Annotated in this window: 40 protein-coding genes and 18 pseudogenes; 18 read left to right on the top strand and 40 right to left on the bottom strand. The window is 58.9% G+C overall.

The genetic code is table 11. From position 1 onward, the window contains the following. The first annotated feature begins 1,431 nt into the window (after positions 1–1,431). Both ACWTU8_RS29735 and ACWTU8_RS29730 read left to right on the top strand, forming a co-directional pair. Positions 1,432–2,595, top strand: coding sequence for a M20 aminoacylase family protein (locus ACWTU8_RS29735; RefSeq protein ID WP_455850941.1), 1,164 nt, complete (start codon positions 1,432–1,434; stop codon positions 2,593–2,595). A 553-nt stretch (positions 2,596–3,148) separates the two neighbouring features. Then, positions 3,149–4,162, top strand: a pseudogene (locus ACWTU8_RS29730) (IS110 family RNA-guided transposase). Here the strand turns inward: ACWTU8_RS29730 and ACWTU8_RS29725 are convergent. From ACWTU8_RS29725 to ACWTU8_RS29675, 11 genes and pseudogenes are all read right to left on the bottom strand, one after another. Continuing rightward, a complete protein-coding gene (locus ACWTU8_RS29725) occupies positions 4,157–4,612 on the bottom strand; it encodes a hypothetical protein (RefSeq protein WP_455850940.1) in 456 nt (151 codons plus the stop codon). The pseudogene ACWTU8_RS29730 and the gene ACWTU8_RS29725 sit on opposite strands and share 6 nt — an antisense overlap. Positions 4,613–5,275: 663 nt before the next feature. After that, a pseudogene (locus ACWTU8_RS29720) lies at positions 5,276–5,582 on the bottom strand (hypothetical protein); the annotation flags it as partial. Positions 5,583–5,705: 123 nt separating this feature from the next. Then, entirely contained in the window at positions 5,706–6,608 is a 903-nt protein-coding gene (locus ACWTU8_RS29715) for an HpcH/HpaI aldolase/citrate lyase family protein (RefSeq protein ID WP_455850939.1), read from the bottom strand. Positions 6,609–6,746: 138 nt separating this feature from the next. Next, positions 6,747–7,898, bottom strand: coding sequence for a CaiB/BaiF CoA transferase family protein (locus ACWTU8_RS29710; protein WP_455850938.1), 1,152 nt, complete (start codon positions 7,896–7,898; stop codon positions 6,747–6,749). Further along, on the bottom strand, positions 7,882–9,168 hold the full coding sequence (locus ACWTU8_RS29705; RefSeq protein WP_455850937.1) for a methylaspartate ammonia-lyase: 1,287 nt from the start codon (positions 9,166–9,168) through the stop codon (positions 7,882–7,884). The genes ACWTU8_RS29710 and ACWTU8_RS29705 overlap by 17 nt, the downstream gene beginning before the upstream one ends. A 1,130-nt stretch (positions 9,169–10,298) precedes the next feature. After that, a complete protein-coding gene (locus tag ACWTU8_RS29700; protein ID WP_455850936.1) occupies positions 10,299–11,003 on the bottom strand; it encodes a hypothetical protein in 705 nt (234 codons plus the stop codon). A 2,723-nt stretch (positions 11,004–13,726) separates the two neighbouring features. After that, positions 13,727–13,999 (bottom strand): CoA-transferase, encoded by a 273-nt coding sequence (locus ACWTU8_RS29695; protein WP_455850935.1) that lies wholly within the window; start codon positions 13,997–13,999, stop codon positions 13,727–13,729. A gap of 235 nt (positions 14,000–14,234) precedes the next feature. Continuing rightward, positions 14,235–14,554, bottom strand: a pseudogene (locus tag ACWTU8_RS29690) (IS110 family transposase); the annotation flags it as partial. A gap of 203 nt (positions 14,555–14,757) precedes the next feature. After that, on the bottom strand, positions 14,758–15,519 hold the full coding sequence (locus ACWTU8_RS29685) for a class I SAM-dependent methyltransferase (RefSeq protein WP_455850934.1): 762 nt from the start codon (positions 15,517–15,519) through the stop codon (positions 14,758–14,760). A gap of 224 nt (positions 15,520–15,743) precedes the next feature. Further along, positions 15,744–16,091, bottom strand: a pseudogene (locus ACWTU8_RS29680) (transposase); the annotation flags it as partial. Then, a pseudogene (locus ACWTU8_RS29675) lies at positions 16,069–16,576 on the bottom strand (transposase); the annotation flags it as partial. The pseudogenes ACWTU8_RS29680 and ACWTU8_RS29675, both read right to left, overlap by 23 nt. Between ACWTU8_RS29675 and ACWTU8_RS29670 the strand changes: the two are divergent. The 4 genes and pseudogenes from ACWTU8_RS29670 to ACWTU8_RS29655 all read left to right on the top strand — a co-directional run. Beyond that, positions 16,563–16,721 carry a hypothetical protein gene (locus ACWTU8_RS29670; RefSeq protein WP_455850947.1) on the top strand — a complete coding sequence of 53 codons (159 nt, stop codon included), beginning with the start codon at positions 16,563–16,565 and terminating at the stop codon, positions 16,719–16,721. The pseudogene ACWTU8_RS29675 and the gene ACWTU8_RS29670 overlap by 14 nt on opposite strands. 95 nt (positions 16,722–16,816) lie before the next feature. Further along, positions 16,817–16,963 carry a hypothetical protein gene (locus tag ACWTU8_RS29665; protein ID WP_455850946.1) on the top strand — a complete coding sequence of 49 codons (147 nt, stop codon included), beginning with the start codon at positions 16,817–16,819 and terminating at the stop codon, positions 16,961–16,963. Beyond that, a complete protein-coding gene (locus tag ACWTU8_RS29660; protein ID WP_455850945.1) occupies positions 16,927–17,850 on the top strand; it encodes an IS110 family RNA-guided transposase in 924 nt (307 codons plus the stop codon). The genes ACWTU8_RS29665 and ACWTU8_RS29660 overlap by 37 nt, the downstream gene beginning before the upstream one ends. A gap of 451 nt (positions 17,851–18,301) precedes the next feature. Continuing rightward, positions 18,302–18,515, top strand: a pseudogene (locus ACWTU8_RS29655) (IS110 family transposase); the annotation flags it as partial. A gap of 230 nt (positions 18,516–18,745) precedes the next feature. On the opposite strand, the gene ACWTU8_RS29650 reads toward ACWTU8_RS29655, so the two are convergent. Then, positions 18,746–19,597, bottom strand: coding sequence for a GNAT family N-acetyltransferase (locus tag ACWTU8_RS29650; protein ID WP_455850933.1), 852 nt, complete (start codon positions 19,595–19,597; stop codon positions 18,746–18,748). Positions 19,598–20,776: 1,179 nt separating this feature from the next. Here ACWTU8_RS29650 and ACWTU8_RS29645 point away from each other — a divergent pair. Together ACWTU8_RS29645 and ACWTU8_RS29640 are read left to right on the top strand one after the other, a co-directional pair. Then, a complete protein-coding gene (locus ACWTU8_RS29645; RefSeq protein WP_455850932.1) occupies positions 20,777–21,172 on the top strand; it encodes a hypothetical protein in 396 nt (131 codons plus the stop codon). Positions 21,173–21,319: 147 nt separating this feature from the next. Beyond that, a pseudogene (locus tag ACWTU8_RS29640) lies at positions 21,320–21,459 on the top strand (transposase domain-containing protein); the annotation flags it as partial. A gap of 90 nt (positions 21,460–21,549) precedes the next feature. On the opposite strand, the gene ACWTU8_RS29635 reads toward ACWTU8_RS29640, so the two are convergent. The 8 genes and pseudogenes from ACWTU8_RS29635 to ACWTU8_RS29600 form a co-directional block, all read right to left on the bottom strand. Next, positions 21,550–22,713 carry a M24 family metallopeptidase gene (locus ACWTU8_RS29635; protein ID WP_455850931.1) on the bottom strand — a complete coding sequence of 388 codons (1,164 nt, stop codon included), beginning with the start codon at positions 22,711–22,713 and terminating at the stop codon, positions 21,550–21,552. A gap of 37 nt (positions 22,714–22,750) precedes the next feature. Then, a pseudogene (locus ACWTU8_RS29630) lies at positions 22,751–22,981 on the bottom strand (transposase); the annotation flags it as partial. Then, a complete protein-coding gene (locus tag ACWTU8_RS29625) occupies positions 22,887–23,828 on the bottom strand; it encodes a MurR/RpiR family transcriptional regulator (protein ID WP_455850930.1) in 942 nt (313 codons plus the stop codon). The pseudogene ACWTU8_RS29630 and the gene ACWTU8_RS29625, both read right to left, overlap by 95 nt. A gap of 7 nt (positions 23,829–23,835) precedes the next feature. Then, positions 23,836–24,888 (bottom strand): KamA family radical SAM protein, encoded by a 1,053-nt coding sequence (locus ACWTU8_RS29620; protein ID WP_455850929.1) that lies wholly within the window; start codon positions 24,886–24,888, stop codon positions 23,836–23,838. Continuing rightward, a complete protein-coding gene (locus ACWTU8_RS29615) occupies positions 24,885–25,769 on the bottom strand; it encodes a condensation domain-containing protein (protein ID WP_455850928.1) in 885 nt (294 codons plus the stop codon). The genes ACWTU8_RS29620 and ACWTU8_RS29615 overlap by 4 nt, the downstream gene beginning before the upstream one ends. Before the next feature lie 823 nt (positions 25,770–26,592). Next, positions 26,593–26,922, bottom strand: coding sequence for a transposase (locus tag ACWTU8_RS29610; protein ID WP_455850927.1), 330 nt, complete (start codon positions 26,920–26,922; stop codon positions 26,593–26,595). 719 nt (positions 26,923–27,641) lie between these two features. Next, a pseudogene (locus tag ACWTU8_RS29605) lies at positions 27,642–28,644 on the bottom strand (IS110 family RNA-guided transposase). A gap of 94 nt (positions 28,645–28,738) precedes the next feature. Beyond that, positions 28,739–28,987 (bottom strand): annotated as a pseudogene (locus ACWTU8_RS29600) (IS110 family transposase); the annotation flags it as partial. A 153-nt stretch (positions 28,988–29,140) separates the two neighbouring features. On the opposite strand from ACWTU8_RS29600, the pseudogene istA reads away from it, so the two are divergent. Then, positions 29,141–30,029: pseudogene (gene istA, locus ACWTU8_RS29595) on the top strand (IS21 family transposase); the annotation flags it as partial. A 245-nt stretch (positions 30,030–30,274) separates the two neighbouring features. On the opposite strand, the gene ACWTU8_RS29590 reads toward istA, so the two are convergent. Then, positions 30,275–30,487 (bottom strand): hypothetical protein, encoded by a 213-nt coding sequence (locus ACWTU8_RS29590; RefSeq protein ID WP_455850926.1) that lies wholly within the window; start codon positions 30,485–30,487, stop codon positions 30,275–30,277. Between the two features lie 26 nt (positions 30,488–30,513). Between ACWTU8_RS29590 and ACWTU8_RS29585 the strand changes: the two genes are divergently transcribed. The 3 genes from ACWTU8_RS29585 to ACWTU8_RS29575 are packed head-to-tail and all read left to right on the top strand — an operon-like array spanning position 30,514 to position 31,533. Continuing rightward, positions 30,514–30,765, top strand: a complete 252-nt coding sequence (locus ACWTU8_RS29585) for a hypothetical protein (RefSeq protein ID WP_455850925.1) — start codon at positions 30,514–30,516, stop codon at positions 30,763–30,765. A 37-nt stretch (positions 30,766–30,802) separates the two neighbouring features. After that, the gene (locus ACWTU8_RS29580; protein WP_455850924.1) at positions 30,803–31,108 is read left to right on the top strand and encodes a hypothetical protein; all 306 of its coding nucleotides are present in this window, start codon (positions 30,803–30,805) and stop codon (positions 31,106–31,108) included. 20 nt (positions 31,109–31,128) lie between these two features. Then, positions 31,129–31,533, top strand: coding sequence for a hypothetical protein (locus ACWTU8_RS29575; RefSeq protein ID WP_455850923.1), 405 nt, complete (start codon positions 31,129–31,131; stop codon positions 31,531–31,533). A 342-nt stretch (positions 31,534–31,875) separates the two neighbouring features. Here ACWTU8_RS29575 and ACWTU8_RS29570 read toward each other — a convergent pair. Beyond that, positions 31,876–32,028: pseudogene (locus ACWTU8_RS29570) on the bottom strand (IS6 family transposase); the annotation flags it as partial. A gap of 356 nt (positions 32,029–32,384) precedes the next feature. Between ACWTU8_RS29570 and ACWTU8_RS29565 the strand changes: the two are divergent. Next, positions 32,385–33,410 carry an IS110 family RNA-guided transposase gene (locus ACWTU8_RS29565; protein ID WP_455850944.1) on the top strand — a complete coding sequence of 342 codons (1,026 nt, stop codon included), beginning with the start codon at positions 32,385–32,387 and terminating at the stop codon, positions 33,408–33,410. Between the two features lie 501 nt (positions 33,411–33,911). On the opposite strand, the gene ACWTU8_RS29560 is transcribed toward ACWTU8_RS29565, so the two are convergent. Beyond that, a complete protein-coding gene (locus ACWTU8_RS29560; protein WP_455850922.1) occupies positions 33,912–34,196 on the bottom strand; it encodes a hypothetical protein in 285 nt (94 codons plus the stop codon). Positions 34,197–34,979: 783 nt separating this feature from the next. On the opposite strand from ACWTU8_RS29560, the gene ACWTU8_RS29555 reads away from it, so the two are divergent. Continuing rightward, entirely contained in the window at positions 34,980–36,275 is a 1,296-nt protein-coding gene (locus ACWTU8_RS29555; RefSeq protein WP_455850921.1) for an ATP-grasp domain-containing protein, read from the top strand. A gap of 113 nt (positions 36,276–36,388) precedes the next feature. Here ACWTU8_RS29555 and ACWTU8_RS29550 read toward each other — a convergent pair. Next, positions 36,389–37,053 (bottom strand): annotated as a pseudogene (locus tag ACWTU8_RS29550) (IS5 family transposase); the annotation flags it as partial. Between the two features lie 82 nt (positions 37,054–37,135). Between ACWTU8_RS29550 and ACWTU8_RS29545 the strand changes: the two are divergent. Further along, on the top strand, positions 37,136–37,345 hold the full coding sequence (locus tag ACWTU8_RS29545; protein WP_455850920.1) for a 3-keto-5-aminohexanoate cleavage protein: 210 nt from the start codon (positions 37,136–37,138) through the stop codon (positions 37,343–37,345). 836 nt (positions 37,346–38,181) lie between these two features. Here ACWTU8_RS29545 and ACWTU8_RS29540 read toward each other — a convergent pair. From ACWTU8_RS29540 to ACWTU8_RS29530, 3 genes and pseudogenes are all read right to left on the bottom strand, one after another. Beyond that, complete coding sequence (locus ACWTU8_RS29540) at positions 38,182–39,111, bottom strand: prephenate/arogenate dehydrogenase family protein (RefSeq protein ID WP_455850919.1); 930 nt, start codon at positions 39,109–39,111, stop codon at positions 38,182–38,184. Positions 39,112–39,113: 2 nt separating this feature from the next. After that, a pseudogene (locus ACWTU8_RS29535) lies at positions 39,114–39,242 on the bottom strand (histidinol-phosphate transaminase); the annotation flags it as partial. A gap of 108 nt (positions 39,243–39,350) precedes the next feature. Next, positions 39,351–40,628: an ATP-grasp domain-containing protein gene (locus tag ACWTU8_RS29530; protein ID WP_455850918.1), complete on the bottom strand. Its 1,278-nt coding sequence runs from the start codon at positions 40,626–40,628 to the stop codon at positions 39,351–39,353. A 311-nt stretch (positions 40,629–40,939) separates the two neighbouring features. Here ACWTU8_RS29530 and ACWTU8_RS29525 point away from each other — a divergent pair. Then, positions 40,940–41,661, top strand: a pseudogene (locus ACWTU8_RS29525) (IS110 family transposase); the annotation flags it as partial. Positions 41,662–42,119: 458 nt separating this feature from the next. Here ACWTU8_RS29525 and ACWTU8_RS29520 read toward each other — a convergent pair. The 3 genes and pseudogenes from ACWTU8_RS29520 to ACWTU8_RS29510 all read right to left on the bottom strand — a co-directional run. Then, positions 42,120–42,434 carry a hypothetical protein gene (locus ACWTU8_RS29520; protein ID WP_455850917.1) on the bottom strand — a complete coding sequence of 105 codons (315 nt, stop codon included), beginning with the start codon at positions 42,432–42,434 and terminating at the stop codon, positions 42,120–42,122. After that, a complete protein-coding gene (locus ACWTU8_RS29515; protein ID WP_455850943.1) occupies positions 42,343–42,714 on the bottom strand; it encodes a transposase in 372 nt (123 codons plus the stop codon). Before ACWTU8_RS29515 ends, ACWTU8_RS29520 begins: the two co-directional genes overlap by 92 nt. A gap of 155 nt (positions 42,715–42,869) precedes the next feature. Further along, positions 42,870–43,629: pseudogene (locus ACWTU8_RS29510) on the bottom strand (transposase); the annotation flags it as partial. 298 nt (positions 43,630–43,927) lie between these two features. On the opposite strand from ACWTU8_RS29510, the gene ACWTU8_RS29505 reads away from it, so the two are divergent. Beyond that, entirely contained in the window at positions 43,928–45,154 is a 1,227-nt protein-coding gene (locus tag ACWTU8_RS29505) for an ATP-grasp domain-containing protein (RefSeq protein ID WP_455850942.1), read from the top strand. A gap of 489 nt (positions 45,155–45,643) precedes the next feature. Here the strand turns inward: ACWTU8_RS29505 and ACWTU8_RS29500 are convergent, their stop codons facing one another. The 7 genes from ACWTU8_RS29500 to ACWTU8_RS29470 form a co-directional block, all read right to left on the bottom strand. Continuing rightward, complete coding sequence (locus ACWTU8_RS29500; protein ID WP_455850916.1) at positions 45,644–47,398, bottom strand: CocE/NonD family hydrolase; 1,755 nt, start codon at positions 47,396–47,398, stop codon at positions 45,644–45,646. Positions 47,399–47,580: 182 nt separating this feature from the next. After that, positions 47,581–47,832 carry a hypothetical protein gene (locus tag ACWTU8_RS29495; RefSeq protein WP_455850915.1) on the bottom strand — a complete coding sequence of 84 codons (252 nt, stop codon included), beginning with the start codon at positions 47,830–47,832 and terminating at the stop codon, positions 47,581–47,583. A gap of 126 nt (positions 47,833–47,958) precedes the next feature. Further along, positions 47,959–48,999 carry an ABC transporter ATP-binding protein gene (locus ACWTU8_RS29490; RefSeq protein ID WP_455850914.1) on the bottom strand — a complete coding sequence of 347 codons (1,041 nt, stop codon included), beginning with the start codon at positions 48,997–48,999 and terminating at the stop codon, positions 47,959–47,961. Then, positions 48,996–50,012 (bottom strand): ABC transporter ATP-binding protein, encoded by a 1,017-nt coding sequence (locus ACWTU8_RS29485; protein ID WP_455850913.1) that lies wholly within the window; start codon positions 50,010–50,012, stop codon positions 48,996–48,998. Before ACWTU8_RS29485 ends, ACWTU8_RS29490 begins: the two co-directional genes overlap by 4 nt. After that, a complete protein-coding gene (locus ACWTU8_RS29480) occupies positions 50,009–50,902 on the bottom strand; it encodes an ABC transporter permease (protein WP_455850912.1) in 894 nt (297 codons plus the stop codon). The genes ACWTU8_RS29485 and ACWTU8_RS29480 overlap by 4 nt, the downstream gene beginning before the upstream one ends. Position 50,903: 1 nt before the next feature. Then, a complete protein-coding gene (locus ACWTU8_RS29475) occupies positions 50,904–51,842 on the bottom strand; it encodes an ABC transporter permease (RefSeq protein ID WP_455850911.1) in 939 nt (312 codons plus the stop codon). 16 nt (positions 51,843–51,858) lie between these two features. Beyond that, positions 51,859–53,442: an ABC transporter substrate-binding protein gene (locus ACWTU8_RS29470; protein ID WP_455850910.1), complete on the bottom strand. Its 1,584-nt coding sequence runs from the start codon at positions 53,440–53,442 to the stop codon at positions 51,859–51,861. A 150-nt stretch (positions 53,443–53,592) separates the two neighbouring features. On the opposite strand from ACWTU8_RS29470, the pseudogene ACWTU8_RS29465 reads away from it, so the two are divergent. Then, positions 53,593–53,805: pseudogene (locus ACWTU8_RS29465) on the top strand (ATP-binding cassette domain-containing protein); the annotation flags it as partial. A 329-nt stretch (positions 53,806–54,134) separates the two neighbouring features. Here the strand turns inward: ACWTU8_RS29465 and ACWTU8_RS29460 are convergent. From ACWTU8_RS29460 to ACWTU8_RS29450, 3 genes and pseudogenes are all read right to left on the bottom strand, one after another. Then, a complete protein-coding gene (locus ACWTU8_RS29460; RefSeq protein ID WP_455850909.1) occupies positions 54,135–54,506 on the bottom strand; it encodes a 2Fe-2S iron-sulfur cluster-binding protein in 372 nt (123 codons plus the stop codon). A 100-nt stretch (positions 54,507–54,606) separates the two neighbouring features. Beyond that, positions 54,607–55,536 carry an electron transfer flavoprotein subunit alpha/FixB family protein gene (locus ACWTU8_RS29455; protein ID WP_455850908.1) on the bottom strand — a complete coding sequence of 310 codons (930 nt, stop codon included), beginning with the start codon at positions 55,534–55,536 and terminating at the stop codon, positions 54,607–54,609. Between the two features lie 19 nt (positions 55,537–55,555). Further along, positions 55,556–55,646: pseudogene (locus ACWTU8_RS29450) on the bottom strand (electron transfer flavoprotein subunit beta/FixA family protein); the annotation flags it as partial.

Genomic DNA, 55,646 nt, shown 5'->3' with positions numbered 1-55,646 from the left:
TGTGGCGAGCACTTTGTCGAGTACGCCGCCGGCATTGGCCGTGGTCGCCGAAGCCACAGATCCAATTGCGATTGATGCCGCAGCTGCCATCATCGTCACCAGCTTGTTCATGCGATCATCCCCTTCTGGTTGTGATCTTAACCGATGGTACGGGCACGTTCCCGCAGGAGAGCAACCTGCAGCAAATCAGGGAAACCATCGAGTCTTCCAGCTACATTGTGCAGCGGCGAGCGCGCATCTCCGCGCCGTTGCCTATGGCCACCCTATCTCCATCGGCCCGGTAGCGGGCAAGAATATAATCAATATTGTGTCCATCTAGAATTCAGATAATTGAAGCCGCCATTAGGAGAGGCGACTCCTCGTGCCTCCAAGGGCGCATGGTCTGATCAATATTAGATCGACAGAACGGGGCTGAAGGAAGCATTGGCTCTAAAAGGACGCAGCTAGCGAGGCGGCTGGGTCCGCAATCTTGCGAGTGCGCTGGACACGAGGCCAAGCAGCACATGTTGAAGACGCGCGCGGGGTGTCCGATCGGGTCGATTTGAGAAGCAGGCGGAACCGTTCCCCCGGGACGGATCCGAGCTCGGCGACTACATCGCCTATAACAGGAACGTGCTCCTGCACCCGGGATCGCTTGCGAGCCGAAGGTGACGCCCCAGACGAAGCGCGCCGCTAATCGCGATCTCACTGGATGGGACAGCTGAGAAGCCGGGCCCAGCACAGCGGCCCAGCCTATGACGGCATTCGGCGCCAGCCTCTGAGCAGAGATGACCCCGAGTGGCTACTGCACAACCCCGTCATGCATAGAAGAAGTGCATGAGGAAAAAGATCCGCAAGGAGTTATCCTCATGAATCAGACATTGGACGCTCTTCTGTAGTCTCCGCTTGGTCATCAAACTGGCACGCGTGGCCTCCCGTTTCTTCGACTCCACTAACTCGTGCACGGGCGAAGCAGGCTTCGAACCACCTCGGAAGCTTGATCGTGTAACGCTCCCGAGCTGCCCGAACGGAAAGGTAAAACTCAAAGTCGACGCTCATCCGATGCCCCTTTCATATGGTAGTCATATGATAAAGTCACTTCCGCCCCTGCCCCTACTCCGTAACCCATTCTTCTGCCCGTGATTTGACCGCCCACGTTTTCCCGAACTTCCGGCTTGCGAAATGTAGGCGCTGTCATGGGAAGAGATTCGACACGGTATCCGACGGAGGATCGTGAGCGGGCATTCCGGGCTGCTTTCGGATCATCAGGGCTATCGTAGGGACGCGGCTGAGCGTTATGAAGCAGGACCGGCGATGCCCCGGATGGAGTTACTGCCGCAAGTCGGCTGTATTCATCTGAAAACCAGATGGTCTCAATGCACAATCTGGATTTGACGCAAGCCGAACCGGCGCCCCAATGTGGTGGCTAACAAAAGGGACAGGAACGTTTAAATGCGCCGCGTCGATGCTTTCCGGGTGTTGCAGAGCGAGGCAACCGAGTGGCGGCGCCATCTCCATCAGACCCCCGAGCTTGATTACGGGCTGCACAACACGGCCAGGTTTGTGGCCGAGAAGCTGGCATCGTTCGGCATTAATCACGTCGAAACGGGCATAGCCGAAACCGGTATCGTCGCATTGATTCAAGGCCAGGGCGGTGATGGTCCGACTATCGGGTTGCGAGCGGATATGGATGCCCTGCCTATACTTGAAGCGACACAAAAGCCCTGGTCGTCGACTATACCCGGCAAAATGCACGCATGCGGCCACGACGGCCACACGGCTATGTTGCTCGGCGCCGCCAAATACCTTGCGCATACGCGCAACTTCAAGGGTACCGTGGCCCTTATTTTTCAGCCCGCTGAAGAAGATGGCCGCGGCGGCCAAAGAATGGTCCAAGAAGGGATTATGGATCGTTTTGGCATCTCCCAGGTGTTCGCCATGCACAACTGGCCTGGTCTGGAGGTCGGCAAGTTTAGTATTCGCACCGGCTCCATCTGTGCCGCGCTCGACGAGTTCGACATTGTAGTGAAGGGCAAGGGCGGCCATGCCGCCAGTCCGCATAAAAACGTCGATCCGATTGTGATAGCGGCACAGATTATCGTGGGCTTGCAGACTTTGGTCTCGCGCAATACAGACCCAACCGAGTCGGTCGTAATCTCTGTCACCAAGTTGAATGCTGGCCAAGCCTACAACGTTATTCCAGAACATGCTGAAATCGCTGGCACTGTCAGGACCCTCTCAGAGATCTTGCGGGACTTTGCGGAACGACAGATTGAGGTGTGCGCAAATGGTATCGCGCGCGCATTTGGCGCGGAGATAGAGTTCAGGTATCGGCGGCTCGAACCCCTCGTGATTAATCATACAGAGGAGACCAATTTGGCACTCAAAGCGGCACGCGGTCTCGTCGGGCGAGCCGCCGTGGACGACAAGTGCAAGCCGAGCTTGGGGTCGGAGGATTTTGCTTACATGCTTGAGGCGCGGCCGGGTGCGTACATTCGCATCGGTAACGGCCCGACCGCTTCCGTGCATCACCCGGGATATGATTTCAACGACGAAGCCCTGCCCTATGGCATCGGCTATTGGGTGAACCTGGTCGAGACGGCGCTGGCTGCCTGAAAGTGCGTCTGGGCGACCGAACTCGAAAGTGAATGGCATCTCGTCCAATGGAGGGTTCATCAGACTGCGGCCCAGTTCGCACTATGACCGAGCGGGCGTGCTCAGACGGTGACGCGGCCGCGATTGAGTGCCTGGAACGCGCCCCACTGACGTTCTCGGCGTTCGGCCCCATCTGCTCGCGAAATTTGATCATGGCAAATTAGCCGAGCCGAAAACACCAAGCTCGATGCCGTCAAAGGGGATTTTGGTAGGTTTCAGGTTCAGGCCAACCGCGAACGTCCGATTTGCGACTGACGTTCAGATTATCCGGTCTCCTTGAACTAATTTGTGCATTCGGGTGGTGGGAAGAGGGCTCAGATGTCGTTTGGCGTTCAGGCGCTGGCCTTTGGAGTAGCGCCCACAGAGCCGAGTCATCTTCGTTGTCGTATCGGTTCGTCGAGGACGATGGGCCGGCGGTGCAGTTCCGCGCCCGGCGTGCCTTCCTGACATCAGGCCGATCATGTTCGCTGGCCAGCAGCGTTTTATGGAATGGCCCGCCCCTCTTCCCCGGCGCATGCTGCTGTCCGGACAACTGGAGAGAAGGAACTGGAAGATGGACACGATCGGCCAAATCGTTCTGTGTCGGCGTATGCGGCGGGAGAGCGTGGTCAAACTGGCCGCAGGCTTACCAGCTTGCATAGTGGCAATGGAGGCTTGCTGCGGCGCGCACCATCTCGGACGGGTGCTTCAACGACAAGGGCACGAGGTCCGGCTCATGTCGCCGGAATATGTCCGTCCTTACGTCAAAGCGCAGAAGAACGACGATCGTGACGCGGAAGCGATTGCAGAGGCCGCCACACGACCGATGCGGTTTGTCGAACTGAAAAGCGAAGCGCAGCTCGATATGCAGAGTCTGCATCGCGCCCGTGATCGCCTGGTTGGCGAACGGACGGCGCTGATCAACCAATTGCGAACCTTTCTGCTGGAGCGCGGGATCATCGCTCCGCAGGGACGGCGGAAGCTGCATTTGCATCTGGATATGCTGACGGCCGAGGAAGCGTTGCCCCTTAGCTCACGCATCCTGGCGCTGATGGAGGACATGAGATCATAGTGGGCTGATCTCGATCGACGGATCACGGCCTTTGACAAGGAATTCGTGGCGCATGTCCGTTCGAACGAGTCCGCGAGGCTGCTGTCCACGATTCCGGGTATCGGGGCGCTGAATGCGACGGCTCTGACGGCAGCGATCGGCAACGCCCAGACCTTTGGCCGCGGCTGGGGTCTTGCCGCTTGGCTGGGATTGGTACCGAGGCAGATGAGGACAGGTGGAAAGCCAAGATTGCTCCGAATCAACAAGCGAGGAAACGGATATTTGCGCAAGATGCTGATCCATGGGGCCAGGGCAGCGCTACCGACCCTGTCCAGAACCACGACGCCTCTTGGCGAGTGGCTTCGTCACCTCCTTGCGCGTGCCCACATGAACACCGCAGTGGTGGCGCTTGCCGCCAAGCTGGCGCGGATTGTCTGGGCAGTTCTACGTTGTGGCCAAAAGTTCGATCTAGTGGCTGCGGCGGGAAAAGCTTCATAGCCTGATCTGTCGAATAAGCAGACCCGGCGTTTTCGACTTTTGATGTTTGCGGGTGGTGAGTGTAGATGGCCTGACAGTCGATCGGCGTCCCGAAAACCTGATCAAAAAAATGGCGCTTGATGCCGCACGTTTTATGAGGATCGGGGCGCGCGAATCTCCATCTTGGCCAGGGTGCAACCCTAAGACCGGATACGTTGGCGCAGACTGATCAGATGATGCTGCACAACCCGCTTGCGATGGGGTGGGCCATACGTTTTTGAGGTGGTAGCCGTTCCGGATGAACCAACGCGACAGGTTTGATGGATCGATGTGTATTTCCAGCGCGGCAAGTTCGGCCGCAAGCGCCGGCATCGGGATGTCGGGCATCTCGGCAGTCCGCAGGATCAGAAATTCACCATGCAGCTCCAGCTTCGAGCGGTGCCACACTGCGATCCGCACCGCCGAATTCACCGGACCGCAAATTCCTCTGCCGCTTGTCGGCGTGAATCCCGTCCAACACATGACCAAAACAAGCTCACGCCAGATTGATTGAAAGGGTCTTTGGCATCGCAAATCACCCCTCATGACAGGAGTGAATCTGGAGGCTTTTGTGAGGTCACTGGGCGCGACGGAGCGGCCGGGCTGGTTGTCGGACCTCATTGCAAGCCGGATTGAACGGAGCCGCGGGTAGGAACTGGCGCCATGGGATTGTGGCCTAGAGGAGGGGCCAAAGCCATCTTCGCCAGGTCGGTAAGGACATTTGCGAAGGCGATCACGGCAGTCGAGGGCGCCGTCGCAGACGGATCGTGACGACGATTGCCGTGGTGCGGCGCGGCGATCAAGGTGAGAGCTTCTCTCCAAGATCGTCGCGCTACACCGTGGAGTTGGACGCGGTGTCTTTTGTTGCCGTCTTGGAGGTGTGCGCCGCTCGGCGGCGGCACAGATATTGGCGTCCGGCGCATGGCGATGGACGGCGAACTGCGCGATCCGGACAGGACGCAGCGGCCGCTTTTGCTGGCATGCGCCAGAACGTTCCTTATGAAGTGGACCCGAGGGCCTGTTGAGGAAGCCGGCTTTTCCGCGTGTGATCCGGGCCTGCGCTGGCTTCGACGCTATGATTGCCGGAATACTTCCTCAGGGTTCCTCAACGAGTGTCAGAGGCGGCCTCAGCACCAAAAATTTCAGGAATCGGGCAAACAAAGCGGCCGCCAGCCGCTTCAGGTTCACCGCCGCTGCGATGAGGTAGGCTTGGATTTCATGTTGCCGAGGCCTCGTCGGATCGCTCGGACGAGGCCGTGTTCTTCGCCTAGCCATGGATCGGCGATCTCCCCGAAGAAGTTCAGTCTGCCCGCTTCATAGGCGGCCGCAGTTCTTCCAGAAAGAGGCGTCTAAACAGGCGCGACAGTACCACCGGCAGGAAGAAGCAGCATCGGCAGGAGACTCAGCGGGTGCCGTCGCGGCAAGATCGATGCGGATAGCGGCCTGTTAGCCTGTTCCGGCCGAGCTGCAAAATTTAGCTACACACCGGAGATGGGCTCCCTGTCCGGCCAGTGACCGGAGGTAGTCAATTATTGCCGGCGATGGCCAGGATTTCATGGGCGCGCCGCACCACCGGCGGGTCAATCATCTTGCCATCCATCGCGAAGGCACACAGACCCCGCCCTGCGGCAGCCTTTTCCGCCGCGACGACACGGCGCGCCCATGCGAGCTCTTTTGCGCTCGGCGAGAACGCCTCGTTCAAGATGGCCACCTGTGCCGGATGGATCGCCAGGGCGCCGGCAAAGCCAAGCCGTCGCGCATGAATTGCGACTTCATGGAGCTTACAGCTGTCCGAGAACTCGCCGATGCTTCCTATGAAGCCCAGAGGGAGTAAGCCGGCCGCACGGGCAGCGAACAGCACGGCAAGGCTCGGCGCCAGGAGCAGGTCAAATTCCGGGGCGCCGCCAACAGCGGCACTGAAGTCTTCAGGACCAAGCGTCATTGCGATCATTCTCGGATGGGCCGACGCGATGGCCGCGAGTCTCTGCAATGCGCCCGGGGTCTCGATCTGGGCAAGGAACCGGATGCAACCCTGGGCAAGATTTCTCTCCCGTTCAAGTTCCGTTACGGCATTCACGACCTCTGACACCCACTCCGCCGAGTCCACCTTGGGAAGAACAAGTGCATCAACCCCCGCCATGACGGCTACATCCAGATCGGCGGCCAAGGCGCGCAGGCCACGGTTCACGCGGACCAAAACCGACGCACCCTTGCGACCTACCTTCGCCACGGATTCAGAAATTTGCCGCCTTGCCTCGCCTTTCCGCTCCTGCGGGACCGAGTCCTCGAGGTCAAGTATGATTCCGTCCGCACCGCAGTCATGAGCTTTTTCAACGAACCGTGGGATATGGGAGGGGACAAAGAGCAAGGACCGCCAGCGGGGAATGGAGGTCGCGCTTTGGAATGCTGGAATGTTGCCGCCGCTCATGGAGATGCTCTTCCTGTCGATTTGAGGTGAACGCGATGGCAGTGAAACCTTTTGGCAGTCGTTGCGATCGGTCGGGCCGGCAGCAGCCACGGTCACCAAAGTCGTGCGCGCGTCACCGGTTACGGACCAAATGCGCTTTCACGCGGAGCGGCCCTTTTCGCATAATCGCGCTTGGACCTCTTCGCGGACTGCCACCGTGTGGGCGCCAAGCGCCGGAACAGGGCGCAGCGAAGGCTCCTCAGAGTTAAAAATCGCCGCGGGCGCTATAGCCTCGACAGCCCCTCCGGGTGTGCCAACCTGCACCCTGCGAACATGTGGATGCTGTGAAACATCCGAGATCTCGTTCAGCCTGCCATATGCCAGACCGGCCGCCTCAAGCTCCTGCATCGCCTCCTCGCACGACAGTTCTGAAAAGCGCCGCTTGATGATCTCATCAAGACGCGCGCGGTTACCGAGCCTCTCCATGTTATCGGCAAACCCGGGCGCGCGTGTTAGCTCGGGCTGCTTGAGGATCTTCACGCAGAAGTTCAACCATTCCCGGTCATTCTGGACTGAGAAGATGACGTCTTTGCCGTCGGTGCAACGGTAGGCACCATACGGGGCCAGCGACGGGTGGTTTACGCCGCCGCGCATCGTCCGGTAGCCGCTATAGTCGTGCTGCAGAACCGGTACGTTCATCCAGTCGGCGACGGCATCGAACAGCGAGACTTGTATGCCGGCGCCCTCACCTGTCCGCTCGCGGTTATACAGCGCTTGGAGAATGGCGCTATGCGCGGTCATGCCTGCCGAGATGTCGCAAACTGACACCCCTACCCGGGCCGGCCCTTGTTGCGTACCGGTAATCGCGCACAGACCTGTTTCGGCCTGGACGATGAGATCGTAGGCCTTCAGGTGGGAAAACGGCCCCGCCTCCCCGAAACCGGAGATGTCGCAGGTGATCAGCCGCGGAAAACGTCGACGGAGATCCGCAGATCCGAATCTCAGTTTTTCGATGCTGCCCGGCTTCAGGTTCTGGATGAAGACGTCAGCAGTGGCGATGAGAGATTCCAAGACGGCACGGTCCGCCTCAGACCTCAGGTCCAGGCAAACCGACTCCTTACCGCGATTTAGCCAGATGAAATAAGCGCTTTGCCCCCGCACCAGCTTATCGTAGTGTCGGGCGAAGTCCCCTTCAGGTCTCTCGACCTTGATCACTCGTGCACCTGCGTCCGCAAGGCGAGATGACGCGTAAGGCGCGGCTACGGCCTGTTCCACGGCAACGACAGTGATCCCCTCAAGGCTGTTCTGCATGGCGACACCGCACTTTTGATCCAACTTTTTCGGCCTGAGTCCGACGGCGGTTCAGCATCGCGAACAACCGGTTCTGTTCGTTCCCAACGATGGAAAATCCCTCGTCGACTCCCATTCCAGGCTTTGCGAGCATCATGTCCGCTTGGGTTGCCACCGATATGTGTACCGAAGCACGGGCGGAGAGATCCGTTTCAGTGCAGCTTCCCCCAACGTAAGCCCCCACCTTGTTCTCCTTGCATAGGAGAACGGCACGCGCCGTATCGGCCATTGAGCCGACATCCGGCGCCTTGATTTGAACGAGATGCGTGGCCTTCGCTTCGGCAAAGAGCCGAATATCTTCGAGCGTATTGCATCTCTCATCCACGACAACGCGAGCGCTAGAACCCCGGTCGTCCAAAATCGATACAATCCTGGCGTAGTTATCAATTTGGGCCAGCGTGGAACCAAAATCCGCCGGGCACTCAATATTGAGCGTGAAACCCGGAACGGTATCGGCAACCCTGCAGATAAAGTCGGCGATCCGTTGCGGCTCCAGGCCGATTTCAAGGCCGATCCAGCCATACACATCGAAATGCAGCACTGGATGATACCCCGGGCGGCCGATTTCGCGCGTGCGCGTTGCAACCCACTTCACGAACTCCATGAAGGTCTGGCCATTGACGCCGAATTTCTGCCGTGAGTTGATCAGGCCGTGGGGAAGCACATCCACTGCTTTAAGTATCATTTTGTCTACATTGATTTCGCGAGCATCGCCACTCTGGCAGTAAACTGGGACTCTGTGAGTCGGCAGCGGCAGATCAAATTCAGCACACACGACCTCGGCCATGGTGCTGCGCTGGAGGTAGGCCGCAGCTCGAAGCAGCGCCTGACTCACGCCGTACTCAATCGCGAGAGGTAGCCGCTTACGTTGGTGAGGATCGAGAACCTTCGCGCAGGAATCCAGGTAACGAGACGCATCGATATCGAGAAGCCGTGGAGCCACGACCCGCGACGTCAAATCCGAGATTTGAGCAGTTTCAAACAAAGGATCGCGTCCGCCAGCACCAGAGTACTGAACGCCCATCATGTCGCCCCAAATGATTGTCTCGTCGGTTAGGACGAGGCCAATGCTGAGCGAAGATGCCGGAACGCGAATGGACGTGAAGCCAGGCGTTATCGGTTCGCTGACATAGATGAAGCCTTCTTGCGTTGCGCCGGCTCTGATAGCAGCCTGGTCGTCATAGAAAAAAGCGCCATTGCCAGGCGCAAGGAGGACGTCTTTGATTCGCACTTCACTTCGCTCAATTTCGGTCGGACCGTATTCGGGTGGCTGAGTTCATCCGCAGCCTGTCCAACTATGCGCCACTTGGCGTTGAGTTCGCCAATATAATGTCCTGGACGGCGCCATCGCATTTTTAGATATCTGGCGTCCGCCCGACGAGGACCACCGGGCACCAATGCATCTTTAGGGGACCAGTCCGCAACAGCGATCTCGAAATGAACCGCCGAGGAACGGGATCAGGTCGTGCCAAGGCTGTGTACCGTTCGTCAGCTGATTCTGAAGCCTTCATCATGTGAAGGATTTCGCGGTCAGGTACAACAATGACCACGAACACGCCGTGCAGTATTGCTAGTCGGTTGAATGACCGCTGTTGAACATTGAGAACACCAATATTCGAAGAGCCCTCATGCCCGATATTGACAAACAAACCCGCCGCCCGCAACCCGCAAACCCCGCCTTCCATAACGGCGGATCACCGGAGGCGCCCAACGAGCTTGTCAAAGAGCCGCAACGGCGACCAGATCACCGCCTCAGGCCGCCGAACGTTCAGCGCCATGCATAAAAGCCGGCTAGGACCTCATCCGCTCACACCGATCTAAACCCATCGAGCAGCTGTTCGCCAAGATTAGGCACCTGCTATGCAAGGCCGCTGCCCGGACCGCCGACGCCGTCTGGCAGCCCATCGGCCCAGAATTTCAATACCATCATAAGATCATCTCACTCTGGCCCCCGTGTCGCGGACTTCGTCAAGACCGGCGCTATGACCGCCCTGGCAGGCCGGGACATGTGACCAAACCGTTCCCAAGTGTGAAATCGACTGAAATAACCATTCACATGCGCTCCGATGCGCGACTGCTTCTCCCACGGTTGAACCTCGCGTCCGAGATGCGGCGCTACGACACACCTCGGCCGCAGCCATCCCTCCTCAGCCTGCCGAAGGCGAACGCGATCTGTGCCTCCGAAACTTGGGCGCCTTTAGGGGACCCTGCTTCTTCGACGCCGGTCTCACAAGTGGAATATTCCCCTCAGAAGTCGAAAAGCGGAGCAGGTCAGGTGTTCCCATATTGGTTGCTGCTATTAACCCGCTCTCGGGCCGCGCCGAAAGGCCGTCTTTGCCCGAAGGGGCCAGATGGCGGACGTCAGCCGACGGACGCAAGCGTCAGCCGGCAGAGATCCGTGATGTCGTAGATGGGCAGCCCTGTGCTACGGCGGATCGCGGGTGTTACCAACGGGAACCCCGTGCATTCGAACAGCAGCGCCGCGATTTCTGGATTCGCGGCGCGGAGTTGCGCAACGCAGCCAGCGACCTCTGTCTCAATATCGGCGACGTCGGTCAGGATCGGTGGCCGCGTCAATGCGTTTCGCAGCAACTTGCCGCCTTCTATTCCGCCAATAATCACCCTCCCCCGATCGACCGGATCGGCGACCCCAAGCAGATCTGTGCCGCAATGAGTCGCGTCGGCGGTCACGACGGCGAGCTTAGCAGAACCCGGCAGCTGGCGGAGCAACGTCGGAACGAGTAGCAGGCTCGACATCGCCACAGGTATATTCACCGATGCGGCGACCACCGCCTGATGCCGTATAAAGAAGCCGCAGTTTGAAGTTATCGCGACAGCGCCGCGTTCGACTAAGCGCCGGGCAGCTGCTATGCAGGCTAAATCAAGCGACGAGTCGCCGCGAATAACGATATCCGCCCATGCTCCCTCGACGGTTTCCCAGATAATCGGGAGGTCGTAGGTCGCCGGAGTCAACATGAAGCGGGGCCGCGGCGACGGCGTGCCCCCAGGTGGCGGCCCTTCGTCAAGCTTGAGGATCCCGAGGGGCCGGCGGTTTTGTGATGTCATGGATGAGATGAGGCTCCTTCATACCGGTTCGAATGGGCCTGGAGATGGGGTGGCCACCTGCTCTGCTGATCGAATCACAGTTGAAAGCACAGCCTGATGACGTTCTCGACCTCCAGCGATAAACTAGCCCTTCGTCTCAAGGCGGCTTGCCGCGCGATAGAGCGTCTGTGGCGTACGGTCGCCTCTTTCGCGCCACGCTCCGTCACCAAGATGTGCCCGCTGGTCCCAAACTGATAGCCGCTTTCGCTGTACAAAATATTAGGATCAAAGTCATGCTGGCTGGGGTGTCCTCTGCACCAGGCCCCAGGCTCAGGTCATGGCGTTGATTCAATGCATCCTGGTTTGGTATCCGACCCCACTTGCCAATGAACCGTGGGTGCTCAGATCGCTCGAGCACCTTGCCGTCTACTGCCCCCGCTGTCACACCCGGTTTAATCGTAGCAATTGTGGCTCTCCAGAGTTTCCACCGCGACTGCGTGCAAATTTCGGTCTCAGGATACCGATAAAACACGGCGCCGAACCAGCTCCGCCACGTGCCCTTGCTTCGAGCCGCCGACTTCTATTTGGCTGGTTCGTTTTTGATCGGATGGCGCGTTGGACGCTCCTCGTCTGCTCCCCAAACAGCAGACGAAACGGCGTTGAAACTTTCGGCTCCAGCTTTTTCGACCTTCGCCTTGAGAGCCTTGAGCACTTCCGTTTCGCTACCGCCGTCCGGCAGCGACGGCTGAACGTGCGGACCGGCAATTCCGTAGTGGCCGCCACATCGCGCTTCGAGTTCCAGTGGCCTTTGACGGCCGTTACCGATCCGACCAGCCTATTCGCATCGCCGACCTTCACGTCTAGGAGCTACGCTTGAAGAGCACTCACGGCGGTCGGTGCCAGATTCCAGCAGCCGAGCTCGAGCCTCTGCAGCCCAAACCGCCGAAGGGGATGGGCGGCGTCTCCTTTCGCAAGTAAGCGGTTCAATGACCAAGCACGTTCTCTCAATAGCGACGGCCGGAACGTGGGCGTTTCGGTGGGACTCATACAACCTGACGCGTGTCTCCAGAAAGGCTCCGCTGACTTAGCCGAGAAACGCGAACAACCAACCTACTAAGACTGGTAGTCCTCTGTGACCAGAACTGCGTCTGCATCACTGCCATGTAGGCGCATGGTCGATCTCGGAAAACTGAAGATCGTGCCCGCTGAGTAGGGTAGATGCTTATATGCGGGCGCTCTCGTCGAGCGATGTAGTCGTGTGCGTCAACGTCAGCAGGAGAGTCATAGCGGAAGGCGGGGGCATATCCCTTTGTTCGACCGCGACGACCATCTCTTCCTCCCGACCTGGAGACTGTGCAAGCGCCGCGCGCGAGCGCGATCGAGACTGGCTGTAAGGCCACCGCCGAAGGCGGCGCGAAGCGGCCGCGACGGCGCGAGCGGCGGCGCTATCCTTGGTCCCGGTCGAGAGGGGGAAGCGGGGGGGCTGACGTAGTGTCCTTCCCTTCACGCAACATCCTTTCCTAGGTGCTGTCTACCTGCACGATGACGCCGCGCCTCGGGCCGGACTTCTTCCTGAACTCAGAACGCTTATCAGCTATTTGCCTTCTCTCGAGGACGCAGAGTGTGACGTGTTCGGGATCGGAGCGAAGACTGAACAGGGGCGCGCCTGTCGCACGTTATATCCGTTCCGGCCTGGGCCGATAACCAAAAGCTGCATGCTACAGCGCACTCGGGGGGCGGCTCTTTCTATGGGACGTGCCGCGTTTGCGGCCTAGCATCTAAACTGCACACCCCATCCCGTGCACGGCTCGACGCCCATGGCGTCGGTCCCGCCCGAGGAGGCGGGGCTACGCGAGCACCGCGCCCTCGGGAACCTGTTCCTCTTGCAGACAGCGCCACAACGCCACCATCAGCTTGCGGGCGGCGATGTCGATCGGGTGCAGCCGTCTGCTGCCGCGGCATAGCGCTTTCGCCACCAGCGGGCCAGGACGTTGTCGGGCTGATGGAGAGTCCACTTCCAGGCGCATTCGATGGCCAACGTTCGCGCCCGCCGATTGCCGACCTTGCTGATCGGCTGGTCGCGCGCGTGTCGGCGCTGCTCCACGGCCACGGCGTTAGCCCGAAGGCGCCGCCGACCTGGCGTCAGTTAGCGAAGTCGCGCCGGAACGCCTCGTGTGTCAGCCCGCTCGCGAAGACCTCGCCGAGCCCCTTGAGGCGTTTCAGCTTGCGGGCTCTGGTGGCCAATGCAGTATCGGCCCTCAGGGCGCAGCCCCGATAGCGCATCCCGGTCGCTGCCAGCGATCTGGAAAAGCCGGGCGTGCCGGTCCCTAGGCAGCAATATCCCCACCGACCAGCAACGGCGGCCAAGATCGAGCGCGATGTGGATCGTCGGCACCTTCGAGCTGTCCTCTTCTCTGATCATTATCTCCTTTCTTGGTGCCATGTGACTCCTCTCTCACGGTTCGGGGTTTAAGGATCACCTCATGGTACCCGCACCAGGAGGTGCCGTCGCATAGCTTCTATGGGGCTTGGGTCAAAAGACTGCGACATTCGGCGCCTCCTTCTGAAGAGTTGGTGCTAAAAGAGCCGAAAGATGCCACACCCTCGCCGCTCGCCCCGCCTCACATGCCGATTTCATCTTCCCACCATTCACAAGAGACGCCTGCTGTCGGCCGGGGCCGAGCTCCGATGATGGCTGGTAGCACCTGGCCAAGGATCGCCAATGGCGATCTTGCCATCGCGGATCATCGCAAAACCTCTGCGCCGAGTCGAAGAACGCCAAATGGGAAAGTGCGGTCCCGTCTGCTTGCCGGCATGATGAAGTCAACATCGATCTCGTCTTCGGTCGGAAACGGGCCGATTCCCAGCATGCCGTTCACCGATTGCAGCGTCACTCGGATGCCTTCGGGAATCTGAGTGGTGACCAGGGTGGGAATGCCGATGCGAGATTGACATACATGCCCGTCCTGAAGTTCGCGGGCGGCCCGCACTGCAATCTGCTTCCGATCCCAAGCCATTGATTTCCAGCGCTCAGGCCGCCGTGCACGTTGTACGCTGTTCGATTCGCTTCTCGTGTACGCCTTGGATTAGCCGGTGCAGGTGGATGTCTGCCAAGTGGATAGGGGCCTTGGGCGAACACCGGCCAGCAAGCCCGCAACGCTGATCGTCTGCGTGCATTGCCGCACCAGCAGGTCGCAGGGCCGGAAACGCGACCGCCTTGGCCTGCTACTCTTCATAGTTCACGGCAACAAAACGCCGACGCGAGGTTGCGAGCGATAGACGACGTGCTTTCGACATTTTGGTGTGCTGAAGCATCCTATGCGCCCAGAATCCCGTCGAGACCGGCCTCTCGGATGGCGATAATCGGAAAGCATCGTCTAATTTGCGACCGCGCTTTCGCTCCGGCGATATCGCCGCCGCGCACCACGTGCTTGGACATCCCTTTCCCCGTTGATCGGTGACACCGACGTGATCAGCCAAGTCGATCGGCTCAATTCCATTGAAACAAAAATTGCGCCAAGATCGGTGCGGATGGCGGTCGGTTCTTCGGTTTGGTGAGCTACTATAGGCATTGTCGTCTCCAGAGTGGTGGGTGAACAACTCCACTCTGTCAAAGAGCAGGCGATCCACCCGTCATTGGGATCTGACAGTCCCGCCGGCACCCGCTCCCCGGTCAACACGCGCCGCTCACTCTGTCTGATCAAGCGACCCGCAGGTCCCTATTCGCAGTACCTGTCCGTGGCCTGTTGCGGTCCGCCATCCTCTAGACCCCCGCTTACTTGTAAGCGACAACTACCAGGCGCGGGCCATAGGGTGTGAACGCTCCGCCCTCCTGCCCATAGGCTTCAACAGCCTCGAACCCTGCGCTTCGCAACATGCGAACATACTCAGAAAACCCATACTGTCTGAAAGAAAGACGCGTTCGTCTAACGCATCCATTGCGGACGATAATCCTTTCGCAGTTTCGACGATCGGTTAGCGCGTCGTTGTTCATTATGTCGACTCTTAGATCATTGTTGCGCTGCACGATCTCGTAGGTAGGCGACTTGTCGCGTAGCAAAGAGAAGCGATTGAGCTGGTCGATTAGCAGGCGCCCGCCCTTTCGGAGTGAAGCAGCAGCTTCATGAAGAACTCTCTCATTACCCGCTTCATCGAAATAGCCGAACGTCGTGTACCACAGAAAAGCCGCGTCAAACCGATCTCGCCAAGGAAGTGAGCGCATATCACCACGAACATACTCAACATCTACGCTGCGTTCAGCCGCATCTGTTTCGGCTTTTTTTAGTAAGATCGGCGAGATATCCAGTCCGGTTACCCGCGCTCCCTTTTCCGCCAATCGATTGGTAATCCGCCCATAGCCGCATCCGAGTTCAAGAACTGAGCTGCCTTGTGTAAGTGAAAGAAGCTCCCAAATTGCTCCTACTTCCCGGTCACTTGTCTCTGGCGGATTCACGACATCGCTAAAATGCAAGTAATCTTCGCTGAAATGTGATTCAATCTCGGATAGGGAAAGGGGGTCACTCATCTCGTGCTTCATGTGGATTTCCCTTCATTCACTAATTGTGCTGACTGCTGAGATTGATCATTACATAGAGCAGAGAGGCTTCGAAAGAAAAAATTTGTGAAGAATTTTCATTCATATTATAACTTTTAGTAACAGTCACTAACTGTTTCTGGGAGATGGAGCGCACCCCATTTGAGCGGACAGGCGGCATAGCCGATAAGGCATAGGCATTCGCCTATGAGTGGCTAGCTTCGACGCTATGATTGCCGGAATACTTCCTCAGGGTTCCTCACGAGCGTCAGAGGCGGCCTTAGCACCAACAATCTCAGGAATAGGGCAAAGAAAGCGGCCGCCAGCCGCTTCAGGTTCACCGCCGCTGCGGTGAGGTAGGCTTGGATTTTCATGTTGCCGAGGCCCCGTCGGATCGCTCGGGCGAGGCCGTGCCAGTTCTTCGCCTCGCCATGGAAGCCTTCAGAGGGCCACCGGTGGCGTTGGTAGAGACGTTGATCATCCTCCGACCATCGCTCTCAACGCCTGCGCGCTCTCAACAGTGCGGGATAGTCACCCACAACAACCCCTTTGTTGACGCGCCCCTTGGAAAAACACGTCGATCCACAGGTATGGCCAATCGCCCTCGATCGGCCGTTCGAGGAAGGCCTTCACCTTGCCGTCGATCTCTTCGCACAGGCGGCTGACCTGGCTCTTGGAGATGCCGCTCATGCCCATGGCCTTGACGAGATCGTCGACGGAGCGGGTGGAGATGCCCTGGACATAGGCCTCCTGGATGACGGCGGTGAGCGCCTTCTCAGCCATGCGGCGCGGTTCGAGGAAACCCGGAAAATAGCTTCCCTTCCTGAGCTTCGGGATGCGCAGCTCGACCGTCCCGGCCCGCGTCTCCCAGTCGCGTTCCCGGTAGCCGTTGCGCTGGGCGAGACGAACCGGGTTCTTCTCGCCACAGGCGGCGCCGGTGGCCGCGCCCACCTCCAGTTCCATCAGCCGCTCCGCGGCAAGGCCGATCCATCTCCCGCAAGAGATCGGCATCAGGGGTCTTCTCCACGAGCGTGCGCAGGTTCATCATGTCGTCGGTCATCGGTGGTCCTTCCGAAATTGGGTTGGCGTCAACAACCAGACCCTACCGGAAAGCGCCGATGACCACCTCGATGCCGCTCGCTCGCTACAACACTATCAACGGCGCGCTCGCGAGCGGCTCGAAACCCGCCGAGAACACCGCGTAATCGCGGGTGGCGCCTCTCGCATTCCGGGCGGCAGTTCCCCAAGCTGACCATCTCGATGAATCGGTTAGCGCCGCAGCGTAGGAAGGAGAACTGCCATGACGAAGTATGCAGCTTTGGATGTCTCGATGGAACAGACCGCCATCTGCGTGGTCGACGAGAACGGTCAGAAAGTCGCGGAGGGAAAGTTCCAACCGATCCTGACGCCATCGCGGAGTGGCTGGCCGGGAAGGCTGAAGAGATAGAGAGGATCGGCATGGAGACCGGACCGCTGGCGGTCTGGCTCTGGAATGAGCTGACGAAGCGCGGACTGCCGATCGTGTGTCTCGATGCGCGCCATGCAAGTGCAGCCCTGTCCATGATGCCGAACAAGACCGATCGCCATGACGCGGTTGGCCTGGCCCAGATCGTGCGGACGGGATGGTTCAGGGAAGTCCGCATCAAGAGCCACGGCGCCTACCTCGTGCGGGCGCTGCTGTCGGCCCGTGACGTTCTGGTCGACATCCGCGGCAAGATCGAGAACGAGATCGGTGGACTCCTCAAGACCTTCGGCATCATGTTCGGGAAGAAAGTCGGCGGCTTTTGCCGTCGTGCCGAGGAGATCGTCTCCGGCGAGCTGACGGCAGCGCCTGAGATCAGGGCGGTCGTCGAGGCGATGATCGAGGCCCGCCGAGCCATCATCGAGCGGATCAAGGTGCTTGACGGGCGAGTTCGCGCTGCCGCGAAACAGAATGCCATGGCCCGGCTGTTCATGACCGCTCCCGGCGTTGGCGCCGTGATCGCGCTTTCGGTCGCCTCGACCTATGACGATGCTTCCCGCTTCCGCCGCTCCTCCAGCGCCGGCGCCTATCTCGGCCTCACGCCCAGGCGCTACGAATCCGGCGAGGTCAGTCGAAACGGCCGTGTCTCGAAGCGCGGCGACAAGCTCACGCGAACCCACCTCTATGAAGCCGCCAACGTCATCCTGACGCGGCAGATTGGCTTCTCTTCCCTGAAGGCCTGGGCCCTGCGGATCGCCAAAGGTGCCGGATTCAAGAAGGCCAAGGTCGCGGTGGCGCGCAAGCTCGCCGTCATCCTCCACGCCATGTGGAAGACGAATGAGCCGTTCCGCCACGCCGCTGCTGCAGCCTGACAAGGAGCTTTCGATTCTCGATCAACTCCAGTTCCCGAGATGCGTCCTTGCCGGGACGCTGCGGATGAGGTCGCTCCCACGCATGCGGTCCTACGGAACCGCGAACACCAGTTCGACCCACCCGTTCCAACGCAAACGTGCGGCGATCCTCGCGATCGACCACGGAGAGAACCCTGAGCCCGGCAGGCGTTGCATCAACGAGGAGAAAGGAGCCCTTTGACAGAGGCGATTAGAGAACCTCATGGGACACAACCGCGTATAGTGCGACCATTCGGGACAGAGGCACCGGGAGCACGAAGGTGCAGGCAGGCCGATGCACACGATGAGCTGCGAGCTCATGTTAGTAGCTGGCCGCCTCTGCGACACGCCCGGTTGCGCCGCGAGCGCGGATCCGCAGTTGTCGCGTCGCCCGTCGCTGCTCCCGTCTTCAAAACTCTGACAGGAGGTGCGAATGCGACGCGTGATTGGGATCGGTATCCACCGAACCTTCGAAGAGGTGATCCTTCCGGGAAGAAGGCAGGCTTCGCCATGCCGGCCACATCGACATGACGCGAACAGCGCTAGATGGTTGTGGCAAGAGGCTTCTGGTGACGGACGAGATAGTGATCGAGGCGACGGGCAACTGCATGGCGGTGTCTCGGGTGCTGTCGCCGTTCGTCAAGCGTTCAGCTGGTCCAGAAGTTCCTCCTCGATAGCCATGTGATGATTCTCTCCTTTTCATCATCATGATCAGCCACAGAATTCCTCGCGTAGGCCCCTTCCACAAGACCCAGAAATCTGCCTGCAAGGCAGAAACGGCTCGATTGCAGACCATGGTGCGTCACCTGTGCCCGCTCGTCTATATACTGAATGTTTTCGATGCCACCTTCAGCAAAGACCACGATGGCTTGATCGGTCAGCCAAGTCCTGGGTTGGCGAGAGCGAAGAGACGGGGACCGGTGGCCAACGGTGCAGGTGCTTCGCCGAGCGCCATAGTAACGAGTTCGCCTGCCCGGGCTAACCCCTGACACTCGAGCCATGGCGAAAGGCCGCTGGAGAGAGGGACGTCAATTCGCAGGAATTCCGACCTCTTGCCGGCGATCCATTTAGCAATCAGCGCCTGTGCTGCCATTTCCCCGCGAGCGCCGACCGGGCCGATTACATAGCCGTGGCCGAAGCGCCGGAAGAACGACCATGCGGCTATCTTCCCGTTTTGCTCCAGAATAAGCCCCTTGCCGATTCCTTTTAACGCCCTCAGCATCCCGGAGCGACGAAAGCCCGCCGCCTGCTCATCGAGCGCAATCACAGCATCGAGGTCAGCCTCCTCCAAGGACCGAAAGCTCGCGCCCTTCGGTAGCGATGCGGATGCAGGCACCGCATTTACCGCCTCGTGCGGGCGCATCGCTCCGGTAGGCCTGAAGCCGAACTTTTCATAGAGCGGCCGGCCCTCCGCCGTCGCATTGATAACCATCGTCCGGCCGCCCGCATCCCGCAGGGCAGTCTCCATCAGCAGCCGGCCGATGCCGCACCCCTGCATTGAAGGTGCGACGACCACCATGCCGAACGTGGCGTATTGCTGGCCGAAGGGGTACCAGATGGTCGTGCCGACCAGCGAGTCCCCCTCCATCGCCGCGAGTCCGCGGCCGAGTGACAGGGCGAATTTCCAATCCTGCGGCCGATGCGGCCATTTCACTGCCGTGGAAAGAACCTGCGCTGCTGGAAGGTGCTTTTCTTCCAGCAGCTTTATAGCGATTGTGGATACGGACATGAGCTGATCCTCAAGGCATCGTGAAGTTATCGATCATTGGCACAGATCAATTCGGGCGGTCATTTACGCTCTCCAGAGAACGCGGTCACGTGTGATTCGCGACGGGATAAATTTCTAGTGCGGTCTCGCCTAGCTTAGGCGCGGGAAGCCAAATTGCGGTTTCGTAACAGTCGAACCGCAGCGGTTGGCTCACGTGCCATTCACCGTCATTCTCGGAGCTGACCCGGACAAATAGGTCTCGGTTCGCGGATCTCTTGCGTGTCATCTAAGTCATGCACAGGCACCCATGTAGTTTTTGACGCGATCAAAATATCTTTCTGACGCTTCTCAAAGTTGAACACAGCATTTTCAACGACAATGAAAAGGATATGGTGGAGCTTACCGTATTTAGCGTGACGACGGTAATAAAGGTTCGTGAAATATCACAACATGTGCAAATCAGCGCCGATTGCCTCGCAACTTTTCGGTCGCCATAGTGACGCAAGATTCCATCGGCAATCCTTGCACACGGCGACGTAGCAGAAAATTCGACGACCTTCATATTCGTGAGGACGATTTCCAGCGGAGCGGTTTCAAGCCACAGCCGCCAAATTGGACTTATGCCGTGGGTCCACGGTAGGAGTGGTCGAACCGGTCGGTGAGATGGCCGTTGAAGATTCTAGTGAGCACGTCGGCGAGTAGCTGTCCGCCCCCTGCTCTTCGCCATAATGGCGAAGTCGTCATGTGAGCCGTGATCGGGCCGTCAAAACCCGATCTGCTCAATGTCAATGCCTGGCCTGTTATGCATGCCGAAGAGCTGGGAGATTTCGAAGGTATCAAGCGAGTAACCTCTCCCACCGAGACGGTGGTCGGTGCCACTGCCAGCGGCCGTGTCGGGGAAGATTATGTGGCGAAGCCGGGCAGAACGCGTTGAGGCTCGAAGATCTCGATCGAGACCTCGTTGCTCGCCTTGCTCGATGAACTCGAAGAGAAGCGGAACATCTCCGTCGCCAAACGCAACGCCGGACTAGCCGCGATCCGAGCTCTTTTCCACCATGGCGCAGCCGCCGATCCGGCATCTTTCGGCGTCGCGCAACGCGTGCTAACGATTCCCATAAACTGGCGCACATCGAGGAGAGGCACTCTGATCAAGGCCGAAGTGGACGCCCTCATTTGCGGCGCACGATCAGAGGACGTTCATTGGTCGGCGCGACCGCACCATTCTGCTCTTTTAGCACGGACCGGCGCTCGCGTCTCAGAAGCCACCGGCGTGTCCTTGAGGCAGTCCCGAACCGGCGGGAGGCAAGTCCGCAGCGTCCGCGGCGGCACTGGTCGGCGGAGGCGAAGGCGCGGCTGATCGAGGCGACGCTGAAGCCTGGCGTGCCGAGACTGGACTGGCGACCTCGCAGCTGTTCGTCTGGCGGCGCAAGGGCGATCAAGAGCGGTGCGGTCACGCCGCAGCGGGACGCGGATTGGCTCGGCTTTATCGAGGTCACCGCCGCGCCGTCATCAACAGTGGAAATCAGTTTGGGCGATATGGTCATTCAAGCCGGCGCCGATGATGGAAACTTCTATCCTCAGGGAAAGGCGCAATAGAAATTGACACAGCAAGCTCCTCAGCTTCTTCAGTTTCATCATCAATCGCTCATCACCTCAGACCACGCCAGATGGGATAGGCGCCGCGCTTATAGGTGACAACAACATTGAATCCCGGAGTCCGGGCATAATGACGCTGCTTCGATGGGGGCGCATTGGGCCGTCGTGCCTCGCTGATCGTGACCTGTAAGCTGAACGACGTTGAGCCGCTCGGCTACCTCACCGACTTGCTCACCAGGATTCTCAACGGCCACCTCAGCAGCCAAATCGATGATCTGCTGCCTTGGAGGAGCTTGGGATTCGGTGGAGATAGCGGCGCTACCCGGTTGCCTCATTCTGAATTCAGGAATCCTTCAATTCGATGCACCGCCCGTCAATTATGCACGGTAGAGTGTGTGAGGTGTTCGGCTGAGTATTTCGGCTCCTCGCTCTGTCACTAGGACGTGCTCACTAGTACCAATCAAGTAGCCTGTTTCGCCGCACAAAATAATGGGCATATGCAAGGTCATGTTTGGCGCAAGTACGTCGGTGGAACCAGGCTCAAGACTGATGTCGCCGCGCTCGGTCCAGTTGATGCCCGTTTGATATCCGACCCGGTGGTTAAGAAGCTTAGGACGCCCATGTCGCTTGAGCACCTCTCGTCCGACCGCATCGACTTCGCCGGCGGTAACACCAGGCTTGATGGTAGAAATAACTGCCTCCAGAACTTCTTTCGAGAGATCGTGCAGGAATTCAGCCTCCATATGGCGCCCAAGTACGGCACTCCGGACCAATCCGCAGCAGTAACCGTTCTTCAATCCGGCAAGCTCCATAAATGCTGGTTCGTCGTTTCTAATCGGATGGCGCGCGGGACTGCCGTGCGAGAGCCTCGTGCGCTCACCGAACAACAGGGTTATGGACGGAGCACGCAATACACCTCCGGCTTTCTCCACTTCGCAGTTAAGATGCGCCGCCACTTCCGCTTCCATAATACCTTCCCGAAGTGACTGCTGGAACGCGCGAACGGCCACGTCGGTCATTTTCATTGCGAAGCGCATCGCTTCAATTTCTAGCTCGGTCTTCACCGCCGCCACTTTTGCAACTACGCGCGACGCATCTACAAACCTCACGTCGGGAAGCTGCGCTTGAAGGGCTGTTACGTCCGCTGGTGCGAGATTCCAGCAGCCGAGTTCAAGACCGATCCGCTTCCCGCGCAAGCCATATTGCCGGATTACATCGGCACAAACTGGAGCAAATTGGAATTGCTCAGTGTAAGGTACGATGTTCTCAACACAAGTGGCCGGACGGACACCACCCATTTCGTAAGCTCGGACGACGATCGTCGGTCTGTCGCCCGGTACGACTATGAGTGGGAACGGGGCAAAATGCGCGCCGCGGCCAGTGTATCCGCTGAGATACTCGAGCCGGCCGTGCGAGGTAACCAGAAGCGCGTCAAGGTTGACCTGTTCCATGGCCTCGAACACTTTCCGCTGGCGGCGCGCATACTCGGATTTTGGGAAGGGAAGACCGGTCAGCGGAATCGCTGCAGATGTCATAGTCATAAGATACCTCAATTGCAATTTAGAAGCCGCGATAATCCTCGTAGAGCGCCTCGGCCTTGCCGCGTGCAAGGTTGGTGACGATGAAGCGGGTATCGGCTCCTTGGGCGCCGACCTCGGCACGGGCGATGATGCGCTCCGCACGGCTCCATCTGCCGGCGCCGTCCAGGAATTCCTTAAAGCGGCGGAGCTTCTTCGTCTTCGATGACACATCGAAGGGCGCCGTCGTTGTGCTGGCTTCCAGGTCCATGACATGCTTGCGCAATGTAGAGGGCTGCGAGTTGTTCGTCGAAGCGTTCGATGGCTTCCAGTAATTCGTCACCGCCATGACCTGTAATTAGAGCCCCTAGAACCTCGGCAATTGCAAAGGCAGGGGTTATCGTATGAATGAACCATGGACTGTAGGTCGAAACCACGACGGCGGTTTCTGCAGTCAGCGCCAAGGAGACAGCCTCGCTGTCGGTTATAGCAACAACTGAGATTCCTGTAGATTTCGTGAACTTCGCTAATTCTACGGTTGCCCGCGGATCCGGATGGACACTTGCGACAAGCAGGACGTCATCTTTACCAGCGTCTACGATAGTGTCGCTCCCGGTGCCCGCAATCCCATCGAGGAGCACCGATTTCTCGGGGACGAGCCTGAGAATATAATGCAACTGCCAGGCTATAGCGTGACTGGAGCGCAGGCCAAGACAGTAGATCCTGCGGGCCTTGGCCAGCGATGCTGCCGCTGTCACCACTCGATCGAGGGATCGAGGCTGCGCAAGCTGTGCAACCTGCCTTGCGAGTGAATTGAGCATCTTTGCAGCAAACGCGTGATCGCCCCGCAGCTTGTGGTTTGCAACCTGTTTTCCTGCCCTTCCAGCAAATCCAGCACCTGCATCCCGCAAGGACTCAGCGTACATGTTGCGAATATCATTGAACCCTTTCAAGCCAAGATGCTTGGCAAGACGCGTCATAGTTGCAGGTTGTACGCCGGCTTGCCGAGCCTGTTCACGCATCGAAAAAAGAGCGACATCACGGGGTCGGTCGAGCACGAAGTGCGCAGCGCTCTGTAGTTGCTCCGACATGCCGTCGAAAGCCTTGAGGATTGTGTCCGTAAGGGGTCCCTGTTCCATCGCTACCTCATCCCTCGGGCAAGTCGTCCAACCAGCAGGCGCCCTCGATGTGCGGCCGGGAAAAGATCTTTCCGATCTTTTCGGGAATATTGTTTTGATGATATCGCATATACACACGACCATCGGCCCCAAGGTCTAGGATCTCGATCTTTCCTGTGTAGTGGGACATGATGTATTTGAATGTCTTTTGGATTCCACTGAGACGTTGGTTGGTGCCGTGCGCAATCTCTAGTCCACGGCGCAGTGAAACCTGAAAATGCGATGCGCCTTTCACCGGCCTGGCCTGAAAGAGATAATAAGGACGGATACCTATTTGGTGACACTTGGTGAAGGTCGCGGCTACGATCTCGGGATCATCATTGACCTTCGCGAGAAGCACGGATTGGTTGAGGAACTGCACGCCCTGTGCGCGCAAGGAGCGAATGTTTCGCTCCGCATCGACCGAGATTTCGCCGATGTGATCGAAATGTGTAACGATGACTGCGGTCTTACCCGCTTCATGGATCCGTTTGAACAAGGCCGGTAGAGCGGGATCTTCGAACCGCTTGGGCGCATACGCGACTGCTTTTGTGCCGAATCGAATAGAATCCAAATGCGGGATCGGCAGCAAACAATCAAGAATTTTGTCGAGCCTGGCGGTGCTGAGCACGAACGGGTCACCTCCGGATAGCAGCACGTTCGTCATCTCAGGATGGCCGCCAATATACTGCGCAATCTGGTCCAAATCAGCCGCGATTTCATCGGAGTCCTTGCCGACAAGGCGTTTGCGAAAGCAATAACGGCAATATGAAGCGCAACGATCCGTTACCAGTAACAACCCGGTTTGGGCGTACTTGTGCTGAAGTCCAGGAACGACCGTGTTGTCCTGCTCGCCGCTCGTATCCAGATTGCCGGGACTCTCGAACTCTTGGAATGAGGGCTCCACAATATACTTGAGCTGGTCATAATAACCACTGTTGGTGATCTGTTCACGATAGAATTGTGTGACATGATAGCGCGTAATGCTGTTAGCTTGCAGCTCACCCTCGGCAACAGCGCGCGCCCCCTCGATGAAATTCATGACCGCAGCTCCGGGCCCGAGTTGGTGCGCGATGGTTGAAGCAGGCAAACGTGAGGCGCCGCCGAAGCCGCCCGCGCGTTCAGCTCGCCATAACTCAGGCCCTGGTCCGCGTAGACGACCGCGGTTGCCTTCGGGTCCCGCTCCGCCTGCGGACGCGGCGGGTCCGTCGGCAGTTTCAGCACCGCTGGCGCGCCCGCCAGCGTCCGGAGCCAGTATTCCGCTTGACGCTCCAACACCTCGCGCCCCAGGTGGCGGCGCTGCCAAGGGGCGTAGTCCGCACACTGCACGGGCAACGGCGTCAGCCGATCCGCGCGGCCCTCCCGGGCCGCAGCGTAGAGCTCGCTCAGCTCCCGTGTCATGACCTTCCGCGACCAGTCGTCCGAGACGATATGGTGCGTCGTGATCAGCAGCACATGATGATCGACCGCTAGGCGCACCAGCCGTCCCCGGATCAGTGGTTGGGCCTCCAGGTCGAACGCCGCCTGCGCTTCAAGACGCATCAGATCCCCGAGCGTCGTCTCCACATCAGCTGCCGCCGTCAGATCGTCTCGTTTCAGCGGCAGGCTGACGTTCGCCGGCCCGATACGCTGGAATGGCTCGCCGTCCTCCATCCCGAAGGTGGTGCGCAGCACCTCATGACGCGCCACCAACCTGTTTAGAGCCGACTGTAGGGCCGCCTCGTCCAGCTCGTGGCGAAGCCGAAGCCCCATCTGGTTGTGACAAGCCCTTCTGCCGTCTGCCAGACGCGAAAGAAACCAAAACCGCGGCTGGGGGAATGACAGCGGCACCCGCGACGGACGCGGCAAAGCTTCGATTGGCGAGACCGCACTCAGCGGTGCAGAGTCGATCGCATTGACTTGGATCGTTCGAGCGACTTTCATGTAGACCCCCTCGGCTGGAGACTGCGAGACCGCTAAGTCGTAACGGATGCCTCACCGTATCCCTTGCAATCGGCGCGCCACCGAAAAGGTTGTGCGGGAAAGAGGCGCGAAACCATGTGTTTCGCGCCTCAACGGCGGAATACTTTGCGCCTCAGCGTGTCAGGTTCCGAACACAGACGAGTTCAATCGGACACAGCCGAGTATCGAAACACGGACCTCGAATGACGGCCGCCTGCCGAAGAGATGGTGAACGCAGCGGCCCCGGTGGTCGTCGGGCTCCCCGCGCCGGCTGATCGAGCGCGCGAACCAGAGATAAATATGGCGACCACGGTATTATAGACGGGCGGAGCGCTCATGGTGGAAACGAACTGCGCGCCGATCGAGCTTCCGAACCGGCGGCGTGACACCAAATAGCGGGTCTAAAGCGTTCCACGTTGTGGCGTGGAGCAGCAGCAAGCGACTCTTATGGAACTTGGTTTGCCGGATGATCAGACCATCCTGCGGTAAGGTCATCGAGCTGAAGGCGAGGGCTGTCGGGCGAATTGAGAAACTTCTGTGGTTGCCGCCCGTGATGCAAGAGGTTTCCGACTACGTGTCAGCTGATCGAGTGCGGTCTTCTGTAAGGCCCTTTGAACACGGCATTTTCAGAAGCCGCTGGTCGGTATGGTGATCTGCGGTTAGCGTCCAAATCTGACTGTCGAGCGTCATTGCTCACGTTTCTCAACTGGTTTTCCTAATCCAGATCTGTTCGATCTTTTGCCCATTCGGGTCGCCTTCTCACACCCCCTTTATCCGACGCTAGGCAGATTCTGCGGCATGTTGATCACGCCGTCATAGCCTGTGCCGGATCTCGGTAATCCTCATTTTTCGTTAGCACGGCCCAGATCACCCGTGCCATCTTATTGGCCAAAGCGATCGCCACAAGTATCCTTGGCTTCCGCGCTGTGATGCGCGCCAGCCATGAACATTCCGGAATTGATTTGCGGCCCAGCCAATTCAGGCGCGACATCGCGCCGAAAATCAACAGCCTTCGGATATCGGGCTGCCCAGCCTTGGAAATGCGCCCGAGCCGTTCTTTGCCACCTGAGGAGAATTGACGTGGAACAAGGCCGAGCCAAGCGGCGAAGTCTCGCCCGCGTCGGAAACTCCGCACAGGTGGGGCAAAGGCTTCGACTGCCAGGCGGTCAGTAGGCCGATCCCGGGAATTGTCTGCAAGCGCCGCGCTGTGTCGGCTTCAGCCGCTAGTACCTTGATCTTTAAAGTCCGCGCATCGATGCGTACCGTCTTCTCGCCAATCTGTTCCAGTAGGTCGCGGCATTCCTTGCGCATCACATCAGGCAAGTCGCTGTTTGGCGCGTCCAGAATCTCCCCGATCCGCTTGATCTGGTGAATTCCTTGCGGAACAACGAAGCCGTATTCGTAAAGGCACGCTCTAAGTGCGTTGACCAGTTCGGTGCGTTGGTGGACGAGCCGTTCTCAGGCGCGAAACAAAATTGCCAAACCTTGTTGCTCTACAGACTTCCGTATCGACGAAGCGCATTTCCGGCGGCCGGGCCGCGATTACGATGGCCTCGGCGTCTGCCGCATCATTCTTCTCTGGTTGCCGCCCGCGTGCAAGAAGCTTTCCACCTGATATGCTTGGTGATCGAGTGCGTTCTTCTCTCAGGCCTTTTCATCGCGGCCTTTCAAGAAGCCGCCGGTCGGTATGGTGATCTGCGGATCGGGTCCATATCTTCTTCTGCAAGAGCTTTTCGAGCCGCGAACGATGTCTGGTTTTCCTGATCCAGATCCTTTCGATCATTGCGCCCATTCAGGTCGTCGACTTCCTACGCCCCCTTCACCGACGCCAGCTTGCGTAGTGATGCGCATTCATCATGCATCCACAACTCGCGTCGGATCTCGATAATCTTCTTTCTTCGTCATCATCGCCCAGATTGCCCGCGCCATCTTGTTCGCAAGCGCGATTGCGACCAGCATGAGCGGCTTGCGACGCAGCATCCGTTCCAGCCATGATCCCTCGACGATCGATTTGCGGGCTAGCACTGTCGATGGCGCCGATGATCAAAGACCGGATATCGGTCTGTCCAGCCTTCGACACGCGTCCAAGTCGCTCCTTGCCGCCGGAGGTGTATTGGCGTGGCACGAGGCCAAGCCAGGCAGCAAAGTCTCGGCCGCGTTTGAAGCTCTCCATCGGGGGAGCAAAACCGCTGATCGCCAACGCGGTCTGGGGTCCGACACCAGGCGTTGCCTGCAGTCGCCGCGCTATATCGGTCGCCTGGGAAAGGGCTTTGGCCTTTGCCGTTTTGACGTCGATCCGAGCTGTCCTTCTCGGCAATCTGCTCATCAGGTCGCGGCATTCCTCGCGTACCAATTCGGGCAGGTCACTGTTGGGTGCCTCCAGGATGCCCTCGATCCGCTTAATGTGAGCGATTCCTTTCGGAACGATATGGCCATATTCATACAGCACCGAACGCAGAGCATTCACAAGCTCGGTGCGCTGATAGAGAAGGCGCTCCCGGGTTCGGAACAGCACAGCGCAGGCCTGCTGATCTTCCGACTTCGGCTGGACAAAACGCATCTCAGGGCGCTGTGCTGCAACAACGATTGCTTCAGCATCCGCAGCATCGTTTTTCTGTCGTTTGACAAAGGGCCGCACATATTGCGGCGCGATCAGCTTCACCTCGTGGCCAAGCTTGACCATTCCCGTGCCCAAACTGGCGCTACCGCATGCCTCCATCACCACCACGGCAGGCGCATGGCTTGGCATAAACTGCCGAAACCGAAATCGCGTCAGCTTCTCATCGAACCTCAAATGCCCCGTCATCGTCGCGCCGTGAAGCTGGAAAACGTTCTTTGCCAGGTCCACCCCGATCATTGTATCTTTCAGCCGTCCTCTCCTTCTCGTGGCGTTGAACACCACGAACTTGGCACATTGCGATGCCGTCTGGGGAGGGCGGCAACCATCCCATCTTCTGCCGCTTCACAAATGGCTTCACATAATGCGGTGCAATCAACTTCACCTCATGGCCAAGCCTGATCATCTCGCGGGCCCAGTAATGGGCGCTGCCACACGCCTCCATCACGATCAGCGCGGGAGGCTGCTCGGCCATGAATTGGCCAAAACTCTGCCGCGACAGCTTCTTGCGAAATTTGAGCCGCCCCGTCGTCGACGCGCCGTGCAGCTGAAAGGGGGTCTTTGCCAGATCCACCCCAACCATTGTATCTTTCGTCACAGTTGCCGTCCTTTCCGCTCAGTGGCTGTGAACACCACTTTCTTGGCAATTGCGATGCCGTCTGGGAGGGCGCAACCACCCCATCTGACCCCCTGACGAAATGAAGAACTGACCCCTCGGTTATGAAAGGAGGCATGGATGACGGTTGGGATTTCGGCGATTCCTGCATTGTCGAGAACGATGCAGGGAGAGGAGATGCTTCAGCCTGAAGAGGTGGCAGCGATGCTGCGGCTGCATGAGCTTGGCTGGGGAGCGAAGCGACTGGCGAAGGGATTCGGGTGCGCGCGCAACACGGTGCGTCGGTATCTGCGCGAGGGCGGGACTGTTGGGTTTCGGAAACCTGTGCGGCGGACCGCGTTTGACGGGCTGGACGATTGGCTGCGGGGGCGCTTCTTTTGCCATGGCGGCAACGCCGATGTGGTGCGCCAGGAACTGGCGAGCGAACATGGGATCATCATTGGGCTTCGTTCGGCGGAGCTTCGGGTGCAGCATTGGCGTCGGGAGTTGAAGGCGCAGAAGCGCGTGACGGTTCGGTTTGAGACGGCGCCGGGATATCAGATGCAGATCGACTTTGGCGACACGCGGGTGTGGCTCGGCGGCGAGCGTGTTCGGGCGCACCTGTTTGTGGCAACGCTGGGTTACTCGCGTCGGCTGCATATCCGTCCCTCGTTTCGGGAGCGCCAGGCGGACTGGTTCGAGGGGATGGAAGGAGCCTTCCTTCGCTTCAGCGGGGTCCAACGGAAGTGCTGTTCGACAATCCGAAGGCGCTGGTCGAACATCACGATGCGACGACGCGGGAGGTGCGGTTCAACGCGCGGCTGCACGCCTTTGCCCGCTACTGGGGATTTACGCCGCGGGTCTGTGCGCCCTACCGGGCGCGTACGAAGGGGAAGGACGAACGCGGGGTCGGCTATGTCAAGCGCAATGCGATCGCCGGCCGCCGATTCGAGAACTGGGCGGCGTTCGAGGCGCATCCGCGCATGGCACCACCGGAGTGGCTCCTGCCGAGCGCTTTGCCGAAGAGGCGGGGGCTGACAAGCGGCGCATTCTGGATGAGTTTGTGGCGGTAGCCGGATATCGTCGCAAGCACGCGATCCGTGTTATGAACCGTCGTGAGCAGAGGCCGTCTGCGGGCAAGAGCCACAGCCGCTGTTACGGCAGCGATGTCCGCGAAGGCGCTCATCGTATTGTGAGAGGCTTCGGAGCGGCTGTGTTCCAAACGTCTTAAGCCGTTGATCCCTGTCGTTGCCTGCGCTTGAGCGACATGGCCGGTTAGCACTCGATGAGGCGCTCCGCGGCAAACTGCTGACAGTAAGCCCGGCGACGATAGATAGGCTTTTGACCGAGGTCCGCATCGTCGCCCGCGGCGGCCAGCGCCGCCGGGCAGGAATGAGTTCGGCAGTTCGCCGCTCGGTGCCAGTTCGCACCTTCGGCGATTGGAATGATCCGCCGCCCGGCTTTGTTGAGGTCGATTTTGTGGCGCATTCGGGCAGTCTTCGTCGGGGAGCTTCGTGCAGACGATGGTGCTGACCGACATTGCCACCGGCTGGACCGAATGCATTCCGGTCCGCACGCGCGACAGCGGCAATGTGATCATGGCGATCAAGCAGGCCCGCTCGCGGTTTCCCTTTCCACTGCTGGGTGTCGACTTTGACAACGACAGCGCGTTCATGAACGCGTTGGTCGTTTCCTGGTGCCGCAGCGAGGATCTGGAGGTGACACGCTCTCGCGCTTATCGAAAGAACAACCAAGCGCATGTGTAGCAGAAGAACGGCGCCATCGTGCGGCGCCCGGTGGGCTATGGCCGGTTTGTCGATGGATGCGACGGCTGCCCTTGAACGCCTCTACGCTGTGGTGCGGCTTAACGCCAATCTGTTCCAACCGTCATTCAAGTTGCAGGAGAAGACACGGATCGGCGCCCGTGTGATCAAGCGCCATCATCCGCCAGTTCCACCCGCGGCCCGTGTTCTTGCGCATCCGAAAGTGGCCGAGACCGATAAGGAGCGGCTACGGGCAATAATGGAGACAGCTGACCCTGTGCTGCTGTTTGCCGGCATCCGCGCCGACAGGAAGAGCTTGGAAAGCGGGTCGATCGTCGTGGCCTGAATGCGAAAATCGAGGAGCCGTTGGTCATCGATCTCCAGAGCTTCGCCGCGAACTTGAAAACAGCCTGGAAGAACGGCGAGACACGGCCAACGCATCGGCGACGCTATCGGCGGACGAAGCCCTGGCCGAAAAGACCCAGCATGTACGAGCCCTTTGAAGCGCGGGTCAAGGAATGGCTGAAGGAAGATCCCGCCCTCTCGGCAGCCGCCGTGCTACAACGGCTGAAGGAGATCGATCCAGCTCGCTTCGAAGAAAAGAACATCAGAATGGTGCAATGGCTGGTGAAGGTCTGCCGCATGGAAATGGCTGGGGCTGGTCATCTCGACGGGGGCTGGATCACGAGCTTGCCCGTACCACCTGCCGCCGCGATGGCAGGTGAAATGAGCACTGTCGCCACCGCAGCCCTCGGTAACATTGATCGGTGAGGCAATAGGGGGGTTCAAATCCTCAGTTCGCTTGGACAAGGGCTTCGGGGCGAGCCGAACAGTTGTGTCGCAAATTCTCGAATGGCCGCACTGGACGCGTCCGACGGACTCAATTCAGGCGGCGATTATCTCGAACCGCGTCCTAAGCGAAGAGCCTGGATCGAAGGCAAGCGACGATAATCCAAGCCGATCCGATTGGTCCGGTGCGAATGTGGATGGTTTCAGCGTCCGTCGTGACCGATCCCGCAGGCAGTTTCAATGTCGTAGGAGAAGATGGCCTCCCGCTTTGTTCGACTGCCGTGACAATGCGCTCCGGTCAGCCATAGCGCGAAAGCGCCTTCGGAAGAAAGCGCTTTGCTGCCGGATTATCTTATGGCCAACGCTGATGCCGCGCTCGGCTATAATCTCCTTCAAATCCCGCAGGCTCAGGCGTAAGCCAAATACCAGCACGCAAAGCAGGTTCGCTGATCGGTCGAAATGCCGTCGTTCGAACATGACGCAATCTCCAGAAGGCAACCGTTGTCGGAAGTTTTCAAGGGAACCAGGAGAAGGGCTCGTCTCTCATGTTCCTATTCTCCACCTCGCCGACGAACCGGACCTCACCCGTGCGGCCGCCCTCCGCGATCGCCACGCGTGCTTCTTCTTGGCTACATCAAAACGCGACAAATGCTTCGCTATACTCTCCCCTGGCTCGCCCTCCGTGCATGAGGATCGGCTCGGCCCATCCGAGATGGGGTATTCGGCTTGAGCCTCATCTTTCAGCAACGATGCCATGAAGGTGCTGCGCTTCGAGCTGATGGTTAACGTGGTTTGCGTGGAGCAGCCACAAGCATCAGAAGGAGAAGCGCAGCATAAAAAATTATGTCGGATTGGACGTCGCGGTGAAAGAGACCGCCATTTGCATCGTCGACGAAACAGGCGCGATCTGCCCGGAGATGAAGGTGCCGAGCCATCCCGAGGATCTTGTCCGGGTGCTCACGGATCCTGCCTGGACCTTCGAGCGGATCGGCCTCGAAGCCGGACCGCTGTCGCAATGGCTGTTCAGCGGCCTGGCCGAAGCAGGCCTGCCGGTGGTGTGTATCGAAACCCGGCACACCAAGGCGTTCCTGGAGGCCCAGCCGAACAAATCCGACCGCATTGACGCCCGTGGCATTGCCCAGATGATGCGGGTCAACCTGTTTCGCCCGGTCCATGTCAAGACGCTGACGAGCCAGAAGCGCCGGGCCCTGCTGACGGCGCGCAAGCTCTTGCAGGACAAGGCGATCGCCATCGAGAACGACATCCGCGGGCTGTTGCGCAACTTCGGCCTCAAGGTCAGCATGGTCGGCGCCGTCAAATTCGAGCACCGCATCCGCGAGCTCACCGAAGGCAGCCCCGATCTGGCCGAGATCCTCGAGCCGCTGCTCGAGGCGTGCGGCAGGCTGCGCCAGAGTTTTGCTGCCCTGCACCGGAAGGTTCTGGCGATCGTCCGCGATGACCCGGTCTTCCGCCGGCTGACGACGATACCGGGCGTCGGTCCGGTGGTGGCGCTGGCCCACACCGCGACCATCGACATTCCGGCCCGCTTCCGCAACTCCAAGGCGGGGCTGACGCTGGTGCTCCATGAGTCGGGCGAAAGCCGCCGCATCGGCCGGATCTCCTGCTGCGGCGACGGCATGATGCGAACGCTGCTTTACGAAGCCGCGCAGACGCTGCTGACGCGTGTGACGAAATGGTCGTGGCTGCGGGCGTGGGCGATGAACGTTGCCAAGCGGCGCGGCCGACAGAAGGCCATTGTCGCATTGGCCCGCCGACTGGCGGTGATCATGCACCGGATGTGGAGCGACGGCACAGAGTTTCGCTGGACGCGACAAGACGTCATGCCGACGGCCGCCTGATGTACCCACCCCGATCACTGTCAGCGCGCCGCCGTGCTCGCGCCCAAGGGCACGTCGCTGCGCGACGGCTTCAGCCACCCTGACCGGCCACTGCGCGCGGGCGGCAGAGCCGGAACCCAGGTCGGGGACGAGGAGATGGTCGCCAGCGGTCGAACACTGAGATGAAACATGATCGCAGAGGAAGCGTGACAAGGATCACCTCATAAGGTTCCACCTGCCGGTGGAAAGGGCGTCCTTCGCGGGACGTGAATAAGGTGAGTTCGCGAGGGTTGCAGTACCGGTCGCATCACAACGATCAGGACGCTTCCGAGATTCTCCGCCTCATTCTTCTGATCCCCCATCAAGGCGACGGCCCGAGCGCCGATCCCGCAGAGAAGCATGACCCCGCGAAAGACGTTACACGCCGGCGAAGCGGAAAGCTCGACAAGCGCTTGACTTCAACAGGCCGAATAGAGAAGCAACCCTCGTCTTTCAATCGCACGAAAGGGCGGGCCACCGATCTCAGCCCTGGAACATGACGTCTAGTAGGCTCAGAACTCCATAATCAGAACCAGAGATTGCGGAGGGCGGCGATACAGATCGTGGACATGAAGTGTGGGGCTCAGCGGTTAAAGCGGTGTCGTGCGGGATCGGCACGTTGCGGTTGGCTTTGGACGGAATGCAGGCCGCGATGCCCCGATCGGCCAGGCAGTGCGGAATGAGTCGGCGTCGTACTTTGTGACCGAGCAGGCCTGCGGCTTTGGGGAAAGCGTCAATCACCAGCGCCGGGCCTTTGTAGTCGCTCATCTGCCTTCCCTGAGCAGCACGATCAGCGGTGACCACGGCCGTCAGGTCGCCATTGTAAGTCGGGAACAGCCCGCTTTAAAGCAGGCTTGCGGCCGTTCCATGTACCTTCAAAATAGGTGGCATCAATTATCGGTTGATCGGCCTTGCCGCGTTTGCCATCCAATCCCGCGAATATCCGGTTGAATACGCCGAGGCGGCTACAGCGGATCAAGCGTGGGGAACCTCATTCCTCGGGGCGCGTCGCCCCATTGCAGCTCTTCCCGACGAAGATGACGCCAGTGACGATCCGCCGGTCATCGACCCTCGGCAGCCGTGGGACCGCGGGAAATGCCGCTCGATCCGGCGCATATGAGCATCCCACAACCAAATCAAATCACTCATTGCAGCGCCTCCTCGCGCCGCAATGAATCAACTGATCGTCATATCCACAACTGGTTTAACAGGTCCTAAGCCTGCGTCGAACAGCAGGTCGTTCTGGTGCGCGAATTCTTCACGCCGGCTTCGCCTTAGCTTATGATACCCCTGTCAGAATAAATTTAAACTTTACAGGTCAACCCAGCATCCCTTCAACATCGCACCCTCCGAAGTTCGTCTAGTCACTCCGTGCCACCCCGTCGGCAATTAAAACGTTGAAACAGATCCTTCAAACAAATTTACAGAACCTTTGCGACCGCAGGTCGCTGACAATGGTACCTTCACCGAAAGCGTGACGCTAGGCACAGCTAAAAAGCTGATGCCGATTCACGCTCGGATCCGCAGAGTGTGCAACGGAGGTCGACGCGAATGGCAAGAAGAGCGCTCATCCTGGTTGAAGGTCATAGGGGAAACGGTCCGAGATACGTCCAAGCTATCCAGCATCTTGGCCTGCAGCCAATTACCCTGTCGGCTGATCCAACTCGCTACGACTATCTTGGGGCGGAAAAGCTTGAGGCAATCCGTGTCGATACATATAATCTCGATGCACTGATCCGCGAGTGTTCCCGGCTGCGTGCAACCTATGACATTGCTGGCATTACAGGCTTTACGGATCTCGACGAGTCGGTTTACGCCACAATTGGCAAACTCTGCGAGCATTTCGATCTACCAGGACCGCATCCCGCATCGATTGAACGATGCTGCGACAAATTCGCTCAACGTCAGCTACTCGCGGACTCTGGCGTTCCAATACCTGCTTATCGTCTGGCAGCGAACGCGGCGGACGTACAAAAATCTGCCGCCGAGATCGGCTTTCCGGTGATTCTCAAGCCAGCCGCAGGCAGCGGCAGCAGCGGTGTGCGATTGTGCCGTAACGCCGATGAGTTAGTCGAACATACGACCTATCTGTTGGGCGAGAAGCACCTGTGGCGATCCTCGCCGAGGATACTTGTCGAAGAATTCGCACAAGGCCCATTCTATAGCGTTGACATAATGGGAAATGAAGTCGTTGGGATAGAGGCCGCTGACTTCGAACGACCACCGCATTTCGTCTTTCGTGAATGCATTTTTCCGGCCCCACTAGCTAATGACGAGTACAAACATATCGCCGATGTTTCCCTGAGATGTTTGCAAGCTCTCGGCCTCGGCTGGGGGCCAACGAATGTCGAACTCCGGTGGACGAAGCGTGGCCCAGTCGTCATTGAGGTGAATCCGCGTCTTCCAGGTGGGGCCAATCCTAAACTGGTTCGGCTGGCTTATGGTGTCGATCTCATCAACGAGCACATCAAGCTTGTCATCGGCGAGGAATGGGAGTTGCGCAGAAGGCATTCGCACGTTGCGGCCGCGCGGTTCCTAAATCCTGATCGCGATGGCACTCTCGATTGGATCAAAGGTGACACTCGCGCGGCTGCTATACCAGGTGTCGCCGAGGTGAAAATTTATATTGAACCCAAGACGCCGATCGTCAGAAAAGGCGATCACCGAGATTCGATCGGACATGTCCTCGCCGCTTCAGACAGCCAAGCTCAGACCGAGGCGATACTTCAGCGTGCCATCGACTTAATTGCCTGGTCAATCACACCATTTTCGACCCGTGGCGAACAGGGACAATCGGCGGCCCGCAACGTCCCCGCCCCAGCGGAGGTGGCGACAGATGAGGGGTGATTGTCGCCGAAGATTGGGGTTTCGCGGTTATCGCTCAGATTTGCGGTGAGCTCCCAGTCAGCCACGTCCGATCTCGTGCAGATCCCAAGCCCATCTCTAGGTCGTGTGGACACTTATCTGATCCATAGAAGGATTGCTGCGAGAGTGACGAGGGCGAGATAATTTCTGGCGGTTTTCTCAAAGCGGGTTGCGACGCGGCGGAACTGCTTGAGCTTTGAGAAGCAGCATTCAATCAGATGCCGTTGTGCGTAGAGGTGTTTGTCCAGCGGGTATTTCCGGGCGCGGGAGGGGTACTGGGGATCACGGCGGCGGCGCCTCTCTCAGCTATGACGCTGCGCAGGCAATCGGTGTCGTAGGCGGCATCGGCCATGACGAAGTCGGCGGGCAGGTCCTGAATCAGGGCGTCGGCTTGCGGTGCGTGACCCTTCTGGCCTGCGGTCAGCGTGAAGCGAACCCGGCAGCCGAGACCGCGAACGGCCATGTGGATCTTGGTGCTCAAGCCTCCGCGGGAACGGCCTGATCTTCAGCCCCTTTTTTGCGCCGGCGGCGTGCTGGTGGGCGCGGACGATGGTGGAATCGACGATCAGGTATTCGATGTCCGGATCGCCCCGACATCGCCGCGAAAATGCGCCACCAAACGCCCTTGTGGCTCCAGCGGCTGAAGCGGCGAAACACGCTCTTCCACTCGCCGAACACGTCAGGCAGATCGCGCCAGGGCGAACCGGTCCGCACGATCCACCACTTCCACGAACATTCGGTTATCGCGACCCGACGAGCCGCAAATGATTATTGGGATCTAATTGTTTGATCTATGGTGCCCACGTGCAATCCGAGCGCTTGATCGGCCGGTCACAATCGCTGTGGCACCCAATCGTGGGAGACGCACGAAAATCGATCATCCCGCGCTGCCGCTGAAGCCCCACGAACTGGCGGCCGCCGAATGCCTGGAACCAGGCGCTGCAATGGTTCACGTCCACGGCCGCGACGGGGTATGGCCGGCATCTTCTCGATCCGGACGCATACCACGCGGCCACGTTTGCCGTCCGCCAGGCGTGGCGACCGGATGGTAGTGCAGATCACAGCGAATCGCTTGGTCTTCACGAACCGGAGGCGCAAATGGAGGTGGTCCGACAGACCCGACCGGAGGCGGTCTCCTTGGCGCTCATGGACTCCCTCCGGCTGAGCAGACCGATTTTCGCGAGTTTTCTGAACTGGCTGAAGCGCGAGCGAATCCTGCGCAAATCATTCTTTATGATCTACGTTTGGGCGCGACATGCCGCGCCGCGGACTGATCGCATAGAGAGACGTCCCGGTGCTATGTGCTCGGTCGCAATGTCTAGAGACAACAATCCTCGCCGACCGACCTACTGCCCTTTCTCGCCCCCGACACCCCGCGTTTCCAATACTTCATGGTCTGCGCCTTCGGCCGCGACGAAGCGGGTTGCGTGTCCACAGCGGCATTGCTCGGCCGCGAGGTCCGGTCGGCTCGAGAACAATCTTTTGTCCCGACGGATCGGCCGCCCCTTCCAGCGCAGCGCTCGTCGACCCGGTCACGCGCGTCTTAAGTGCGCTGGCCGGCAAATACGAGCCGCGTAGTCCTTGTGCGACAGTTGGAGCAAAAATGATCTTCGCTTGAGCACCTATGCCGAAATAGGCCCGCATGGGGCATATGCCAGATATTCTGCCTCAGCCCTTTCGCCGCCAGCAGGATTCTTGTTTCCAGACTAACGACCGATGAGCCTGATCTGCATCAACACTTACCGGCTAAGCGCTGGTGGTTGCGAGGTGGATCTTATAGAGTTGACGCTTTGGTTCGATGTTTCCAGAAGCGTATCGGCGTTCAATCGCGGGCATCCTCTTCGTCACTTTCTCGGCGGCGCCGGATAAAGGGCCGTGGCTGGGACGCCTAAGGCCCATGCCCAACTGCCTGGCGGCCGAAATCGGGCATGTCGATATCCTGCCCCGCCTCGATGATCGAGCGGCGGAGGGCGCGCGTGCGGGTGAAGAGACCGAACAGCTTGTCGCCTTCGCCCCAGCGGATCGCCCGCTGCAGGGAGGCGAGATCCTCTGAAAAGCGCGCCAGCATTTCGAGGATCGCGTCGCGGTTGTGCAGGCACACATCGCGCCACATTGTGGGGTCGGAAGCGGCGAGCCGAGTGAAATCGCGAAAGCCGGAGGCCGAATATTTGATGACCTTGCTTTTTGTGACCGTCTCCAGGTCCTCCGCCGTGCCGACGATGTTGTACGCGATGATGTGCGGCAGGTGCGAGACGATCGCCAGCGTCATATCGTGGTGCTGCGGATCCATCGTGTCGATGTTGGAGCCGCAGCGGCGCCAGAATTCGGACAGCTTCTCCAGGGCGGCGGGGTCGGTGCCTTCCAGCGGCGTGAAGATGCACCAGCGGTTCTCGAACAGTTCGGCAAAACCCGCATCAGGGCCTGACTTCTCCGTGCCGGCCAGCGGATGGCCTGGGATGAAGTGTACACCCTCCGGCACGAAGGGCTGCATCTGAGCGATAACGGAGGCCTTGGTGGAGCCGACCTCGGTCAGGACCGCGCCCTTCTTAAGCGCCGGTGCGATTTCCTCAGCCACCGGGCCGGAGGCACCGACGGGCACTGCGACGATGACGAGGTCGGCCCCGTGTACTGCCTCCTTCGCGTCGGTCGTGTAGCCGTCGCCGAGCTTCAGCTCCTCGGCGCGCTTCAGGGTCTCGGCGCTACGAGTTGCAATGGCGATATGGCCGGCCAGCCCCTCGCGGCAGATGACGCGCGCCAGCGAAGAGCCGATCAGGCCGATGCCGACCAAGGCGATCTTTTCAAACAGGGGTTTCGACATGACTAGCTTTTCAGGAACTCAGTGAGTGCGGCGACTACGCCGCGATTGGCTTGTTCGGTTCCGACCATCATCCGCAGCGCATTGGGACAACTTGCAACAAGCCACAGAATATAGCCGCGCGCCGGGAGATATCGTCGACCGCTTGCGGACATGCGGCTTGATCCTTGTCGGCCTTACTATTCCGTCAAAAGACCCTATCCCCGGCTCTCGATTGCACCAATGTTGGCGACGATCACCGCTTACCTGGGCGCCACCTGCGCTGGCGCGGGTGTAAGGGCTGCAGAACGTTCCTCGTCAGGGGTCGGAAATGGTGTGATCGACCAGCTTATCAAGTTAACGGCGCGCTCAAGTATCGCCTCAGTCTCGGCACGGCTAGGTGAAGCGACAACGACATGTCCGATGCAGTCTCGGTAATCGCCTTTCCTGACGATCGGCGTTTTGGGCTCGACGTAGAGTTTGACCTCGGCGACACCTGGTACAGCAGCCGCCCGACCGTCGCCAGTGACCCAATCGAGGATGCCATCGCGATCAGGAACTAGACACCGCGCCACTGCAGTCTGCGAATGGCTTCTGCCCAAATCGCATTCGTCGCCGATGACAAGCTTGATGTGCTCGGTGATGAGATCGACACCGTAAGCCAGCTGTACCCGTCGAGGATTGGTTCCACCCGCAAGACGCGGATTGACTTCAATGACGACTGGACCACGCTTCGTCCACCGGAATTCAATGCATTTAGGCCCCCAGCCAAGGCTGAGAGCTTGCAAACAGCTCCGCGATAAATCGGCGATACGCTCGTGCTCGTCGTCAGTCAGCGGGGCCGGAAAGATGCTTTCACGAAAGACGAAATGCGGTGGGGGTTCGAAGTCAGTGGCACCGATCCCAATGACCTCATTTCCCATTATCTCAGCGCAATAATAGGGGCCTTGGGCGAACTCTTCGACCAGTATCCTCGGCGAAGACCGCCATGTGTGCTTCCCGCCCAACAGATAGGTCGTGTGCTCGGCTAACTCGTCGGCGTTGCGGCACAATCGGACACCGATGCTGCCGCTGCCTGCGGCTGGCTTAAGAATCACCGGCAGGCCGATTTCCGCGGCAGAGCTTTCAACCTCTCTCGCAGTCGCTGCCAGACGATAAGCAGGTGTTGGAACGCCGGCCTCCGCAAGCAGCTGACGTTGAGTGAATTTGTCGCAGCATCGTTCAATCGATGCGGGGTTCGGTCCCGGTAGATCGAAATGCTCGCAGAGCTTGCCAACTGTCGTGCAGACCGAGTCCACGACGCCCGTAATGCCAGCAATGTCATAGGTCGCACGAAGCCGGGAACATTCCTGGATCAACGCATCGAGATTGTCCGAATCGACCTGGATTGCATCAAGCCGTTCCGGCGGCGCATGATAGTCGTAGCGAGTTGGATCAACCGACAGGGTAATTGGATGCAGACCAAGATGCCGAGCTGCTTTGACGTAAAGCGGACCATTAGACCTTGTACCTTCAATCAGGATGAGCGCTCTTCTTGCCATTCGCGTCGACCTCCGCTGCGGGCTCTGGGGCGGTCTGAGCGTAAGGAGGCGTCGGCTTTTAAATTCCTGCCTGACCTCAGACCTTGCGGTGAAGGTAGCATTGTCAGCGCTCTGCGGTCGCAAAGGTTCTGTAAATTTGTTTGAAGGATCTGTTTCAACGTTTTAATTGCCGACGGGGTGGCACGGAGTGACTAGACGAACTTCGGAGGGTGCGATGTTCATGGTGACCTAATGTGGTGGACGGCCTCCGCTCCCGGCATCGCAATGTGCCAAAGTGTGGCTGTCGAGAGTCACATGAGGAAGAGCCGTCCATGGAGAAGATTACCACAATTGGTCTGGATATCGCCAAACATGTATTTCAGGTTCACGGGATCAATGGTGCTGGCGCCAACCGTGAGCCGCCGCAAGCTGCGCCGCGACGATGTCGTTGGATTCTTCAAGGCATTGCCGCCGTGCCTGATCGGAATCGAAGCTTGCGCGACTGGACACCACTGGGCTCGGGTTCTTATGGCGCTGGGTCACGAGGTTCGGCTGATGCCGGAGTCTTACGTCAAGCCATACGTGAAGCGGCAGAAGAATGACGCCACGGACGCCGAGGCGATTTGCGAGGCGGTAACGCGGCCGACGATTCGCTTCGCGACAGGGCATTGCCGGCGTGGGAATGCTGATCGCGTTGGTCGAAGACGATGATCACGATCTCATCCCGCCGCTTGCGCGGTCCGCACTTCTTCCGCTGATCGGGCAGTTGCGGGAGGTACACGAGAAGGTCAGCGAGATGGATCGCCAGATTCATGCGTGGCATCGCTCGAACGAGCTGAGCCGACGCCTTGAGACGATCCCTGGAATTGGCCCGATCACTGCCAGCGCAATCGCCGCGACAGTGACAGACGCGTCGCTCTTCAAATCCGGTCGACAATTGGCGGCGTGGATAGGCCTCGTCCCGCGGCAGAACTCATCGGGTGGCAAGGACCGCCTCGGAAGATCAGCAAACAAGGTGATCCCTATCTCCGCCGGCTTCTCGTCGTCGGTGCGCATGCGGTACTTCGTTTCAGCCGCAACGGCAAAACGGCGCCGACGCGCTGGGCCGCCGAGCTTCTGGTGAAGAAGCCGTACAACGTCGTCGCTGTTGCTTTGGCGAACAAGATGGCGCGGATCGTCTGGGCGTTGATGACGACGGGCAGGCGCTTTGTGGCTACCGTCGCCCTTTGAAAGCTCGCGGAGGATGCAGAAATTGGTGAGGTGCTGATGGTGTGATGGCGAACGGTCGAGCCGGGATCGGACAAACCCGATCAGTGGGTGCCGCTTGAAAGCGCATTGGCCTGTCTGGGATCCGATCAGCGGACTACATCAGGGCCAGCGGCATGAACGCGCCGCAATCAAAGGCCGCATACATGCCTGCACCCGACCAATCGTCAGAAACGCCGAAAAGCCCTTGCCCGCGGAGGCCGTCCATACATGCCACTGTTGGAGCGCGACGCGATGACGACACCGTCACGACTTCGGGCCGGGCGGTAGGCGGTATGGCGCGTCAGCACGAGGCCATTGGTCAGCCTGATGCGCAGCACCCGCTTGCGGCTGATAGGCGGCAAGCCCTGGTCGCTGCCGTTCGCGGTTGAGCAAGGCCGTGATGCGTCGATAGCCATAGGTCGGCGGCTGATCGACCAGCCTGCGGATGATGGGCAGCACGGCAACATCGCCAGGCTTGGCGTATGGCTTACGCGTCGCAGGGCTTGCGAGAGGGTGTTTCCTCGTCTGCTCGGCAAGGTTGGAGCGGGAGACGCCGATTGTGTCCGCGACGGTCTTCACAGCGAACCGTCCTTGTCGAGCGAGGCCTGCCGCAACGCTGGGCTGGGGGCGGCGAGATCGAGCGCTCCAGGTCGCGCACGCCTTTGTCGAGCTCCCGCACACGGGCTGCGCCAACCACATCGTCATCGGCCTGAACCGCTGTCGCGCCGCCTTCGAGCATGCGCCGCTTCCAGGCAAAGAGCTGGCTGGGCGAAATGCCCGCCCGGCGTGCCCCATAGGACACCGACATGCCGGGCTGCATGGCCTCCTCGACGAGGCGGACCTTCTCGGCTGCGTCCAGCGCCGCCGGCGCTGCACCGAGGTGATCACTTCAACACGCGGCGGATGGGAGAACGGATCAGAAGTCATAGTCATAGTCATAATCATAGGCGTATGCCTATTCCTTATCGGCTACGCTGCCTGTCCGGTCAAAACGGGGTACGCTTCACCCCGCTCGACGCCGCCGTCGCGGCAGTAATCGCGCACAGTCTCATTCAGGAACACGCTGTCATTGTCCGTGTCGAACCCGAGAAGTTTGAATGGCAGGAGCCGCCGCAGTTCCGTCAGCACCTCGCTCAGCAGCTTCTGCTCGCGGACAAGCAGGGGAGCGCATTCCGTCCACCCGCTGCAATGTCGGTGAGACAAAGCGTTTGGATAAAGCTGCCGCTCGCTACCGGTCCACTGTGCGCCACAGGTCAGCCTCGACAAATCCGGGCGGAGGGTCCTGCCAGTCGGAGAAAGTACGGATCGGAATGCTCCGTCGTAGCGCCGTGGATACCGCGCTGTGGCGTCGTGCCCGTCCTCCGGCGGTCTCTCGAGTCTCGCCAAGAACACGGTCGATTGTCGCCGCGCTCATCCTCAGAAGCCGGTTGCGGATTTCCGCGGTCAAACGAAGATGTCCCTGACGCTCGATCGCCTCGACCAAAATAGGAACCAGCGCCTTCAGTCGCTTGCCACAGATCCGGTCCGACGCCTCCCAGATGACGATCAGCGCTTCACGAACGGCATTGTCATAATGCGGCGATCGGGCCTCGGCCCGAACGAAACGGAGACGGGCTCTTCAGCAACAGCCGCATTGCGTGCTTACCATGAGACCCTCTCACGGCAGCAAAAATTCATCGAGAATGCGCGCCTTTTCGGCACGGCCGCCCCGCACATAACGCTCCCTCACCGCATCTACCAATTCATTCCGTGTCGCCACGCTTACCCGCCTCATCTGATCTGCTCCTGCCACACCACGCCGGGAGCAGATCAGATGAGGCAACGGCTTCATTCAGGAGCAATTCAGACGAGGCAATGCGCGCTCTCACCTTGATCGCCGCGCCGCAAGACGCTCCGTGCCACACCGCCAGCAACAAACGTTGCAACAAATCCTTCAACTAAGTTTACAGAATCTTTGCGACCGCAGACCGCTGATAATGGTACTTTCGTCGCAAGTCTGGGAAGGCACGGCTAAAAAGTTGATGCCGATCTACACTCTGACCGCCGCAACTCGCAACAGAGGGTCAACAGCAATGGGAATAAGAGCGCTCATCCTGGTTGAAGGCGGTCCATGGGGGTGTGGTCTGCGATACGTCCAAGCGGCCCAGCGTCTTGGCCTTCATCCAATTACCCTATCGGCTGACCTAAGTAGCGATCAATATCTTGTGACGGAAGGGACTGAGGCAATCCGTGTCGATACAAGCAATCTCGATGCGCTGATCCGCGAATGCTCTCGAATACGTGCGACTTATGATATTGCTGGCATTATGGGCAGATCGCTGTTCTATACGACAGTTGGCAAGCTCTGCCGGCATTTCGATCTACCGGGACCGAACCCTTCATCCATTGAACGATGTGACGACAAATTCGCTCAACGTCAACTCCTCGCGGAGGCCGGCGTTCCAATACCTGCCTATCACTTGGCAGCAAATGCGAGGGAAATTGAAAGTTCTGCCGCGGAGATCGGCCTGCCGGTGATACTTAAACCAGCCGTAGGCGGCGGCAGTATTGGAGTCCGATTGTGCCGGAACGTCGATGAGGTAGCCGAACATACCGTCTATCTGTTGGGCGAAAAGCACATATGGGAATCCTCGCCGAGGATACTGGTCGAAGAATTCGCCCAAGGCCCCTACTATACCGCTGACATAATGGGGAGTGAGGTCATTGGGATTGGCGCCGGTGAGTTCGGCCCTCCACCGCATTTTGTCTATCGTCAGTTCACCTTTCCGGCCCTTCTGACTGATGAGGAGTATAACCGCATCGCCGATGTTTCGTTGAGCTGTTTGCGAGCTCTCGACCTCGGCTGGGGGCCAACGAATATTGAATTCCGATGGACGAAGGGTGGCCCAGTCGTCATTGAAGTCAATCCGCGTATGGCTGGCACTCCGGATCCCCAACTGGTTCAGCTGGCTTATGGTGTCGATCTAATCACCGAACACATCAAGCTAGTCATCGGCGACGAATGCGATTTGCGTAGAAGGCATTCGCACAGTGCGGCCGCGCGATTCCTGGTTGCTGATCGCGATGGCGCCCTCGATTGGATCGGTGGCGACAGCCGAGCGGCTGCTATGTCAGGTGTAGCCGAGGTCAAACTCTACGTCGAACCCAAAACGGCCATCGTCACAAAAGGCGATTACCGAGACACGATCGGACATGTCATCGTCGCTTCACCTAGTCGTGCTCTGACCGAGGCAACACTGCAGCGTGCCGTCGAGTTGATCGATTGGTCGATCTCACCATTTCCGACCCTTGGCGAATAGGATCTGCGGCTGTTACCTCCCCGCGCATGGAGTGATGAGATTGTCTAATCACGGTTGGGAGATCAAGTATGAGTTTTCTGGGACGGCGCTGCCGGGTGCATGGTTGTCTTCGCGATCGACATTAGTCGCCGCATGATGGGGTTTCGCGGCACGAACCTTCAATGTGGACGATGCACTCAGCTGAGGCAGCGATGTAACCCATCAACGGAATGGCTCGGCTCACGTCCGGGCAGGATGCCCCAGACGTTCAGGTTTGAACGCTATCCGGCTTACGCTGTGGCGCCTGCGTTTGGATTGACGAACTCGCCGGTTTTAGGATCGAGCCTTGCAGTGTTGTGCAAATACTTTGATGTCAAGGGCGCGCATTTTTGGCGTTTGCTCGGCGAGAAGGTGGAGGAAATCTCGTGCGCATGCGGGTCCGCAGCATGCGTACGAGTTAAACGGATCTTGATCGGGCTCTCACGTTAGGCGCGATTACGATGCCACCACTCAATACAAATCTACCGCGGCAGATTGGAGGCCGCCAGCTATGAAATTGTCTTGCTTTCTGGACGGCTGATTGAGAAGTGTACCGCCCGCAGGGGCTGGCGCTTGCGCTACCGCACCAGGTAGAATCGGCAGGACGAGTTTGGATGAATGGGCTTCAGAGTGGTGAATTCTATTGATTGAGAGAGAGCCAGATGGCGTGCTCGCAACTAGACGGTGCGGGATAGGATTGGGCGCCCCAATCGTAAGCTCAAGACTGTGTCCTTTCCGCACAACGTGAGCGATCGGACCAAGCAGGGACATCCTTACTTCATATATCTTTCCCGGCTCAAGCTTTTCGGCCCTTGCGAACGAGTGTACAACCTCTTCCGGATTGGTCTGTGTCTCATCGATTTCCTGAAAGGATGCGCGGTGGAGGCCTGATTGCAGGAACAGCACGGTACCATCAGGACCGACATCCTTCAGTGTGAGTTCTAAATCGGCATCGTCCCCGCTATCGATGCTGAGAAATAGAATTACCTCCGGATTCCCTAGCAGCGTCATACCTTCGATCACCGGATCGGTTCGATAGTTCAGCACCCCATATTCATAAGGAAGAAGCGCAAATTGTTGATCGCTGCCGGTAAGTTCGACTCCGGTTGGATAAAGATAGGAACGAACACCTTCCTTCGGGCTGGAGGAAGGCTGTTCGAATGAGAGGGCCCCGTCAGCCGTGAGGAAAAAGGGCCGTCGTTGAACCGCCGGCTCCGGCCAGGTGTTATGCGATGTTGTCCATCCTGCAACCGCCTTGGTCGGATCGCGCTCGGCCGCGCTGACCTCCCAGAAAACCTTTACGGCCGGTTCATTGTCGATGCCATTTTCGATGCCTTTAACCCAGCGATCCAGGAACCTAAATTGCTCAGAGCGGATGAAAGGGTACCCCGTCCAAAAAGATCCGGCCCTGTGGTCTCCATTCGTGAGAAGCAGTCGTTTGTTCTTCAAGTCAGGCGTCAATTTGCTGAAGATGCGCGCGCCCTCTCTCGCGGCGCCGCCCCACTCGTCCTGCCACGCGCCTATGATCATTGTCGGCACAGTGACTTGGCCTGCGACCTCAGCGCGGGCATGATCCACACTGTCCCACCATCCGTCTTTAAACGTGTGCTCCCGCATCACGTCAAAATACTGGTTCTTGACCACCTGCCGGACACTTCCGCAAATGTTTGCGCATTCGGTGTCGCCGTGGCTGAGCCGCCACTCCAGCCCGCTTGAATGAGGTTGAGCTTGCGTCCAAATTTCCCAAGTCGCTAAACTTGGCTGCATCATACCGCCCAAGTATGCCATCGTTTCGTAACCATCTCCGAGCGCAGATGGCACTATGGCTTTCAAGTGAGGAGGCCTCTCCGCAGCGACCCAGACCTGGCTCGTTCCCGCATACGAATTGCCCACCATTCCCACATTCCCGTCGCTCCAAGGCTGCTCGGCGATCCATTGGATGATCTCGGCACCATGAGAGCCGACTGTGCGGTTCGGAAACCAGTGGTCGACGATACCTTCCGAGCACCCTGTTCCAGACCAGTTAGCGCCAACCAGAGCATAGCCTGCATCCAAGAATGGCTTGGCAGCTTGAAATGTTTTTGCACCGCCGGAATAGGGATCGAAGATGAACAGTGTCGGGTGTTGGCCCGCCTTAGGACGGTAGGAAACGTATGCGATACGTGTACTATCTCTCATGGGCACGTACCCTACGTCGCAAATGACATCAGATTCGCCATAGTTCATGTCGTTCTCCTTTGTTTAAACGTTCTGCGCAAACGTCTGGCTCTGCCGGAATGGGTTCAGCCCGACAGGGCTACACCAGGATCCCGGGATGCAAACGGACCCTCCACTATCGCTGCCATGTAATGCCTGCAGGGACGGCTGGCGCGGCTTCCCCCGCGGAGCCACCGGCGAGGCACTCGAAGTTACATTCGCTGTGTCTGGACATGGCAATTCGGGTAATGTCGTTCTTCCCGAGACACCGGAGTCTGCCGTTCGGGAGTGACATCCTTGCGAAGAATGGTACGGGTGAACGGTCCAGCGTCAGCGCTGGCAACGGTCTCAGCACCTTCGCAGAACTCGATGACAGCCGTTGCGTTGATGCGCGGATCGAACTCGTCGTGAGCGCCGCGTGCCATGCGGGTCAGTTCAACAGGGGTCGCTTCGCCGGTTTTCACTAGCGAAGCCAACCTGTGGCACCATACTCTACGCATTCGCTCAACATCATTGCGGCGATCTTTCACTTTCTCCCGATGATCTGTCGCGACGGAGCGTGGTGCCATGTTATAGGGCGTTCATACTCGTCATCGTGAGAGTCGGTCCAACGGGAGACAGCGTTCGCTGCTCCAAGTCGCCATTTCTTGCCCCAACGGGAAATGGCATTTGAAGATATGCTCCATGTCATCCCTGCTTGCTGAAGGTTCGGGGAAAACTTGGCTGCAAATCTCCTCCGCGTAGGGGCATCGAGTATGAAACTCGCAGCCGGATGGCCGCCTGAGCATACTCGGCACCTCGCCCTTGAGTTCGATGCGATTTAGCACCGCATCCGGATCAGCCTCGGGGTTGGCCGCCAGTAGCGCTTCGGTGTAGGGATGACTCGGGTGCTCAAATATATGCTCGGTCGAACCGACCTCAACAAAGCGCCCCAGATACATGATCGCCATGCGATCGGCCATGTGGCGCACGACATTGAGATTATGAGTGATGATCAGGATCGCCATGCCGAGTTCGTCCTGAAGCCGCGCGAGCAGGTTTAGCACCTCGCCCTGCACCGAAACATCGAGGCCTGCGGTCGGTTCATCGGCGATGATCAAATCCGGTTTGAGCGCAAGGGCTCGCGCGATGCCAACGCGCCTAGCCTGACCTCCAGAAAGCTGATGGGGATAGCGGCGGGCAAGATCCGCCCGCAAGCCTACCATGTGCAGTAGGCGTTCGGCTTCGCTTCCGGCATCGTGATCCTTGAGCCCATGGATTCGAAATGGCTCTGTCAGGAGCGAGCGCACGGTCAACCTAGGGGAGAGTGAGCCGATTGGATCCTGGAACATCAACGCCATGCGCCGTAGGTAGGGCTGGCGTTCGACCCCGCTGAGCTCCTCAATTTCGTGTCCGTCGAAACTGATACTGCCGCTAATGGCCCGTTGCAGGCCGATTATCGTGCGAGCGATAGTAGATTTGCCTGAGCCGCTTTCGCCGACAAGGGCCAGCGTCTCGCCCTTACTAATTTCAAAGGAGACACCGCATACTGCGTCGATGAAAGGCGCCTTCGTCCCAGTGGCGAGCGCCTGCAGCGGACCCATGGTGCGGAAGCGGACGCGCAAATCCTGGACGCGGAGCAGGGCGCTCATGCCGAAGCATTCCGTTCTTCGCTGAGCAGGTGGCATTGCGCCGTGTGCTCGAGACCGATGCGGTACTCAACCGGGTTCTCCTCTATGCAACGATCGAATGCCGACCGGCATCGCTGACGGAAAATGCATCCTTTCTTGACGCCGAGAAGACTGGGCACCTCGCCGGGAATGGTCGGTAAAGTGCGCGTTCTTTGTCTGATCCGCCCAGGATCGCACTCAAGGAGCGCGCGGGTGTAGGGATGACCAGGATTGTGGAAGATGTCCCGTACGGTCCCCTGCTCAACCACTTCGCCCGCATACATAACGGCGACCCGGTCGCACAGCTCAGCCACTGCGCCAAGATGATGGGAGACAAAGAGGATTGAACAACCGATCTCGTTTTGGAGATCTTTGAGGAGATGGATGATCTGCACTTCCAGCGTTGCGTCGAGCGCAGTGGTTGGCTCGTCGGCGATGAGCAGCACCGGTTTCACAAGAAGCGCCATGGCGATGCAGATGCGTTGGCGCATGCCACCAGAGAAGTGATGCGGATAGGCGCCAATGCGGGTTTCGGGGTCGGGAATTCCCACTCGCTGGAGCATGGCGATGGCACGAGTGCGTTTTTCGCTCCGGCTTCCTCGTTGATGGTGTTGGATGTCGATCATCTGGCTCTCGATTGTCCGCACTGGATTGAGTGCGGTCATCGGGTCCTGGAAGATCATGGAAAGGCGTTCGCCGAGCAGGCTCTGTCGTGCTGAACCGGACATGGTGAGCAAGTCACGTCCCTCGAACAGAATAACGCCCTCTGTCACTTCGGCATTTTCGGGAAGCAGGCCCATCACTGAATAGGCAAGCGTGGATTTTCCGGATCCGCTTTCGCCGACTATGCCAACCACCTGCGCGGCCGGCACCTCGAGCGAAACATTCCGCAGGGCGCGAACGCGCCCGCGTGGCGTGCCGAAGTCGAGATCGAGCCCACGGATAGCAAGAAGCGGACGGGCGGATGTGTGCGGTGTCGGATCATCACGTCTCATAGGTCTTTCCGCAGCTTGGGATCGAAGATATCGCGCAGTGCCTCGCCGAGAAACGTGAAGCCGAGCGTGGCAAGGACGATCGGAATGCCGCCGGCAATGACCAGCCAGACCGTGTGGTTGATGTAGCTGTAGCCATCATAAAGGATGGCTCCCCAATCGGGAGTAGGTGGGCGCACGCCCATGCCGAGAAAGCTCAGACCAGCCGACATGGCGATTACCGCCGGGACGTCCATGCTGACAAGAATCAGAAGCGGGCCGATCACGTTAGGGGCGATGTGAATGGCGAGGATTCGGGTCGTACTCGCGCCCATGCTAAGCTCCGCGGCAATGTATTCACTGTTACGCAGGGCTTGTGTCTGGGTGCGCACGACACGCGCATAAGTAGGCATGGATGTGACTGCGATGACTAGAATTACGCTGGCCAAACTTGGCCCCATAAGCGCGATGATGGCCAGCGCAAGAATGATACCGGGAAAGGAGCGAATGGTATCGAAGATGAGCAGGAGCAAATTGTCCAGCCAGCGCGGTCCGAAGCCTGCGATCAGACCAAGCACGAAGCCGACTGCCAGCGAACTGCCGAGGGAGGCGAAAGCGACGAGGAGCGGGATGCGGCCACCCATGACGACGCGAGAGAACGTGTCCCGACCCAGCTGATCCGTGCCCAGGAGAAAATTGAGCGAAGGGTCTGCCAGACGTGGCCCGATCATGATCCGGGTCGGATCATGGATCTTGATCAGCGGAGCAAAGATCGCGCTTGTTACTATGAGTATGACAAGCACTGCTCCGAGCATGCCCAGACGGTTTTGGCGCAATTGCCGGAGAAAGGTACGAAACGCGCCAGGACCCTGCCCTTCATCGGCTTCGGCATGTATGGCTTCAACACTCGCCATGCTAAAGGCTCTCGCGGGTTCGGGGATCGAAGGCTGCAGCGAGCAGATCGGATACCGTCGTCGCGACGACGGTAAGAAAGGTGGTGATGAGCACAGCTCCCATGACGATAGGATAATTTCGCGTATTGACTGCATCTACGATCAAACCGCCGATGCCAGGCCTCGCGAAGACTACCTCTACAAAGACAGCAGACGAGAGCAGCCACGCTACACCCACGCCGAGAATAGTGACAGTCGGCAGGATCGCGAGCGGAAGCGCGTAGCGCGCAACGATGCGCCATTCCGAGATCCCGAAGGAACGAGCCATGCGTATATGGTTTTCACCCAGAATCTCAAGCAATGATGCGCGCACCAGTCGTGAGATATAGCCAACCCAGCCTATTCCAATGACGATGGCTGGCAAAATGAGATGTTTAAGTTCGTCCCAGAAGCCATTGCCGGCTCCAATCGCCGGCAACCAGGGGAGAGTGACAGCGAAAATCAGCAGCGCATATACCGCCATGACGAAGGAAGGAATAGCGATCGTGGCGACCGCCATAACTCCGACGAGCTGGTCGACCACGGAGTTGCGCCGCATGGCCGAGTAACAGCCGAGTGGCACCGCAACCGCGGCTGCCCAACAGATCGAGACCAGTATCAGTTCGATGGTATAGGGCAATTGCTCGAACACGATTTCGGCAACAGGTCTTTTGCTGAACACGTCGTAACCGAGATTGCCGTGGAGCAGCCCGCGGAAAAACGTGACGATCTGCACAACAAGCGGCTTATCCAGTCCCATCTGCTGACGGAGCTGTCCGATCATCTCCGGCGTTGCGCGCGGGCCAAGCAGAACCGCCGCGGGATCGCCCGGTACGGCATGGATCATCAGGAATAGAAGCGTCACCGCGATCACAATGATTGCGACCGCGAGGAGGATCCGTTTCAGAAGATAGAGCCACATGTCGGGCTGCGTCAGCCTAAACCGGCTTGAACTCGAGATAGAGCGGGTACCCGTCCGGACGGGTTGCAGCCTGCATTTGGGTGGCGCGATACATGACTGGATTGCCACCATGGGTCAGGAACCGGTAGGCGCCGGACTCCTCCATAAGATCCTGCATCTCTTGGTAGAGCTTCGCCCGCTCGTCCTCGTCGTTGATGGTGACCGCCTTGGCACTGAGCTGGTCAAAACGCTCGCTGCGGAAGCGTTCCCAGTTCCACACGCCCACTTGATCTTGCACAAACCAGATTGTTGAGTAATGCGGATCGGGCACACTCGAGAACTCCATGACGCTGAGCTGCATCTCCTTCCAGCGATCGCCTTCCGATTCCATGCCGAGCGTCCAGTACGAGCCGGAATCCTGGACATTGACCTCGACCGTAATGCCGATCAGCGACAATTGCGCCTGCACAATCTGGGCTATGGCTGAATAAGTGCTTTCGTTGAGGGTGTTGATGGTCAAGGTCAGATCGCCCACACCGGCCTTTTCCATGAACTCCTTAGCCTTCGTGAGATCGCCTTCCGGCGGGACGAGCGCTTTGTCGCGATGCCCCACAATACCTGGAGGAATGGTGCCCGTTGCGACCTCCGCCTGTCCCGCATAGGCGGCATCCAGGATCTGTGGCACATTGATCGCCCACTGGATCGCCTTACGAACATTGATGTCCTGCAGCTTCGGATGATCTATATTCATGCCTATCCAGGCGTAATAGAGCGAGGGATGTTCCTCGACTTTGGAGTCGGCAGGCGGATTACTCTTGAATGTCGCAAGCGAATCCAGACTGATACGGGTGAAATCGATGCCGCCCGCCTGATAGGCGCGTTCCGCCGTCTTGTCGTCATTAATCGGAATGATGCGGATTTCGTCGAAGCCCGGCTTTGGCCCCGACCAGTCTGGATTGCGTGTCAAGAGCACATGCTGGTTTTGCTTGAAGTCGGCGAGTACATATGGCCCGGAGAAAGCAGGCGGCTTCATGCCGAAACTACTGCCATCACTGGTTGCCTTCATCACCGCATCCTCGGAAACGATATGGCCAACCCCATAGGGAAATGCGACGTTCCAGACCGGCACGAACGGCGTCTTGAATACGACCACGCCAGTATAGTCATCCTCGATCTCGACATGGTCGAGCGGCCCCCAATCGGGCTTGATCGGCGAATTGTGCTTGAGCACGCGCTCGAAGGAGAATTTGACGTCCTTGGCGGTCATATCGCCATAGCCGCCAGTGAATTTGATGTCCTTCTTAAGATGGAAGCGGATATGGGTGGGATCGACCTGTTCGATCCTTTCTGCCACCTCCAATTCCCAGCCCCATTCGGACCCCGGCTTGTAATGCGTCAGCTTCGAATAAATGCAGTTCATCACGTCGACATCGCCAGAGTTGACGTAGAAGCCCGGATCGAGCGTAGCGATGTCGCCACCGGAGCGCGCCTTGAGCACCTTGCCTTCGGCTGCCCAGATGGCTTGCGACAAAGGCATGGCGGCAGCTACCACCCCCCCGCCGAGTGCGGCGCTTGTCTTGAGGAAGCTCCTACGGCTCAAATTGCTAGTGATCTGGGTCATGCTCATTCCCCTTATATTAGCGAGTTCCCCTCCAAGTCGGGGCCGCTGGTTATTTGGTCGTGCACGTTGCGGTACATATGTTTGCTGGTCAGAAAAATTAGCACCATTTGTACCTCGACGAGTCGAGCATATATTTTAGATCGCAACAATCTGGGATCTAGATGGTGTCCCCATACCGTCAGGAATATCGTCAAGCGCTACGGCAGCGCGCAGGTCATCCATGGTGTGAATGTCGACATCTCCAATGGCGAGTTCGTCATTCTCGTCGGCCCGTCGGGCTGCGGAAAATCGACCCTGTTGCACATAATCGCCGGTCTCGAAGCCATATCGGGCGGCGAGATCAGCATTGGCGGCCGGGTGGTGATGATGTGCTGCCGAAAGATCAGCCGGGCTCTTATCGGTATTCAGGTCGGCCTGCTGAACGGTGTCGCCATCGCCGCTTTCAACCTGCCGCCGATTGTCGTGACGCTCGCCTCGCTCAGCATCGTATGCGGTGCGGCCTTGATCCGCTCTTGGCACAACTGATCGAATACCCTGTGCATAATCTCCAGGTCGACGGGCGCGAATATGCTGCTGTATTTTGTCCGATAGGCTTGATGACAGACTATCAGCGCGACCTCCTGCGGCGGCGTTGAGATCGAGAAACGTGACAGTACTATCGACCAATTTGCCCCGGTTCAAAATCGCATTCCCTAGCCCTGCCGAGGCGGCGTGTGTACCACCAGCCCGTCGAGTGCACTCGTAATCCTCATCTGACACGAAAGCCGAGAGTTGGGCCTTACGTCCAATGCGAAATCCAGCATTTCTTCTTCTGTTTTTCCGGGGCTTCCAGTAATCTCAGTCCAATTGTCTTCAACATAGACATGACATGTTGCACACGCGTATGCCCCACCGCATTCGGCTTCGATCCCGGGTACACCGTTACGAACTGCCGTTTCCATAACGGTCGCTCCAACCTGTGCCTCGACCGTTCGGGACGTGCCGCTTATGTCGATGAACGTGATCCGCGGATCTATAGGCGCCGCGATTTCAGGCTCGTTTATCAATGGATTCAAACCAAGCATCTGTGATCTGCCAAAACGTTGTTCCGCAAGGGTCGCCACGAACCCTGAGCAATCGCAAAACGCTGAGTGAAAAAGATGCGGCTGAGATGCGATGCTTCGGTCAAAGCTGGTTCTCAAGTTCTGGGAGAATGTCAAAAAGATCGCCGACGAGGCCGTAGTCCGCGACCTGGAAGATCGGCGCTTCCTCGTCCTTGTTGATGGCGACGATGACCTTGCTGTCCTTCATGCCGGCAAGGTGCTGGATGGCGCCGGAGATGCCGACCGCGATGTAGAGATCGGGAGCGACGACCTTGCCGGTCTGGCCGACCTGCCAGTCGTTCGGCGCATAGCCAGCATCCACGGCGGCGCGCGAAGCGCCAACGGCAGCGCCCAACTTGTCGGCGACCGGCAGGATGACTTCCTGGAACTTCTCCGAGGAGCCGAGCGCGCGGCCACCCGAGATGATGATCTTGGCCGAAGTCAGCTCGGGACGATCGTTCTCGGAAAGCTTGTTCTCGACGAAGGACGAGAGGCCGGGGTTGGCTGCCGTCGAGACGAGCTCGACGGCAGCCGCGTTGCCTTGGGAGGCACTTGGATAGGAGGCGGTGCGCACGGTGATCACCTTCTTGGCGTCGCTCGACTGCACCGTCTGGATAGCGTTGCCGGCATAGATCGGCCGCTTGAAGGAGTCGGGCGACACGACTTGGGTGATTTCCGATATCTGGGCGACATCGAGCAGGGCCGCCACGCGCGGTGAGACGTTCTTGCCCGACGAGGTCGCCGGCGCAATGATCGTGTCGTATGGCTCAGCAAGCGAAACGACGAGCGCCGCCAGCGGTTCGGCGAGACGCTCAGTCAGTTCGTCGGCTTCGGCCAGCAGCACCTTCGTGACGCCCTTGAGCTTGGCGGCCGCGTCCGCTGCCGGCTTGGCGCCCTTGCCGGCAACCAGCACATGCACGTCCGAGCCGATCTGCAGTGCCGCCGAAAGCGCCTTGGCGGTCTGGTCGGAAAGCGTCGCATTGTCATGTTCGGCAATCAGAAGAATTGTCATTTTTTGTCCCTTCGCAGCCTTACAGCACGCCGGCTTCGTTCTTGAGCTTGTCGATCAATTCGGCGACGCTCTTGACCTTGACGCCCGCCTTGCGGCCGCCCGGCTCCTCG

Source organism: Mesorhizobium sp. BHbdii (assembly GCF_053848045.1).
The sequence above is the reverse complement of the archived record's forward strand: the minus strand, read 5'-3'. Positions and strand labels throughout refer to the sequence as shown.

What these genes read in the sequence shown, in the direction of transcription:
- ACWTU8_RS29665 (WP_455850946.1), top strand. Translation starts at nt 16,817, where the DNA reads ATGACGAAGTATGCAGCTTTGGATGTCTCGATGGAACAGACCGCCATC.
- ACWTU8_RS29530 (WP_455850918.1), bottom strand. Translation starts at nt 40,628, where the DNA reads ATGGCAAGAAGAGCGCTCATCCTGATTGAAGGTACAAGGTCTAATGGT.
- ACWTU8_RS29455 (WP_455850908.1), bottom strand. Translation starts at nt 55,536, where the DNA reads ATGACAATTCTTCTGATTGCCGAACATGACAATGCGACGCTTTCCGAC.
- ACWTU8_RS29670 (WP_455850947.1), top strand. Translation starts at nt 16,563, where the DNA reads ATGTCGTCGGTCATCGGTGGTCCTTCCGAAATTGGGTTGGCGTCAACA.
- ACWTU8_RS29460 (WP_455850909.1), bottom strand. Translation starts at nt 54,506, where the DNA reads ATGCTTGGTTTGAATCCATTGATAAACGAGCCTGAAATCGCGGCGCCT.
- ACWTU8_RS29700 (WP_455850936.1), bottom strand. Translation starts at nt 11,003, where the DNA reads ATGACATCACAAAACCGCCGGCCCCTCGGGATCCTCAAGCTTGACGAA.
- ACWTU8_RS29650 (WP_455850933.1), bottom strand. Translation starts at nt 19,597, where the DNA reads ATGTCCGTATCCACAATCGCTATAAAGCTGCTGGAAGAAAAGCACCTT.
- ACWTU8_RS29615 (WP_455850928.1), bottom strand. Translation starts at nt 25,769, where the DNA reads ATGAAAGTCGCTCGAACGATCCAAGTCAATGCGATCGACTCTGCACCG.
- ACWTU8_RS29590 (WP_455850926.1), bottom strand. Translation starts at nt 30,487, where the DNA reads ATGCGCCACAAAATCGACCTCAACAAAGCCGGGCGGCGGATCATTCCA.
- ACWTU8_RS29480 (WP_455850912.1), bottom strand. Translation starts at nt 50,902, where the DNA reads ATGGCGAGTGTTGAAGCCATACATGCCGAAGCCGATGAAGGGCAGGGT.
- ACWTU8_RS29485 (WP_455850913.1), bottom strand. Translation starts at nt 50,012, where the DNA reads ATGAGACGTGATGATCCGACACCGCACACATCCGCCCGTCCGCTTCTT.
- ACWTU8_RS29580 (WP_455850924.1), top strand. Translation starts at nt 30,803, where the DNA reads ATGGCCGGTTTGTCGATGGATGCGACGGCTGCCCTTGAACGCCTCTAC.
- ACWTU8_RS29685 (WP_455850934.1), bottom strand. Translation starts at nt 15,519, where the DNA reads ATGAAGCACGAGATGAGTGACCCCCTTTCCCTATCCGAGATTGAATCA.
- ACWTU8_RS29560 (WP_455850922.1), bottom strand. Translation starts at nt 34,196, where the DNA reads ATGAGCGACTACAAAGGCCCGGCGCTGGTGATTGACGCTTTCCCCAAA.
- ACWTU8_RS29635 (WP_455850931.1), bottom strand. Translation starts at nt 22,713, where the DNA reads ATGACTATGACATCTGCAGCGATTCCGCTGACCGGTCTTCCCTTCCCA.
- ACWTU8_RS29625 (WP_455850930.1), bottom strand. Translation starts at nt 23,828, where the DNA reads ATGGAACAGGGACCCCTTACGGACACAATCCTCAAGGCTTTCGACGGC.
- ACWTU8_RS29490 (WP_455850914.1), bottom strand. Translation starts at nt 48,999, where the DNA reads ATGAGCGCCCTGCTCCGCGTCCAGGATTTGCGCGTCCGCTTCCGCACC.
- ACWTU8_RS29620 (WP_455850929.1), bottom strand. Translation starts at nt 24,888, where the DNA reads ATGAATTTCATCGAGGGGGCGCGCGCTGTTGCCGAGGGTGAGCTGCAA.
- ACWTU8_RS29735 (WP_455850941.1), top strand. Translation starts at nt 1,432, where the DNA reads ATGCGCCGCGTCGATGCTTTCCGGGTGTTGCAGAGCGAGGCAACCGAG.
- ACWTU8_RS29470 (WP_455850910.1), bottom strand. Translation starts at nt 53,442, where the DNA reads ATGACCCAGATCACTAGCAATTTGAGCCGTAGGAGCTTCCTCAAGACA.
- ACWTU8_RS29475 (WP_455850911.1), bottom strand. Translation starts at nt 51,842, where the DNA reads ATGTGGCTCTATCTTCTGAAACGGATCCTCCTCGCGGTCGCAATCATT.
- ACWTU8_RS29715 (WP_455850939.1), bottom strand. Translation starts at nt 6,608, where the DNA reads ATGAGCGGCGGCAACATTCCAGCATTCCAAAGCGCGACCTCCATTCCC.
- ACWTU8_RS29695 (WP_455850935.1), bottom strand. Translation starts at nt 13,999, where the DNA reads ATGGCTTGGGATCGGAAGCAGATTGCAGTGCGGGCCGCCCGCGAACTT.
- ACWTU8_RS29710 (WP_455850938.1), bottom strand. Translation starts at nt 7,898, where the DNA reads ATGCAGAACAGCCTTGAGGGGATCACTGTCGTTGCCGTGGAACAGGCC.
- ACWTU8_RS29500 (WP_455850916.1), bottom strand. Translation starts at nt 47,398, where the DNA reads ATGAACTATGGCGAATCTGATGTCATTTGCGACGTAGGGTACGTGCCC.
- ACWTU8_RS29555 (WP_455850921.1), top strand. Translation starts at nt 34,980, where the DNA reads ATGGCAAGAAGAGCGCTCATCCTGGTTGAAGGTCATAGGGGAAACGGT.
- ACWTU8_RS29505 (WP_455850942.1), top strand. Translation starts at nt 43,928, where the DNA reads ATGGGAATAAGAGCGCTCATCCTGGTTGAAGGCGGTCCATGGGGGTGT.
- ACWTU8_RS29540 (WP_455850919.1), bottom strand. Translation starts at nt 39,111, where the DNA reads ATGTCGAAACCCCTGTTTGAAAAGATCGCCTTGGTCGGCATCGGCCTG.